Genomic DNA, 56835 nt, shown 5'->3' with positions numbered 1-56835 from the left:
CAATTTAAAAATATAACGTTCCCAAAAAAATCAGACGCACATTCTGCTTGTTTTCGGGGCTTTCAGGCTGCTCACACTTTCCAGCTCATCGGGTACTTCTCATCCAGGTGCGCAAGCGCCTCCTCGGTCAGGTGCAGGGGCTTAAAAGTGTCGATCATAACGGCGTACTCTTTGGTTTCTTTCTTGCCAATGCTGGCCTCTACGGTGCCCGGGTGCGGCCCATGCGGGATACCGCCGGGGTGTATCGTGAAAGAGGCCTTTTCTACGCCTTTGCGGCTCATAAAATCGCCAGCCACATAGTACAGCACCTCATCGGAGTCTACGTTGGAGTGGTTATACGGAACCGGAATAGAGAGCGGATGGTAATCGAAGAGGCGCGGCACAAAAGAGCAGATCACGAAATTATGCGCCTCAAAGGTCTGGTGCACCGGAGGCGGCTGGTGCACACGCCCTGTTATGGGCTCGAAATCGTAGATGGAAAAGGCGTAGGGGTAGAAGTAGCCGTCCCAACCCACCACATCGTACGGACTGAAATCGTAATAGTACTGGTGCAGAAAACCTTCCTTCTTGATCTGCACCAGGTGCTCGCCCCCCAACTGGTACGGTAAGAGCTCGTGTGGCGGGCGCAGGTCACGCTCGCAGTAAGGCGCGTGCTCCAGCAGCTGCCCGAAGTGGTTGCGGTAGCGGCGCACAGTTTCTACCGGGCTGAACGATTCGATGATCAGTAACCGGACAGGCCCTTCTGCAAAATGAAACTGGTGAATAATGGTGCGCGGAATCACGATATAGTCGCCTTCGCTGAACGCCAGCCTGCCCATCTGGGAATGCAGCTCGCCCCTGCCCTCGTGTACAAACACCACCTCATCGGCCTGCGCATTTTTGTAGGAGTAGCTCATCTCCCTCTCAGTAGGGCGGCAGATGCTGATAGTTACATCGTGGTTGAGGAGCAGGGTTTTGCGGGCGCTCAGGTAGTCGGCGCCGGTTTCGGTTTGGTGCAACGTGCGCAGGTGGTGCGGCGCAAGTTTAACTCCTTCAGCCACTTTAGGCGCATAAGGTACCGGCTCTTCTATTCTGCTGATGCGCGTAGGCGGGTTAATGTGGTAGAGCAGTGAGGCGACACCGCTAAAACCCAGGGTGCCCACCAGTTGCTCCGCATACAGGCTGCCGTCGGGCTGACGGAAATGTGTGTGCCGCTTATGCGGGATATTGCCTAACTTATAATAGTACGCCATGGGTCACCTCCTGTGCTATGACTGTAAAACGATGAAACGCTACTGTTAGATACTTCTTATCTCTCAGTAGCGTTTCGTTTATGCTGGTAGTTAATTGCTAATTGCTGTTTGTTAAATTGTTGAGCTCATAGCCTCATATTTTTAACATACTTGAAAGGTGGGTGCTTAATGGCAATCTCCAATCTTACTAAAAAGTCCTGTGTCCTGCGTCTGACATCCTGTGTCTGGCCCTAGGCACCGCCCTTCGCCAGCTGCCCTGCCCTGGAGAACTGCTTAAGCGCCTCCTGAAACTCTTCGTCCGATTCGTGCAGCACCGGAAAAAAGCCGTCGTTGCCGTACACGCTGCGCCCGATAAAGGCTTTCAGGTTGTTGCGGAGCAGGTTTTTGGAACGACTGAACTGTTCTTCGTCATAGTCAATGTCGGCGCTCTTTGCCAGCCGCACCACTTCCTGCAGCATCTTGTCGGTTACTTCAAAGTTTTTCTGAAACCGGTCGAAAGGCATTTTGTCCAGCTCTTTTCTGTGGTCGCGGTAGTAGCTCAGCGTATACTCCCGGATCACATTCTTGCTGTACAGCTGGCTCATGTACTCCGACAGCTCGGTGGTGTCGCGGGCCACAAACACATCGGGCATAATGCCGCCGCCGCCATACACGGTTCGGCCGCGGGCAGTCTTGTACTTCAGCGAGTCTACAAACAGGCTGCTGTCCGGGTGGAAATACTCGCCGCGCTCAAACCTGTGGAGCATGTCGAGCTGGTATTCTTCCGATCCGGCCACATAGGGCTTCTGGATAGAGCGGCCGCTTGGCGTGTAGTAGCGCGATATGGTAAGCCGGAGCTCAGAGCCATCATTCATCGGAATTGGCATCTGCACGAGCCCTTTTCCGAATGAGCGGCGCCCCACGATCAGGGCACGGTCGTTGTCTTGCAAGGCACCTGCCACAATCTCGGAGGCGGAGGCACTCCCCTCGTCTACCAGCACGATGAGGGCACCGCTCTCAAATTCGCCTTTGGTTCTGGCAAACGTTTTTGAGTCATATTTGGAGCCTTTGCCGTCGGTATACACAATGAGCTTGTTGCCCGCCAGAAACTCATCGGCCATGCGGGTGGCGTGGTCCATGTAGCCGCCCGGGTTGCCACGCAGGTCCAGGATCAGCTGTTTCATATTTTTTTTCCTGAGGCCGGAAAGTGCCTGCTTAAACTCCTCAAAGGTGTTGGCCGAAAAACGACTCACCTTAATGTAGCCTGTGTTCTCGTCTACCATGTAGCTCACGTCCACAGACCTTGTCGGGATCTTGCTCCGGCTTATGGTAAAGTTCAGGGGCTTGTTGGTGCCTTTCCGCTGGATGGCCATGGTTACTTTGCTGCCTTTGGGGCCACGCAGGCGCTTGAACACGCCTTCGTTGGTAATGCCGATACCGGCTACCGTCTCGTTGTTTACTTTAACAATCTTGTCGCCTGCCTGTATACCGGCTGCCTCAGAGGGCCCTCCGCTGATCGGCGTCACCACATAAATGGTGTCTTTAAAGATGTTGAACTCCACGCCGATGCCTTCAAAATCGCCTTCGAGGTAAGAGCGGGCCATGGCCAGTTGCGCCGCCGGTATGTAGGAGGTGTGCGGGTCCAGCTTCTCCAGCATTTTAGTGATGGCATAATCGGAGAGCTCCGTAATGTTAACCGTGTCTACATAGTCGCGGTCTATGTAGCTCAGGATATCGCGGAACTTCAGGTAGCTTTTGGCAGTGTCCTGCGGGTTGCCGGTAGAGGGCGAAAAGGTGTTGGCACCTATCAGCACGCCTATTACCAGGGCCATGGCTATATACAAAGGCAACCTGATCTGAAACAAGGAATTGCCTTGCCAGTTGCGCTGTGGCTTAGGTGTAGGTTCCTGCTGGGAATTTGTTGGCTCTTCACTCATTTCTGTAATCTAAATAAAATGGGAAAATATCTTACTGGTTATTCACCTGCTAAATCTAATAAAAAAAAGGGAATGGTCTCTTTTCTTTTACCTTGGTTGTTACGGCTATGTTCTAGCCTAACACCAAAAGGTACAAGATTTGTTCTGATTGCGTAACTTTTTACACCTTTTCCGGCTATGCCAGCCGCTGCTACACCTTGTCACGAAAAAAAGCTTGAAAATATATTACCTTTGCAGTACAAATTGTGTGCTACACTTACAACACCTGCCAGCAGGCTGCCATTGTAGCATACGCACCGCTGCAACAATGGGAAGAATTCTGGCAATCGATTACGGAAACAAAAGGGTGGGCATTGCCGTGACAGACGCGCTGCAGCTAATCGCGAACCCTCTGGAAACCGTTCATGCCAAAGATGTGTTGTCTTTCCTGAAGGGCTACCTGCAGCGCGAGCCTGTAGATGCTTTTGTGGTAGGCATGCCGCGCAACCTGATGGGCAACCCGACCGATGCCACGCAGCACGTAGTCGGCTTTGTGCGGAAGCTGCAGAAGGAATTTCCGGCTACGCCCGTGCACACCGTAGATGAGCGTTTTACCTCACGCATGGCCCAGCAGGCCATGCTGGCAGGCGGGCTCAAAAAGAAAGACCGGCAGGACAAAGGCACCGTAGACCGTGTAAGTGCCGCCATTATTTTACAATCGTATTTAGAAAGCAGAACCATATGATTTACCCGATTACAGCCTATGGCGACCCTGTACTGAAAGAGTACGCGCAGGACATCCCCCAGGACTATCCTGCCCTGAAAGAGCTCGTGGAAGACATGTATGCCACCATGTACCATGCCCATGGCGTGGGCCTGGCCGCCCCCCAGATCAGCAAGAGCGTCCGCCTGTTTGTGATAGACTCTGAACCCATGATGGATGACGAAGATGAGGGCAAAGGTGTTAAAAAAGCCTTCATTAACCCGGAGATAATAGAAGAAGACGGCGAAGAGTGGGGCTTTGAGGAAGGCTGCCTGAGCATACCCGGCGTGCGGGAGGTGGTGTACCGCCCCGAGCGCATCGTGATCCGCTACTTCGACGAAGACTGGAACGAGCACACCGACACCTACGACGGCATGACCGCCCGCGTGATCCAGCATGAGTATGACCACATCGAGGGTATCCTTTTCACCGACCACCTGTCTGGCCTGAAAAAGCGTCTGCTCAAAAACAAGCTCACTAAAATAACCAAGGGCGATGTGGATGCCGACTACAAGATGAAGTTCCCGGCGCTAAGCAAGAAACGCTAAGACTTTCCTGTTTGCCGAAAAGCGGTCTGCTACTCTTAAAGTGGCAGGCCGCTTTTTGCTGCTGGCTACTCAGGTGCAGCAGTACCCTCCGGAAGGCTAGTTTCATTCGAATAATTTGGTTGCTGGTTGTTGATTATTAAATGGCTACATGGTTAAATGGTTGGTTTGAAGAGGAACCGGAAAACTCCAGTCAACTCTTAACTTTTAACTCATAACTTTTAACTCTACACTTAAAGGAGTCTAGTATCTAACATCTCAGAGCATCTGGAAGGCCTTTTTCATTCGAATAATTTGCAGCAGAATTCCGAAACTCCTGCACCCCAGCCGGTTGCAAATCCGTACGTCAGGGTTATGACAGCTGCGTTTCGGATCATAGCACTTTTTCTGGCCTGCTGGCTCCTGCTGCCGCTTTCAGGTGCAGCCTGGGGCTTTTTTGCCCACCAGCGCATCAACAGGCTGGCAGTTTTCACGCTGCCGCCCGACATGGTGACGTTCTACAAAAAGCACATCCGCTACGTCACCGAAAATGCCGTGAACCCCGACCGCCGTCGCTACGCCGTAGAGGGTGAGGCTCCCCGGCATTACATCGACATTGACGTGTACGGCGACAGTGCTATTTACAAGATGCCCCGCTATTGGCAGCAAGCCGTAGAGAAATACTCCGAAGACACCCTGATGGCCTACGGCATAGTACCCTGGCACATCAACCGGATGAAGTACCAACTCACAGAAGCTTTCAGAGCACGAAACGTGGACAGGATTCTCCGCATCTCCGCCGACCTGGGGCATTACATTGCCGATGCCTGTGTACCGCTGCACACCACCCACAACTACAATGGCCAGCTAACGGGGCAGCGGGGCATCCATGGGTTCTGGGAATCGCGGCTGCCGGAGCTCCTTTCTGATAATTATGACTTTTTTGTAGGCCCCGCTGCCTATATTGAGCAGCCGCAGCTCCGGGCCTGGGACCTGGTAACTTCTGCGCACTTGGCTTTAGATTCGGTATTACGCTTTGAGCGGGAGCTCACCCAGCAGTTCGACGAAGACAAGAAGTACAGTTTTGAGGTACGCAACAACCAAACTGTGCGGGTTTATTCCAGCGCCTTCTCCAGGGCTTACCACGATAAATTGAACGGGCAGGTAGAGCGACAGATGCGGCTCGCTATACAAACCGTAGCCAGCTTCTGGTACACCGCCTGGGTAGATGCCGGACAGCCCCACTTAACCGGCGACATATCAGAAGAAGAGCGCAATTTGCTGAAGATGGAGGAAAAAGAATACGACAAAGGTCCGCATAAGGCCCGTGAAGAAGGCGAAGCATCGCTACCTCCGAAGCAGCTACAGCAGCACATGGTATTATGCTGTGTTAGAGAAGAAGACTAAAAAAGCGGCGATTTATGCAGACTTCGCAGCGTGCGCAGTTCCTGCGAGTCTCTTCCCGGAAAAATATTGCTCTCCCTTTCCAAAATGTCTACCATTCCCCGGACGCTCGCAGGAATTGCGCATGCTACGAGGTCTACTTCTGCTTAGAGTTATCAGTAAACTTCCTGTAGATATCCATCCGGAGTTGCCGCAGTAGCTTCAGGGGCAGCGGCAGGCGGTTAAATTGCCACATCCTGAATGGAACAGCCGTGGAGCCGAAGCTGGCGTAGAAATGGGCGATGTTCTCCAGCTGGGGACTTTCAAAATCCAGGATCCGGCTGGAGTTTGCGTTTTGCTTAATCACCTCGTTCAACAGCAGCGTACGCCCGTTCCCGGCTCTGCCTGCTGCGTTGGCGGCATTAAAAAGGTAAATAATCCGGTCGCCGTAGAACATGAACATGGCAGCCGCATTCAGTTCGCCATCGGCTGTGGCAGTGTACCACATCTTCACCATTTGGCGGCTTTGCAGCTCCCGGTAAAGCCTCCGCAGCAGCGTATAGGCCTCCTCTGCCACGCCACCATAGATCTTGTGCTGCACATGCTCCCTGAAGAACGTTATCATCGGCTCCGGATCATCCCGCTCCACCACCTGCAGGTTTGCCTGCTGTGCCCGCCTCAGGTTCAGCTTGCGGTCACGGGAGTAATGCCTGTAGAGTGATTCATAAGGTTTATCTAACCGAAGGTAATGGGTGAAGAAAGTTTGAAGCTCCTGCTGGAGTTCTGGCACCTGCTGTAGCGCCTTTGTGTTGGCCGTATTAAAGCTGTAGGTCGTGCTGAGGCTGAAATGGCTCCGAGCCACCTCCAGCAGCTCTCCTACCTTATTGTAATCATACTGCGCTGTTGCAAAAACACCCAACTGCTGACAAAACAACGGCTGCCGCAGGTATTGCACCCCCAGCTTTCTGGCCACCGGCAGTGGCAGCACCGCCACATACCTCCCCTGCTCCTCCTCCACCACGGCACACCACCCCGGCGACACCACATCCAGGTACCACGACAGGGCATACACCTGCCGCTCAGCGGAGGCGGAGATGCAGGCATCCCATTGGGTTTTGTCTAGCTGGTGGTGTCGCAGGTACCGGATCATAGAAAAAGTTGAAAGAACGCAAGCTAGCGAATAGCAGCATCAATCTGAAAAATCAGACATGAAACCACCTGTTCTTGTAGTGAGGCGATTACCTAATGATCCAGAAAGTTTGAGATATTCAGGTTTTGAGATGGGAAAAAACCATTATTAATATTCTTTGTTCACACCATAATGCTGCACATTCTTTAATGCTGTAATTCTGATTCAGACAAAAGAGTCCTGTGCCTTATGTCCTGTGTCTTGCGTCTCTTTTTACCTCCGGAGGGCCGTTTTCATTAGAATAATTGCTTCTTCCAAAGCGTGCAACCCCCTGCTTTCCCCGCTCCCGAAAAATACCTAACTTGCTGCAACTGTACTACAACCTGCAACTACATGACACTGTATCTCCGCAAACTTCTACGATTTCGTTACGCATTTTTACTTACCTGCCTGACCATTGTACAAGGGCAGGCGCAGCCCGGTGTTAAACCTGCCGACCTGGCTGCTCTGGACGCCTACTACCAGCAGGCCCTCAAAGACTGGAAGGTGCCCGGCATGGCCATTGCCGTCGTAAAAAACGATTCGGTTATTTTTGCCAAGGGCTATGGGGTGCTCAACGCTGAAACCGGCGGGCAGGTAGATGCCAACACCGTGTTTGCCATTGCCTCTAACTCCAAAGCCTACACCGCTGCGGCCTTAGGCCTTTTGGTGGACGAAGGTAAACTCAGCTGGGATGATCCGGTGACCAAATACCTCCCCTACCTGCAGCTCTACGCCCCCTACATAACCCAAAGCCTCAACATAAAAGACCTGCTCAGCCACCGGGTTGGGTTCAAGACCTTCAGCGGCGACCTGCTCTGGTACCACACCACCTACAGCCGCCGCGAAATACTGGAGCGGGCACGGCACCTGGAGCCGGTTTATGGCTTCCGCGATGGCTATGGCTACTCTAACCTTATGTTTATAGCTGCCGGCGAGGTAATAGAGGCCATTACCGGCAAAACCTGGGAAGCCTTTATACAGGAGCGCTTCTTTGTGCCGCTTGGCATGAGCAGCAGCTTTACCTCCGTTACGCAACTGGCCGGCAAACCTAATATCGCCTCTCCGCATGGTTCTGATGAAAAAGGCAAGCCCTATCCCACCACCTTCCGGCCCTGGGACAGTTGGAACCCGGCTGCCGGCATTTTTACCAGTGTAAACCAGCAGGCCCAGTGGATGCGCCTGCAACTAAACCGGGGCACCTACCAAGGCAAGCGTATTTTCAGCGAGGAGGCCAGCCATATGATGTGGACCGCCCACAACCCGTTCCCGGTTACCAGGCAGGCCGAGCGTATGGTCCCTTCCACGCACTTTCAGGCGGCAGGGCTGGGCTGGATGCTCAGCGACTACGAAGGGCGGAAAGTAATTGCGCATGGGGGCGGGCACGAAGGCATGAACAGCCGCACAGTGCTGGTGCCGGAAGAGAACCTGGGCGTAGTGATCCTGACCAACAGCATGAGCAGCATCATGACGCCGCTTGCCAATTATACCATCGACAGGTTTTTTGGAATAGAGAACGGGAGAGACTGGAGCAGATTTTACCTCGACCTGGTTGCCAGAGGAAAAAAGGCAGAGGAAGCGGCACAGGAGAAAGTTGCTAAAGCCAAAACACCGAAAGGCAAACCCACCATGCCGATGCAGGCCTACACCGGCACCTACAGCAGTGCGCTTTACGGCGATGCCACGGTGAGCCAGCGAGGTGGCAAGCTGACGTTGCAACTGGCACCAGCCCCCACACTAGGCAGCAGCCTGAAGCACTGGCAGCACGACATATTTGATCTGGAGTGGAAAAGTAATTACGCCCTCCTTACCCCTACACGCGTCCGGTTCCTGGTCGGGAAAGACGGCCACATAGAGGGCATGCGTCTAGATGCCAACAATCCCGATTTTCATTTCGATGAGTTGAAGTTCACAAAAGTTAAGGACTAACAACTGCGCTGGCTGGGGTCACTGGCCAAACAGGCCGTTTATAAATGCAGAAGGCCGTACTTTTGGTGCGGCCTGTATGCATATATTAGAAGTGAGAATTAGGTAAGAATTGCTGCAATAGTGCTCATTACGGCAAAATAACCTGCAATCAGCCAGTAGGCGATGGCATCGCTGTTGTGTAGAGTTTTTTTCATGATTGACACTCGTTAGATTTTACAACAATAGGATTCAAGCAACTTTAAGGTATTGTTATATTTTTTACGAGTGATAACTAATATTTGTTTGTGTAAAAACGACTTATTACACAACTTTTATTTAATATTATTCAGCCATATTTTTTTATTTAAAACATATATTTATTCAAATATATTGATTAATTAATATTGGATCAGCTTTTAGCAGCGAAAATCCAACGGATACCAAAAAGGGAATTACACTATTTCTAAATATATTTATTGCTCCTCATTTCCCAAAATGGTCCAAAAAAAGCAGAAAATCGCCCTTGTAACGAAGAAAGCCTGCTGCACAAGGCAACAGGCTTTCCCATTATGGTTTTAATAGCGCTGGAGTTACACCAGTTTCTTATAACGGATTCGTTTTGGCTCTGTGTCGCCCAGCCTTTTCTTCTTGTTCTCTTCGTACTCCGTGTAGTTCCCTTCGAACCAATATACTTGCGAGTCGCCTTCAAACGCCAGGATATGCGTGCAAATTCTGTCGAGGAACCAGCGGTCGTGGGAGATGATGACGGCACAGCCGGCAAAGTTCTCCAGCGCATCTTCCAGCGCCCGGATGGCGTTTACATCCAGGTCGTTGGTCGGCTCATCGAGCAGCAGCAGGTTACCGCCTTCTTTCAGCGTCATGGCCAGGTGTACCCTGTTACGCTCCCCGCCCGACAGCTTCTCTACCTTCTTCTCCTGGTCGCCGCCCGAGAAGTTGAACTTGCTCACATAAGCGCGCGATACGATCTGCCGGCCGGCCATGATCATATGTTCCGTTCCACCTGATATGACCTCGAATACCGTCTTGTTAGGGTCCAGTTGTGTGTGCTCCTGGTCTACGTACGAGATCTGCACCGTGGAGCCAACCGTAAAGTCGCCGGCATCAGGTTTCTCCTGTCCGGTAATAAGTTTGAACAAGGTTGTTTTACCGGCGCCGTTTGGCCCGATAATGCCTACAATGCCACCTTGCGGCAGGGCAAAACTCAGGTTCTCGAACAGCAGCTTGTCGCCGTATGCCTTGCTTACATTATTTACTTCAATTACCTGCGCTCCCAGTCGGGGGCCGTCAGGTATAAAGAGCTCCAGTTTTTCTTCTTTCGATTTAGACTCTTCGCCAGCCAGCTTGTCGTATTGGCTCAAACGGGCCTTAGACTTGGCATGACGTGCTTTCGGGGCCATTTTAACCCACTCCAGCTCGCGCTGCAGCGTTTTCTGGCGCTTGCTCTCCGTCTTCTCCTCCTGCGACAGGCGGTTAGACTTCTGCTCCAGCCAGCTGCTGTAGTTGCCTTTCCACGGAATACCTTCGCCACGGTCCAGCTCCAGAATCCAGCCGGCCACGTTATCCAGGAAATAACGGTCGTGGGTTACGGCTATTACGGTACCCTTGTAGTGCTGCAGGTGTTGCTCCAGCCAGTCCACCGACTCGGCATCGAGGTGGTTAGTAGGTTCGTCGAGTAGCAGCACGTCTGGCTCCTGCAAGAGCAGGCGGCACAGGGCCACGCGGCGTTTCTCACCGCCCGACAGGTTGCCGATCAGCGCATCTTCCGGAGGTGTGCGCAGGGCATCCATGGCACGCTCCAAGCGGTTGTCGAGTTCCCAGGCGTTGAGCTGGTCCAGGCGCTCCTGCACCTCGCCCTGGCGCTCAATGAGCTTATTCATCTCATCGTCGGTCATCTCCTCGGCAAACTTCATGTTTATCTCGTCGAATTCGCGCAGCAGGTTCACTACTTCACTTACGCCTTCTTCCACTACCTCGCGCACCGTTTTAGTGGCATCCAGGTGCGGCTCCTGCTCCAGGTAGCCTACCGTGTAGCCTGGCGACCACACCACTTCTCCCTGAAACTCTTTGTCGACACCGGCAATTACTTTAAGCAAACTGGACTTACCAGACCCGTTAAGGCCGAGCACGCCAATTTTAGCGCCATAAAAAAACGACAGGTAAATGTTTTTAAGCACTTGTTTCTTCGGCGGGTAGATCTTGCTTACCCCCGCCATCGAAAAAATAATGGTTTCGTTACTCATATCGCATTTATCAGTTATACACGTAAATTTTGGACAGCATCGGCTGGCTCCCCTGGAAACGACCAGACCAGCGCCCGCCTCACTTATCTTAGCCCCGGTTATATTAAAATGAACCGTGAATTACAAATATCGGAAAAAATCATGCATTTTGCCTTCTCAAAATTGATTTGAAATGACTAAACTTGTAATACCTATGGTTAAGCCGCACTGGCCGCTGTATTGATAATCGGCTTTTTGCACAATTTTTGCTAACCGCTTCACCTGCAGGTACGACAGCAAACGCAGTATACAAACTTGCGTAAGCTGATTAAGACTTTAGTTTACACCTATGGGCATGTTGATGTTTTGGTCTTTGCGTTGCAAAGCGAAAGGCAGGCCTGCTCACCCCCTTAAACCCTAATCCTTAAATGGAAAACAACGAGCTATTGGAAACAGCCAGAAATTACGGGTTCATTCAGGACCAGCAGGTTTGGCTAAAACCATTCATGAACTACCCTGCCCGCCAGGTGGGCGATGTAAAAGAGTCGGAAGACGACTCGCTGATTTACTTTGCCAGGCGCTTTGAGATGTTTCGGGAGAAGGTAAACAACCTGCTCCAACGCATCGAAACCTCCGAAAACAAGGGATCTTTCCTGATGAAAGTGCTGCACATGAAGGAGCAGATAGGCGACTTCGACGCGCTGGGTGATTTTGAGACACTCTACCAGCAGCTGAGCACTGCCGAGGAGGAGATCAATAAAACCATAAAGCTCAACAGGGAGAAGAACCTGGCCATTAAGGTAGGGCTGATACAGGAGGCCGAAGCGCTACAGGACAGCATTGAGTGGAAGGAGACGTCTGACAAGATGAAAGACCTCCGAACCACCTGGATCAAAACGGGGCCGGTAGACAAAGAAGTAACCGAAGAGATTGAGGAGCGTTTCCGGACGGTGCTGGAAGCTTTTTTTGAGCGGAAGAAAAACTTCTTCCTGGATAAAAAACAGATGCAGAACCGCGCCTATGAACGCTACAGAAGCCTTATAAACAGATCGGTGGCCCTGCAGAACTCCGAAGACTGGGAGGCCACCACCCTGAAGCTGAAGCAGCTGCAGAACGAATGGAAAGAGGTAGTGAGCGGCAGCCTGTCGCGCAAGGCCGTGACGAACCTCTGGACAGAGTTCCGGAAGGCGCACAACCACTTTTTTGAGCGGCTCAAGGTAAAGATCAACAACGAGAAGAACCAGTCGAAAGACAAGTTCTATGATGCCAACCTGGAGAAAAAGCAGGCCCTGGTAAGCGAGGCAGAAGAGCTGATACACACGCACAGCCTGAGCGAGGCCGTAAAACGGGCCAAAGAGCTGCAGGCAGAGTGGAAAAAGGCAGGCCCCGTGCACCCTTCTGTGTCTGATGCTATATGGGAGCGCTTTATCAAAGCCTGCGACAAGGTGTTTGAGATGAGCAGTCTGGAGCATTACATTCGCAAGCGCCAGCAGGCCTCTAACGAGAAGCTGAATGGTGCAGAGGGTATAAATGCCCGGATTACTGCCCTGAGAGAGTTTATTAAATCTGACAGGCAGGAGCTGGAAGTGCTGGAGACCAACCTGGGCAAACTGAGCGACACCCCGGGCAACGAGTCATTCAGGAGCATGCTGCAGGGCAAAATCCGGAACTTTAACCGGAAAATTGGCACTAAGACAGAATTGATAGAAATGTTTAACAGGCAACTCAGCACCAGCGAGAGCTAAGCGCCGGGCATCTTGCTGAATTTACAAGAATTTTCCGGATCGGGCAGGGCTTTTTTGCCACAGCTGCCGCTCCAATTAGGGTGGCCGGAGCACGCTTAAATATTTTTGCATGGGCTGAACAATTCTCATTTGTTTGCGTTGTGTTTGAAAAACAGACAGAAAAGCAATTAATAATCTGCAAAAATTTTTGTTTACAAATATTTTGATACTTTTGCAAACTTATTTTCATCAACAGACACAAGTTAAGTAAGGAGAACATACTATGTATTGGACATTAGAATTAGCTTCATACCTGGAGGATGCACCCTGGCCAGCTACTAAAGACGAATTGATCGATTACTCTATCCGTTCTGGAGCGCCTATGGAAGTGGTAGAAAACCTGCAGGCTCTTGAAGACGACGGACAGCCTTATGAAAACATCGAAGAGATCTGGCCTGATTACCCTACGAAGGAAGACTTCATGTTTAACGAGGACGAGTACTAACTTTAATTAGAAATTCAAAATTAGAAATTAGAATTGGTAATGTGCCGTATGTACCAAATTTCTAATTCATAATTTCTAATTTCTAATTTGGAAGCACTTGATTATTGAAGTAAAAAATCTGGTTGCGGGGTATGAACAGCGTGTTCTGCTCCGCAACCTTTCTTTTTGTGTACCGGCGCCTGCTTTTGTGGCCATTATCGGGCATAATGGCGTTGGCAAAAGCACCCTGTTTAAAGCCTTTCAGCAAAAGATACCTTACCAGGGGCACATTCTGGTGCACGATCAGGACCTGCGCCATATTACCGGGCCCACGGCAAAGGGCATCCTGGGCTACCTGCCGCAGAAGAATGTGGTATCTTTCCCGATAAAGGTGCAGGAACTGGTGGTGATGGGGCTGTTCCGGAAAAAGAGATTTCTGGAGAACTACGATGCCGCCGACTACGCCCGGGCCGAACAGGTGGTGGCACAACTGCAACTCTCCGACCTGCTGGACCACGACTTCACAACGCTATCGGGTGGGGAGCAACAGCTTATATGGCTGGCGCAGCTCATGCTGCAGGATGCCCGGATCTGCCTCCTGGACGAGCCCACACAGCAACTTGATGTGTATTATAAAAAACAGGTGTACAGCCTGCTACAGGATTGGGTGCTACAGCACCAAAAAACGGTGCTCTGCATTACGCACGACATCCATAACCTGTTACCCCTGCAGGGTTACCTGCTCAACCTCTCCAAACCTGATCCGGCGCTGGAGGTCATCAGCCCGGAAGTGATCTGGCAGAACCAGGAGTACCTGGAGACGCACCCCCGCAAGTTGCACTACGTCTGACAGTGTTTATGTCCTTTGTTCAGGCCTGGTCTTTTACCTTTTCCTCCTGCAGCAATGCCTCTGCCAGCACCAGGTCTTCGGGCGTGGTAATTTTGATGTTGCGGTAGCTGCCTTCTACCAGCACGATCTGCTCACCCAGTTGCTCTACCACCGAGGCATCGTCGGTAAAGTCAGGCTGCTCCGCCTGCTCGTAGGCTTTGCGCAGTAAGCTGGCCTTAAAGGTTTGCGGCGTCTGCACCAGCCTGTACTCGGTGCGAGGCACTGCTTTACTCCCCTCCCCTGCCATCAACTGCCTGATAGAGTCTTTAGGCGACACCGCCACAATGGCGTTGCCGTAGGCAGCCGCTTTAGCGTAGGCCTCCTGAATAATGGCTGTAGCCGTAAAGGGCCGCACGCCGTCGTGCACTGCCACCAGGGCTTCCTCCTCCAGTACCATGCCCAGGCCATTCCTTACAGAGCCGAAACGGGTAGCGCCACCGGCCACTACCACATGAAACAACCTGAACTGATGCTTCCGGCACAACTCCCGCCAGGCCTCTATTTGGTTTTCGGGCAGCACGGCAATCAAGCGGACCTCCGGGCTGTAGGCAAAAAAACGCTCCAAAGTATGCATCAGCACCGGTTTGCCGCCAATCTCTAAAAACTGCTTCGGCAACTCGCGCTGCATGCGGCTGCCCGTGCCGCCAGCCACTATAATGGCATATTCCGGTAATTTGTCTTTCATGCGTATTCGTCTGAACCCTGATTTAAAGGATTTTCTTGATTAACCTGATTCTAAATTATTCCAATGAAAATGTCCCTCCGGAGGTGAAGGCGCGACACAGGACGCAGGACACAAGTATCTGGATTTTTGTAGCATGGCACTCGTATCACGTAGCACGACATGGGGCTCCTGGCTATAGATCAGCTGTCTGTTAAGCTGGACTTCTAAATTAAATTCCCGATCTCCAAATCAACCATTTAACAAGTAAACTATTTAGCAATCAACAACTAGCCTCCAACAACCAGCAATTATTCTAATGAAAACGGCCCTCCGGAGCTGGTTTTCTATTAAATGGACTGGGTGGTCTCTGGTAGCAACTGCAGCAATTTAAAACAAAAATGCCCCGACTGTTACTGTCAGGGCATTTTTGTTTTTATTGTTTTGCTTCTGAATTACAGGATCAGCATCACGTCGCCGTAGCTGAAGAAGCGATATTTTTCTTTTACGGCCATCTCATAGGCCTTCATCACCAGTTCGTAACCACCGAAAGCGGCCGTCATCATGAGCAGGGTAGACTCCGGCATGTGGAAGTTGGTAACCAGGCTGTTGGCAATTTTGAAATCGTAGGGCGGGAAGATAAAGCGGTCTGTCCAGCCATCGTTCGGTTTCAGGCGGCTGTTGGCCGACACCGAAGACTCCAGGGCGCGCATGGTGGTGGTGCCGATAGAGCAAACACGCTTTTTGTTGTCCAGCGCCTTGTTCACCATCTCGGCCGTGGCGGCGGGCACCATAAAGTTCTCCGAGTCCATTTTGTGCTTGGTCAGGTCTTCCACATCTACCGGGCGGAAAGTACCCAGGCCCACGTGCAGCGTGATCGGCGTCACATCCACTCCCTTAATTTCGAGGCGCTTGAGCACCTCTTTCGTAAAGTGAAGTCCGGCGGTAGGGGCCGCCACAGCGCCCACGTTTTTGGCGTACACGGTTTGGTAACGCTCTTTATCTTCCGGCTCGGCCTCACGCTTTATGTATTTTGGAAGCGGGGTTTCGCCCAGGTCGTTTATGGTTTTATAGAATTCCTCGTCGGTGCCATCGAACAGGAACTTGATGGTACGGCCACGGGAAGTAGTGTTGTCGATTACCTCGGCTACCAGATCGCTCTCGCCAAAGTACAGCTTGTTGCCAACGCGAATCTTGCGGGCAGGGTCTACGAGCACGTCCCACAGGTGGATGTCTTTGTTGAGCTCACGCAGCAGAAACACTTCGATCTTAGCGCCTGTTTTCTCCTTGTTGCCATACATGCGCGCCGGGAAAACTTTGGTATCGTTCACCACCATCACATCGCCATCGTCGAAATACTCCAGGATGTCTTTAAAGATTCTGTGCTCAATCTTGCCGGTGTCGCGGTGCAGCACCATCATACGGGACTCGTCGCGATTTGGGGAAGGATGGTTGGCCAGAAGCTCCTGTGGCAACTCGAATTTAAACTCTGATAACTTCATAGAATATCACGGTATCTTAATGTGTTGCTTATTTATTACTTTCCGATGACTGAGCGCATCGAAATATTTTATTATTTTGCAGAACAATAAACAGGGTCGGTCCCCTGTTTTACCTTATTGGCTGGTCAGCTCTGCTTTTAAAAAATTGTTGCAAAGATACGCTTTTTATCTGACATGGCCGTAAAAATATGCTTTTTTAGCTGTGAATGAGCCATTCCCCTGTTCCATTCTAACTACTACTCCTGCCCGCTCTATTCGCTTTGTTGGTTACAATTATTCTAATGAAAACTGCCCTCCCAGCCCAATTGCTGCTCCTGCCACTGCTGCACCTTAAAAAACGACCTTCAGGCAGCGCATGTTTAAGTTAAATATTATTAATTTAACAGAATTACAAACTCCCTGATACATCTGCCTCAGCACATGATATACCTGCGCCTGATCATCGAAAGCTTCCGTTTTGCCTGGCAGGCACTGAAATCAAACCTGCTGCGCACCATCCTTTCCTTACTGGGGGTAACCATAGGCATTTTCGCCATCATCTCTGTTTTTACACTCGTAGATTCGCTGGAGCGAAACGTGCGCGATGCCATGAGCTTTGTGGGGGAGCGGGTGATTTATGTGCAAACGCAGCCCTGGTCTTTTGGCCCGGGCGGCCGGCCCTGGTGGGAGTACCTGCGTCGCCCGCAGCCCACAGCCCGGGAGTTCAGGCAGCTGGAGAGCAACTTAACCATGGCCGAGGGCATTGCCATTTTCTCTGAGCGGGGCGGCATAACAGTTAAGTTCCGGAACAGCAGCTACGCCAACGCCTTCCTGTCTGGGGCCACGTACGACTTTAACAAGATCAGAGAAATTCCGATAGAAGAAGGCCGCTACTTTGTGCCACAGGAAATAGAATCGGCACAGAATGTGGTTATTATAGGCCATGCCATTGCCGAGACCCTGTTCCCGAACCAGGACCCTTTGGGCAAGCAGGTAAAAATCAATGGCCACCAGTTCATGGTGATCGGGGTGATGGAGAAGCAGGGCGAGAACATGTTTGGCATGCCGAACGCCGACAAGCAAGGCATAATTCCGTTCGGTGCTTTCAGCAAGATGTACACTACCGGGCCCAAAGGAGTGTATGCCACCATCGGCCTAAAGGGGCGCGAAGACGACCAGGGGCTGCAGGAGCTGGAGTACGAAACGCAGGGGCTGCTGCGCAACATCCGTGGGCTCAGGCCCCGCGACGAAGACAACTTTGCCCTGAACCGATCTGAGATGGTGGCCGAACAGGTTAGCAGCCTCTTTGGCGTTATAAGTGTGGCCGGCTGGGTTATCGGGGGCTTTGCCATTTTAGTAGGAGGTTTTGGCATTGCCAACATTATGTTTGTTTCGGTTAAGGAACGGACCAACATCATCGGGATACAAAAATCGCTGGGGGCCAAAAACTTCTTCATCCTGTTCCAGTTCCTGTTCGAGTCGGTGTTTCTGAGCGTGTTAGGAGGCGGATTTGGTATTTTGCTGGTGTTTCTGCTCACCCTTATCCCCCAGGACATGCTGGAGATAACGCTCTCTTTAAGCAACATCATACTGGGCCTTAGCGTATCGGCGGTGATAGGAATGCTTTCGGGCATTATTCCGGCTGTGCTGGCAGCCAACCTGGATCCGGTTATGGCGATCCGCTCAAAATAAAGTAGGGCACTAACCAGCAGAACAAGTATATTTAGCAGGAGCTTACTTGGTAACCCTCACGGCCCGGAACGGCGCCGGCAATTTATGTATAAGCAGGCAGTGCCGCTTTGAGCACTGCTATAGGAGCACGCCTCCTGAAGACGATTTAACTTATTATGACAAAACTCAGAAAGACAAGTAAAACCAAATTTAATGATGAGGCACTCAATACCGGCAGCGGCCAAACCATTTTGCAGCCCGACGCCAATCAGAACAAGGCCAAATCCATAACAGATCTGCGGGAGAGTGGCGAAACCACAGCCCCACCTGCCTCCGCAGAGGACATCCGTATTCGCAAAGCGTTTGTAGACAAAGACTGGAACGAAATAAAGATAGCTGACTCCTGGCAGATTTTTAAGGTGATGTCGGAGTTCGTGGAAGGGTTTGAGAAACTGGCTAAGATCGGCCCCTGCGTATCTATATTCGGGTCGGCGCGCACCAAATCATCTCATAAATACTACCAGATGGCCGAAGATATTGCCGCCAAGCTGGTGCGCCATGGCTACGGCGTTATAACGGGCGGTGGCCCCGGCATTATGGAGGCCGGCAACAAAGGCGCTCACTCCGAGGGCGGCAAATCGGTGGGCCTGAACATACACCTTCCCTTTGAGCAGTTCAACAACATCTACATCGACTCAGACAAGCTCATCAACTTCGACTACTTTTTTGTGCGCAAGGTGATGTTCGTGAAATATGCGCAGGGCTTTATCGTGATGCCGGGCGGCTTTGGCACCCTCGATGAGCTTTTTGAGGCGATTACGCTGATCCAGACAAAGAAAATAGGCGCTTTCCCGATCGTGCTGGTAGGCCGCTCTTTCTGGGACGGGCTGCTGCAATGGGTATCAGACGTGATGCTGGATATGGAGAGCAACATCAGCCCGGAAGACCTGGAACTGGTACACATTGTAGACGACGCCTCGGAGGCCGTGAAGATCATCGACGATTTTTACAGCAAATACCTGCTGTCGCCCAACTTTTAATTTTATTTCTTACTTTCTCTTTACATACAGATGGGCAGGCCAGTGAGGCCTGCCTTTTTTATACATCATGATTATACTGCCAGAATTCCCATTTTCATCTGAAAAATACGGGCAATATTCTGCGCCTTAAATTTAATATCCTCAGCTTTTTCGCCTTTAAACAAAGCGTCTACTGTAGCTGTAAACAAGGTTACCCATCTGTCGAAATGCTGTTCATCTATCGGCAGCCGCAGGTGCTTGGGGAAAGGCTGGCCTTTATAGGCCATAGACCCGAACAGCACCGTGCTCCAGAAGCTGTACATAACCGGCAGGTGCGCCTCCCAGTCTACCTGCGCAAACTCATTAAAAACGGGGCTCAGCAGCTCATCTCGATTTACCTGCCCGTAAAAGCTGTCCACCAGAATCCTGATGTCTTCTTCCTTCTCTATATCTCTCATAACTGTACCTCCTTCTGCCACACCTGTAGCCAGCCATCATTATTACTAATGGCTGTAAGTTACGGCATGGCAACCTTGCGTAAAATGACTAATATCAGTAATGCCAAAAAAGTAACATGAGTCGCTGAAAGTCGTTTTCATTCAAAACGCTTACCTTCAACACCAAACTACAGTACACCCTAGCAGCATGGCCGATAACCGTTCCATTATACTCGACTGCTCCCTTAAACTGTTTGCGGCAAAAGGCTACGATGCCGTGGGCGTGCAGCAGATAGTGGAGGCCGCCGGCATCAAAAAGCCCACCCTCTACCATTACTTCGGCAGTAAAAGAGGTCTGCTGGAAACACTGATGCAGGAGCAGTTTACTCCTTTTATGACGCAGCTCAGGAGTGTGGCAGCCTATACCGGTGATCTGCCCCTTTCGCTGCGGCAGGTGGTGGTGTGTTACTTTGAGTTTGCCATGAGCCAGCCGACATTGTACCTCATGCACCTGGCGGCCTGGTTTGCCAATCCCGAAAATGAGGCCTCCCTGGTTATTACGCCCTTTATACAGGAGCAGCACCAGCTGCTGGAGACCATGTTTCAGGAGGCGGTAAAGGACCACGGCAACATGCGGGAACGGCACAAAGTATATGCGGCCACCTTCCTGGGCATGATTAACACTTACCTAGTGCAGGCGTTGCACGGGCAGCTGAAACTAAACGAGCAGGCGGTAAAACAGGTAGTGCAGCAGTTCTCTTACGGCATCTATTCCTGAGTTTCTGGAAGAAAAAGGAACTATAACAGTTTAAGTATTGTACCGAACGGTATGCACAATATGTAAACTTCACTCATGAACACAACCAGACCTGCCTGGGCTACCGAGGCTACCTTCTACCATATTTACCCGTTAGGCTTGAGCGGAGCATCGCTGCAAAACGATTTAAGTTCCTCCCCCATCCCCAGGCTCGCCTCATTGAAGCACTGGGTAAACCACCTCTCCTCGCTCGGTTGCGATGCACTTTACCTGGGGCCGCTTTTTGAGGCTGGCACGCATGGCTACGACACAGTTGATTATTATACCGTAGACCGCCGGCTGGGCACCAACAGCACATTGGCCGAAGTGGTGGCCCATTTCCATGCCCATGGCATCCGGGTTGTTCTGGATGGCGTTTTCAACCATGTGGGGCGTGATTTCTGGGCTTTTAAAAACCTGCAGGCCGATGGCGAAAGCTCCTCTTTCCGGCACTGGTTTGCCGGCGTAGACTTTAGCCGCCGCAGCCCTTACGGCGATGCCTTTGTCTACGAAGGCTGGAACGGCCATTACAACCTGATAAAGCTTAACCTGCAGCACCCGGAGGTGCGGGCGCACTTGTTTGAGGCCGTGAAAATGTGGGTGCAGGAGTTCGGCATAGATGGCCTCCGGCTGGACGCCGCCGATGTAATGGACCACGACTTTCTGCGCGACCTCGCCTCCTATTGCCGGAGCCTCCGTTCCGATTTCTGGCTGATGGGAGAAGTGATCCACGGAGATTACCGCCGCTGGGCAAACCCAGGCATGCTCCACTCCACCACCAACTATGAATGCTACAAGGGCCTGTACTCCAGCCATAACGACCGCAACTACTTTGAACTGGCCTTCTCCTTAAACCGCCTGTTCGGAGCACAGGGCATTTACAAAGATTTATCGCTCTACAACTTTGCCGACAACCACGATGTGAACCGCATTGCCAGCACACTCAGGAACCCGGCGCACCTCTACCCGCTCCATGCACTGCTCTTTACCATGCCCGGCATTCCATCGGTGTACTACGGCAGCGAGTGGGGCATCAGCGGCACCAAATTACCTCACACCGACGCTCCCCTCCGTCCGGCCATTGCCTCTCCAGATGCTATTGGCCAGGCGCCACACCCCGAACTGGCAACTGCCATCCGGCAATTTGCCGGCATCAGGAAGCAAAGTAGCGCCCTGCGCCAGGGCACCTATGAGCAGGTGTTTGTAGCTCACGAGCAGTTTGCCTTTGCCCGCCGCTCGGCGCATGACCATGTGCTGGTGGCTGTAAATGCGGCCGATGCTCCGGCAAAACTGCTCCTGACAGTAGATTTGCCGGACGGAAGCCTGTTCACGAACCTGCTCGACCAGCAGCAGTACCGGGTACAGCACAAGACCCTGCCCATCGAACACCTGCCTGCCCACTGGGCCTGCATCCTGCAGCAGCAGTAGTAGTAAGGCAAGCAGAGCATGGTCAGATTTCAGCTCTGATGAATTCTGAGCCAGAGGAGCGCTCAGGCAAGCTGCGGGCACCACTTAAAAGCACCACCACTGCACTAACCTACATGGCAGCCGCCACCGTATATGGCATTATGGGATTAAAAGAGCTACTCAGCAGAAAAGCCAGGACAGAATTAAGAAAAGCCATCAAGCTTAAAAAGCAGCAGAACATGGAGATCCGCGATAGCCTGGCTATGGAGCGGACCAAGCTGGCCAATGAGCGCACCTTTCTGGCTTACGAGCGAACAGCCATGGCCATGGTGCTCGGCGGGCTCACCTTTATCAAGCTTTTCGATGATATTATTTATGTTGCTCTGGGCATACTCGCGATTCCGGTAGGAGTTGGCATAGGCGTGTACGGCTACATGCGCTTCAGCAGAAAGAAAAGTGAAATATTGCACCATACCCGTGCCTATACCCCTACCAGCCCCGTGCTGGCCGAGGTAGACGCCCAGGAGAAAGAAGAGCAGAGCCCCGCACCAAAGGCTTAAGTCCAGGAAAATAGCTGGCTGGAGCAGCAGCAGCAGAAAAAAGCACCTCTGGAGGGCCTTTTTGATTAGAATAATTGTTCAATGTGCTAATGATTTGATTTGGAGATAAAATGCCGGAGCAGGCGTTAAAGCGAACAGCTCTTAACTTCCTGGTTCAGACCCAAAAAAGTCTATTATCTGTTATCTGACATCTATAAGGAGCATCAGCAGTTATGCCTGCCTCCGGAAGGGCCTTTTTATTTCAATAATTGTGCTGTAACTGATCAACTCCCAGTACTGTAAAGCCTTGTGTTATCATACAGCTTGCCTTTTACTTAGTTTAACACCTCTAAAATGTACTTTTATGGCCGACCACGCAAAAAAGGAGATCAAGAAGCTCCGGAAGAAACTGAAGGTACAGGAGAAGAAGAACACCGAGATACGCGACAGAATGGCTATGGAACGGACGATCTTTGCGAACGAACGCACCCTGATGGCTTACCTGCGGACCTCCCTGGCGACCATGGCAGGTGGTTTTGCAGCCATTAAGCTCTCTAATGACCTTTACCTTAAAATTACTGGCTTTATGCTTTTGCCGGTTGGGATCATACTTGCCATATATGCTTTTTACAGATATCGGCAAAAGCAAAAGACAATCACCACCCATCACGAAGCGTACATTCCCACAAGTCATCATCATGCCAGCCTGCACGAGAAAGAAGTTGCAGGTTATGGCAATATAGATTAAGCCCGGTCTTATCCTGTTTTTTGTCTACCACTTTTCCATTAGAAGCAGCCTGGTTACAAATCGGCCGCCCTCCGGAGGCCAGGGGCAAGGCGAAGAATAAATATAAAATACAACCTGAAGCAACTAAACCTATTTCCGCCAGACGCTGTTAAGAAGGGTTAGCGTGTTTCACAGCGAAACACTGGTAAATTTTGTACCTTTGCTTTTTAAAATCAACATATTCTGAATGGCTTTTAACCAAGAGCAAACTGATAACGCGGGCCTCGCTACGGCTGCTCCCACACTTAACGGGGAGGCGCAGCAAATAGAGGTTTATGGCGCCCGTGAACATAACCTGAAAAACGTTACCTTAAAGCTGCCGCGCTATAAGCTGGTGGTTTTCACGGGCATCAGCGGCTCCGGCAAGTCGTCGCTCGCCTTCGACACGATTTACGCCGAAGGGCAGCGCCGCTACATGGAGACCTTCTCGGCCTATGCCCGTAGTTTTATGGGCGGCCTGGAACGACCTGATGTAGATAAGATCGAAGGGCTGTCGCCGGTGATCTCTATCGAGCAGAAAACCACCAGCCGCAACCCCCGCTCCACGGTGGGCACCATTACCGAGATTTACGACTTTATGCGCCTGCTTTGGGCCCGCACCGCCGATGCCTTCAGCTATGTAACCGGCGAGAAAATGGTGCGCCAGAGCGACGACCAGATCGTGCACCACATCATGGAGCATTTCGACGGCAAGCGTTTGGTAATACTGGCACCGGTGGTGAAAGGCCGCAAAGGGCATTACCGCGAACTGTTCCAGCAGATCCGCAAGATGGGCTTTATACGCGCCCGCGTTGATGGTGAACTCGTAGAGATCAGCCCTAAAATGCAGGTAGACCGCTACAAGATACACGACATCGAAATCGTGATCGACAAGATTGTAGTAAAGGAAGACGACCGCTTCCGCCTCTCCAGCTCCATCCAGAACGCCCTGACACATGGCAAAGGCATGGTGCTGGTCATGGATGCCGACACAAATCAGACGCACTTTTTCTCGCGCCACCTCATGGACCCGGCCACCGGCATCGCCTACGACGATCCGGCTCCGAACTCCTTCTCCTTTAACTCCCCCTACGGCACCTGCCCTGTGTGCAACGGCCTGGGCGAGATTCAGGAGATTACCGAAGAAACCGTTATCCCGGACAAGAGCCTGAGCATACGCCGCGGCGGCATAGCACCGCTCGGTGAGTACCGCGACATCTGGATATTTAAGCAGGTAGAGGCGCTTTTCAAATACTTCAAGGTATCAGTTGCCACCCCTATCAAAGACCTGCCGGAGCATGTGCTAAAGGTCCTGCTCTATGGTTTGGAGGAAGATCTGGAGGTAAACACCAAGAAAGGCAACTACATTATTGAGTTCGAAGGCATCATCCATTTCCTGAAAAGCCAGATGGAGTCCGATTCCGACAACATCCGCGCCTGGATTGAAGATTATACCCAAACCACCACCTGCCCCGAGTGCAACGGCTATCGCCTTAAAAAAGAATCGCTCCATTTTAAGATCGATGGCAAAAATATTGGAGAGCTCTCAGTAGTAGATATCAATAAACTGGCTGCCTGGTTCCATAACCTCGAAGACAGGCTGAGCGAGCGCCAAAATACCATTGCCAGGGAACTGCTGAAGGAGATACGGAAGCGCATTGGCTTTTTGCTCGATGTGGGCCTCGACTACCTGAGCCTGCACCGCCCCGTACGCACCCTGTCCGGTGGCGAGAGCCAGCGCATCCGGCTGGCCACGCAAATAGGAACGCAGCTGGTAGGCGTGCTCTATATTATGGACGAGCCTAGCATTGGCCTGCACCAACGCGACAACGAGCGCCTGATAAACGCCCTGAAAGACCTGCGCGACCTTGGCAACTCCATTATTGTGGTGGAGCACGACAAAGACATGATTATGCAGGCCGACTATGTGGTAGACATTGGCCCTGGAGCCGGCATACACGGCGGTCAGATCGTTACGGCAGGCACGCCAGCCGAAATGATGGAGGCCGGCACCACTACAGCCAACTTCCTGAGCAATCGCCGCGGCATAAAAGTGCCGCGCGTAAAACGGCCCGGCACCGGTGAGTGGCTGAAGCTGAAAGGCGCTACCGGCAATAACCTGAAAAACGTAACGCTGAAGCTGCCATTAGGCAAAATGATTTGTGTAACAGGCGTATCGGGTAGTGGCAAGTCGTCGCTCATCCACGACACGCTGTACCCGATCCTGAACCAGCACTTTTTCAGGGCCAAACGTGAGCCGCTGCCTTACAAAAGTCTGGAAGGGCTGGAACTGATAGACAAAGTAATTGAGGTAGACCAGTCGCCGATTGGCCGCACGCCACGCTCCAACCCGGCCACCTACACCGGTGTGTTCGGTGAGATACGGTCTTTGTTCGCTTCGCTGCCAGAAGCCAAAATAAGAGGCTACTCCCCCGGCCGCTTCTCTTTTAATGTGAAAGGCGGACGTTGCGAGGCCTGCGAGGGAGCCGGTATGCGCACCATCGAGATGAACTTCCTGCCGGATGTGTATGTGCCCTGCGAGGTCTGCAAAGGCAAGCGCTACAACCGCGAAACCCTGGAAGTGCGCTTTAAAGGCAAGAGCATTACCGATGTGCTGGACATGACAGTAGAGAAAGCCGTGGAGTTTTTTGATAACCAGCCACGCATTCTCCGCAAGATTGCCACGCTCAACGACGTGGGCCTTGGCTACATTACGCTGGGGCAGCAGGCTACTACCCTATCGGGTGGCGAGGCGCAGCGGGTGAAACTGGCCACAGAACTGTCGAAGAAAGATACCGGCAAAACACTTTACATTCTGGATGAGCCTACCACGGGCCTGCACTTCCAGGACATTGAGCACCTGACCGACGTGCTGCACAAACTCACGGATAAAGGCAACACCGTCCTGATCATAGAGCACAACCTCGACCTGATAAAAATAGCCGACCATATTGTTGATATCGGCCCCGAGGGCGGCGAGGCTGGCGGAACCATAGTAGCCTGGGGAACTCCGGAAGAAGTAGCTGCCTCTGGCAAGGGTTATACCTCCCGGTTCCTGGCCGAAGAGCTCAAAACCAGCCATTACCTGCCTGAGGAAGAGCAGGATGTGTAACAAGACTCCTTTGTTCCATACAGGTGGTTAAGCACTCGGACCGGCATTTGAAATCTGAAGCTGTAAACTCCTGCCCATAGTCAACAAAGAAGCCGCTACTGAATTAGTAGCGGCTTCTTTGTTGACTTAAAAGCCTGCGTTTTGTAGCTAACGTTCCTTCTAAGAGAAGTGTTTTTTAGATATCCCGAACCTTTTCTCCCAGCGCCTCAGCCAGTTGCAGGTGCTGCTGCAACAGGGGTACCTGCCTGGAGGCATACTGCTTCACCTCCATGGTTTGGCCGTTCTCTGCCAGATCCTCATGCCGTTTCAGCAAGGTGCGGCTCTCCTCCACTATGGTTTTGATATAAGACAGATCAAAGGGAAGTCCGGAGCGGCTGGCAACGTTATCGTATGTTTTTTGGTGTGCGGCGCCCAGTTCTGCAGGCAGCACAAAATTGCTTTGGCTGGCCATGCTCTGGAGTTCATTCGTCATGCGGCCATGGTCTGACAACATGCGCTGGGCCAGGTTTTTAACCTCCGGGCTCACGGCCTGGCCTTCTGCCAAAGCTGCCAGCTGCACCTGCAGCATGTTGGCGCTGGCGGCCTCTGCCACAAACAAGGCATCGTTGCCCATGTTCTGCACACCTGCCTGCTCAAACTGCTGCACACTCTGCTCCATGGCCTGCTGTATGCTGTCGTTTGGGGTGCAGCTACTGAGTGCAAAAATTAGACTTAGTATAAGGAAAGGAGTAAATTTTCTGCTCATGGTGTTTTCCATAAACCGGCAGCATCTGCAGGTAATCCCTACAGATGCTGCCGGCTGAAGTGAATCTGGTTATTACTATCTGCTGGGTGTGGCCCGGTTCGTGTTGGTGCCCGTGGTGTTGTCCAGGGTCTCGTCTAGCTTTTTGGCGTGCTCATGGTGCTGTTGCAGTACAGGCAGTGTTTTAGCAGCAAAGGCCTTTACCTCAGCATCTTCCAAATCTTCAGCTGCATCCTCAAACAGACCTACCGCCTCTTCATGTGCATCGACCATGGCCTCCATGTATTCCTCATCAAACTCGGCTCCTTTTTTCGATTGCAGGCTTTGCAGTTTGTCTCTGTGCTCGCTGCTCATGCTGTCGGGAAGGGTAATGCTCTTTTTCTGGGCAAGCGCCTTCAGTTCCTTGCTGGCTTTCTCATGGTCTGTCACCATTTGGCCGCCAAACTTTTTAACTTCGGCGTTCTGGCCCATCTTCTGCGCCAGTTTACCAGCCTCGATCTCGAACATGCCATCGCTGGCGGCGCGGGTCATAAAGTCAGACTGGTTTATTTTGGGGTCCTCCATAGAAGTATCCTCAAAGGCCTGTTCGTTCGTTTCCTGTGCCTGGTCCACACTGTCTTTGTTTTCTGAGCTGCACGAAGCTGCTCCAAATAGAAAGGCGGCACCCATACATGCGGTTAATGCTAACTTTTTCATAGTTTTATAGACTGTTAATAATACAAATTCTTATCTTAAATTTACTTAATATACGCCCTTCCGGATAAGTAGTTCTGCCTGCTGCTAATGCTGTGGCCCACAAGCCGGCCTTAGGCTGCCCCTGCTCCGGTTGCCGGCCGCAAACAGCGAGAAGCAAAATGCAGAAAATAACAGCTAATGCTGCAAAGTAGCCTATCTTTGAATGCTGCAGGGTTCTGCCAGGGAATTTCCGGCTGATAAAACTATGACCGATTATTTTAACGTATACGTACCTTTAAGCTCCCGTAAATTACCTTACAACGGCCTTCCAATCAGCTTCATCATAACCAAATCATACCATTTATGGCTTTATTTTCAAGAAATCCGATAAGCTGCCTCCTCCTGTTTCTGCTGATGCTCCCCCTGCTGCACGCACAGGCGCAGGAGCAGGATGCCACTGATGCCAGGTTTGAGGCACCTGCCGACCCAGCCCATGACAAAGTGCTGAAGCTGCACCCCGCCCAGCTTGGCCTTGGCGAGCTATATGTAGGCTATGAGCGGTCCCGCACAGGTTATGTGAGCAATGAGATCGGCCTCAGCTACATTTATCGCATTTACCTGCAGGATGGCGACTCCAGGACCTCGCGCGACCTGCCGGTAAATACCTACGGGGTCGGTATCCGGATGAGCCAGCGGAACTACACGTCTAAAAAGGGGAACGCGCCCTTCGGTTTTTTCTACGGCCCTGCGTTTGGCTATCGGTTTTTACTTTTTGAAGACAGCAGCTATGAACTATTCGGCTTGCCTGAACCCAGCCAGACCGACCCCAATGCCCGGTATGTGGGGCGGCTTTACCTGAACACTTTTGATTTGAGCTACCAACTGGGCGGCCAGTTCCGGCTGAACCGGCACCTGACCTTAGAAATAGCCGGTGGCCTTGGTGCCCGCCTCAAATATGCCTACGCCCGCGATGCCAACAAACTGCTCGAAGGCCTGTTTGTAGGAGAAAAGCTCATCAGCGACTCCAATGGTTTGGTGTTGGTTACTCCGCTGCCGCAGCTTAAGCTTTCGGTGGGTTATTCATTTTAAAAGCCTTTACAGAAGCATTCCTGTCCGTTTTTTAGTTGGCTTCGCTGACCATGGCCAGCACAGCGATACAAAGAGGAGGGCATGCCAGAAGCTATTGCGTTCAAACCAAATTATTCTAATGAAATTGCCCCCCCGGAGGCAAAAGGAGACGCAGGACACAGGACATCCGAAAGAAGACTTTTTTGTTAGCGTCAGGTGGTTAGTTGTTAAGAGTTAAACGTTTTTTTGAAGTATAGTCTGGTCATTCATCTCCGAAGTTCTGAATTAACCATGCAGCCATTTAACAATCAACAACTAATAGCCCGCAATTATTCCAATCAAAAAGCCCCTCCAGAGCTGCTGTTGCTCTGCCTGCCTTGGTTATGTTACCCCCCTTTAAACCTGGGCTTCCGTTTTTCATGAAAGGCGGTCACGCCCTCCTGGTAGTCTTCGGTGTTTCCGGCAATTTTCTGGCAATAGGCTTCGTATTCCAGCATCTCCTCCAGCGAGGAACTGAATGACTTGTTCAGCATCTTTTTCATCAGGCCGATGGCTTTGGTCGGTGCCACGGCGTAGCGGGCAGCTAACTCCGCCACGGCCTCATCCAGCTCTTCTGGCGCCACCACTTTGTTGACCATGCCCCATTGCAGCGCCTCGGCTGCCGTCACTTTAGATCCCAGCGTGCTTAGCTCAAAGGCCTTGAGGGAGCCAACCAGACGGGGCAGAAAAAAGGAGGACCCTGAGTCGAGCACCAGGCCTATGTTCACAAATACTTCTATCATGCTGGCGGTGGCCGAGGCCACAATAAGGTCGCAGGCCAGCGCCAGGGAGCAGCCCGCTCCTGCCGCCACACCATTTAGCCTGCAAATAATCGGCTTCGGCAGCTGGCGCATGGCCCTGATAATCGGGTTGTAGCGCTTCTCCAGCGACTCCGACAGGTCACGCTTATCGGCAGTGGCGGCCGCTTTGAGATCCTGCCCAGAGCAAAAAGCCTTTCCTGCGCCTGTCAGCACCACCACCCGCACCTGCTCATCGCGGGCCACCTGTTTCAGGGCATCCTGCAGCTCGTAGCTCTGCTGGTCGTTAAAAGCATTAAACACATCGGGTCGGTTCAGCATGATGGTGGCCACCCCACCTTGTACATCATAAAGAAGGCATTCGTAGGTCGTCATAGGTTTTGCTTGCTATTGGTTATGATCTGCTTTTACATCTAAGCTCCTCGATACGGATGGTTGCACATGTCCCTTTTCGGGCACTATGTCCGAAAAGGGACAATCTGGGCAAGGTCTTGCTCCCCGTGCGGCAGAAGTGCAGCCATTTTTTTTTGCCGGTTCAGGCAAGGGCATGCAACGCTTTCAAGATTTTTCAGGTCCTGCTTATTACAGGAGATATTCTGGCATTTTTATAGAAATAAATTATATTAAAACGTACTATAATTTAATTATCAGCATTATTCTTGTTTCTGTTCATATGCTGTTGCAGCTGCCTTATGCTTACATACGGGCAAAGCTGGTTTTATCTTTAAAACTATGAGAAATTCAGATGGATGTCTTTAGATGGCAGGTTGCTGTTTTGCTGCAACCCTAAAGGAGTTTTTAGTACTGGTATAACCGCAAAACAGAAAAGCACCTACTATGATTGCCTGTGTAAACCTATTGTCTCTATTTTCTGAAGGAGCCTGTCGGTTGCTACTTGTCAAGAACTCCTAGAACCTAAACTCCCTCACCTGCTGCTGTCAATAAGTGTTTCTAAGAAAATGTTATGGAAATCAGCATGAAAAATAAATATTTATAATGCAAATAAAATTTCTTAAATTCATATTTTTAATTACTCTCTCCACAACGCCACCAGTATGTTCGTGCCGTTTTTTTAGCATCTGTTTAGTTTAAAATTATTTTAATCAAACCTAAATTTTTTACTATGAAAAGAGTTCTAATCGCTTTGGCGAGCGCTTTCCTTACCCTGAATGGCTCCATCTGCGCCGCACAGCCCACTTTGGCAACAGCAGGAGAAAACCTTCAAAACAAGTTCCTGCAAGCTGCTTTGGCAAAAAACATGGAGCACGCCAAGAGTCAGGCGCTGGCTACCATACGGGTTCCCACGCAGGAAACGCAGTACATCTGGAGTGCGGAGGGCGCAAGCTGGACACCGGTCGTGCACTACACCTACACCTACAACAACCAGGGGTTGTGGCAGACAATTACTGAGCGCTCTTTAATCACAAACCAGGAAACTGATAGAACAATCGACATTGTTTACGACGCGCAGGGCCGCCAACTGGAGAGCATTCACCAAGCTTGGAACAACGCGTGGGTAAACGAAACCCGTTCCCGGAACGAGTACGATGCCCAGAGCGGACAGCCCAAGCTGAGCACCGAGGAAGAGTGGCGAAACAACAGCTGGCAGTTGGAGAGCGGCACCCGCTACACCTACACGACCGGCACCGGCAATCGCGTTGAGCAGACGCTGACCGAGTCATATGAATCGGGAGCATGGGTCAACAGCAGCAGGACCGTGAACACCTTCAGTGGCTCAGGCACGAACCCAGTCACCAGCACTACCTCCGAGTGGGATAATGGCGCCTGGGTTGTTACAGACCGGACAACAGATATCACCTACTATGAGAACGGGCAGGTTAAAAGTTATATAGAAGAAGTGTATGATGAGGAGGAGGAAGCGTGGGTAAAGTCTCAGTATACCCTTACGTATAGCGAAGACGCAGCCAAGAACACCTCTACCATCACCATCGTGCAGGCGGACATGGTTGGGGAGAATTGGGTGCCGGCCTCCCGGACCAGCATTGTCACCCTCACCACCGGCGAGACGTATCTGGGTGCGCAGTCATTCTCTGAACTGAAGAGCGAATTTGCGATCGGGAACGAGTGGATGCTGGCGTTCCACCTTCTGGCAGAGATTACCCGCGATGCCAACGGCAACATTACAGAGCTTATTGCCAAAAATTACGACCTAGAGACTGAGGCATATGAGAACCTGACCCGCTTTGTCTACAGCGATTTTATAAACCTTAACACCACTTCTGCAGAGAACGAAGTGTTAGCCTCGGCGCTGCAGCTGTACCCGAACCCCACACACGACAACCTCAGCATAGCACTGGACCTTAGCAAGGTACAGGGTGCCAGCCTGAGCATCCATAACCTTACCGGCCAGAAAGTGTTGGAGCTTGCCAGTCTGCGCGGCGAAACCGTTGTGGACCTGGGCCATCTGCCAAGCGGCGTATACATGGTGCGCGTTACAGGCACCAACAAGGCCGGTATCACCAGAAAGATTGTGAAACAATAGAAGCTCCTGATGCGCTTTCATATAGCCAGCAGCAGCAGGAGCAGCAAGCTCCGGAGGGCCTTTTTGATTAGCATAATTAGTTTCCGGCAGTTGCTGCTACACCTGCCCCTCCTGTAATCTGCCCTAAGTAACGGCACAGTCCCCAAAGCAAAAGCTCCTGCCATAGCTGGCAGGAGCTTTTGCTTTGGGGACTGTGCCTACTAGTTTAAAGTGCCAAACCTGCTGCTGCCAGGGCCAGCAGCAGGCCACTCCCAAAGCCGGCATACACCTGCGCCGGCGTGTGCACATGCAGCGAAAGCCTGGCCGACAACACAGCGCCGGCAATAAAAATTGCCACTGCCAACGGCGGCACCATGTAAGTGTCTGCTGAGAGCCTGCTCAGCACCAGCAGCAGCCCCAGAGCCCCACCCATACCCACACTATGCGCACTTATTTTCCAGAACAGCGATATGGTAAAGGTAAGAAACACGGAGGTGGCCAGTATCACCATGATCACGAAAAAGAGCCGGTCGAAGGCATTTCCGCTGTGCAGCAGGTAAGCCGTGACCGCATAGCACACGCCGGTAAACAGCAAGGGAAGGCTGCGCTGCTCCCGCCGCTCCATCTCCAGCGAGTCTACTTGGCCAGAACGCACCATGGTGTAGGCCCCCAGCCCCGGAATAATAAACGTCGTAAAAAAGATGAGGCTCAGCACCATCCAGCGGGCTTTTACCGGCAGCGACAGCACAGGTGCCGGCAGGTAATAAAACAGGAAAGCAAACAGGTAAGTAGGCAGCAGCAGCGGGTGAAAAACGACCGACAACACTCTGGCAAGGGTACGACTCACAACTTTTTGAAATTAGGAATTAGCTTGGATGTGTGTAGATCAGTTAAAAAGCAAGAGGCACGTACAAAGTAACAACATAGCGCCTGAAATGTTTCAGCGATGCCGCGGCCGTTAGAAACATCAGCATCTAAACAAACGGGTTGTAAACCCAGGCACTTTTCTTTATGAGGTTTAATTGCTGTACCTACATCTAAGCCAGCCGCATCTACCTTTTGTTTTCTTACCTGCTCCTATTCCGGAATGTTCAGAAGGAGGCACTACAGCTCTTTGCGGAGGCGGGCTACCGGAATGTTGAGTTGCTCGCGGTATTTGGCCACGGTGCGCCGGGCAATGTTGTAGCCTTTGTCGTTGAGCATTTTCTCGATCTTCTCGTCCGATAAGGGCTTGCGCTTGCTTTCCTTGTCGATGATCTCCTTCAGGATGTGCTTTACCTCGCGGCTGCTGGCATCCTCGCCGGAGTCGGTGGCAATGCCCTCGGAGAAGAAATACTTGAGCGGGTAGATCCCAAACTCGGTCTGCACGGCTTTGCTGTTGGCTACGCGGCTCACGGTGCTGATGTCCATGCCGATGTCTTCGGCAATGTCTTTCAGGATCATGGGGCGCAGCAGGCTTTCATCGCCCTCCACAAAAAAGTCGTGCTGGTATTTTATGATAGACTCCATGGTGCGCAGCAGGGTGTTCTGCCGCTGCCGGATGGCGTCAATAAACCACTTGGCCGCATCGAGCTTCTGCTTCACAAACGTCACCGTCTCCTTGAGCTTCTTGTCCTTCTTATCCGATTTCTCATAGGCATCGAACATATCGGCGTAGGAGCGGCTGATGCGCAGGTCCGGGGCATTGCGGGAGTTGAGCGAGAGCTGCAGCTGCCCGTTCTCGTTGGTGAGTATAAAGTCCGGGATTATATATTGTACTCGGGTCATGCCGGCTCCGGCGCCGCCTGGCTTGGGGTTCAGCTTTATGATCTGGTCTACGGCATCTTTCAGCTCCGCATCCGACACGCCGAACTTTGCCTGTATCTTGTGGTAGTGCTTTTTGGTGAACTCGTCGAAGGCTTCGGAGATAATGCGCTCCGCCAGGCGGGTGGTGCTATCCTGCTCGCGCCGCTGCAACTGTAGCAGCAGGCACTCGGGCAGGTCGCGGGCGGCAATGCCGGCCGGGTCGAAGGTCTGGATCATCTGCAGCACCTGCTCTATCTCTTCCTCAGAGGTCTCTATGTTCTGCGAAAAAGCAAGGTCGTTGGCGATAGAGCTCAGCTCGCGGCGTATGTAGCCGTCGCTGTCTATGCTGCCGATCAGCTGCATGCCAATGGCAAACTGCTTATCGTCGAGGCTCAGGAAGCCCAGCTGGTCGAGCAGGTTATCGGTAAGGCTGGTGGTAACGGCAATTGGCATTTCGCGGTCATCGTCATCGTCGCCGCCACGGTCGCCCTGCATTTTGTAGCCACTTATCTCGTCTTCGTTAATATAATCTTTTATATCAACGTCGTCCTTGCCGTAGTCATCCTCTCCTTCGTAGTCGTCGCCTGAGGCATCGTCGTAGGTATCGGTGTCGCCTTCCTCGCGGCCTTCTTCCAGGGCCGGGTTTATCTCCATTTCCTCTTTTATGCGCGCCTCCAACTCTACAGTAGGAATCTGCAGCAGCTTGATGAACTGTATCTGCTGCGGCGATAGCTTCTGTGATAAAAGTTGTCTTAAATCGAGTCGCTGCATAGGGTATAAACTAATCTGGATGTATGGTACACACCTTCAAATTTAGGATAATTTTACTCTCATTTACAAAAAAGGTTAAAATATCGTTACTTTGAAGGCTGGTAGACAGCTGCCAGGCGGCATACAGGCAAATGCAGCCTCGACCAGCCGGCCACAGTGGCCGAGGCCGCATAAATTTCAGTTTTAAAAATCGCCATACGCTATTAACATACAGATGCAACGCATAAAAATTAAAGAACTGCTCACCGGTGCCGAAGTAGGCAACGAGGTGCTGCTTAAAGGTTGGGTGCGCTCCAAGCGCGGCAACAAATACGTGAACTTTATCGCCGTGACCGACGGCTCCACCATACAGAACCTGCAGGTTGTGGCCGATGCCGAGAAGTTTCCGGAGGAGACGCTGAAAGATGTGACCACCGGCGCGAGCGTGGCCATTTCCGGCGAGCTGGTAGCCTCGCAGGGCAAAGGACAGGCTTACGAAGTGATCGCCAAGACTATTGAGGTACTTGGCAAGGCCGATCCGGAGACGTACCCGCTTCAGAAAAAAGCGCACTCGCTGGAATTCCTGCGCGAAATTGCGCACCTGCGTTTCCGCACCAACACGTTCGGGGCGGTGTTCAGGGTCCGTAACACGCTGGCTTTTGCGGTGCACAAGTTCTTTAACGAACGCGGCTTTGTGTACATGCACACGCCCATCATCACGGCTTCTGACGCAGAAGGCGCCGGCGAGATGTTCCATGTGACCAACTTTGACCTCGACAATCTACCCCGCACCGATGACGGCAAGATCAACTACGAAGAGGACTTCTTCGGTAAGGCCACTAACCTTACCGTATCGGGGCAGTTGGAGGGAGAGCTGGCAGCCATGGCCTTCAGCGACATCTACACCTTTGGTCCTACCTTCCGTGCCGAAAATTCCAACACCGCCCGCCACCTGGCCGAGTTCTGGATGATCGAGCCCGAGATGGCCTTTTACGACCTGCAGATGAACGCTGACCTGGCCGAGGAGTTTATCCGCTACGTGATCCGCTACGCTATGGAGCAGAACCGCGAAGACCTGGAGTTCCTGGCACAACGCCTGGCAGAAGAAGACAAGACCAAGCCGCAGCAGGAGCGCCAGGAGATGAGCCTGCTCGAAAAACTGGAGTTTGTGGTAAGCAACCAGTTTGAGCGCATCACCTATACCGAGGCCATCGACATCCTGGTGAACTCGCCTGCTTATAAAAAGAAGAAATTCCAGTATGAGGTGGCCTGGGGCGTAGACCTGCAGAGCGAGCACGAGCGCTACCTGGTAGAGAAGCACTTTAAGAAACCGGTTATTGTGACCAATTACCCCAAAGACATAAAATCGTTCTACATGCGCCTCAACGACGATGGCAAAACCGTGGCCGCCATGGACATTCTGGCCCCCGGCATCGGCGAGATTGTGGGCGGCTCGCAGCGCGAGGAGCGCCTGGAACTGCTGACCCAGCGCATGGACGAGATCGGCATTCCGAAAGAGGAAATGTGGTGGTACCTCGACACGCGCCGCTACGGCGGCTGCCCGCATGCCGGCTTCGGCCTTGGCTTTGAGCGACTGGTGCAGTTTGTAACAGGCATGGGCAACATCCGCGATGTGATTCCTTTCCCTCGCACACCAAAGAACGCGGAGTTTTAAGGTCGGCCGATACAGAAAAAGCCCGATATCCAAATCGGCTTTTTCTGTATCGGCTAATAGGATGCTGTTTGCTTTCTCGAAGTTCTTTTGGCAGAAGAGGCTTTTCAATTGTAAAACCAATTACCCAATCAGGCTCAAAACACAATCTCTTCCCGCGTACCTACTCACCCCCTGATTCAGACAAAAGTCTTAAATTTAACATCTATCATCAGCACCATAAAAGAGCAGCAGCAGAATCCGCTGGAGGGCGTTTTTGATTAGAATAATTCAGAAACAGACCCTTTTCCTGCTACTTAACCCGCCCCGGCAGTACCAGCCTGGATGCACTTGCCTAAAAACCGTCTTTAAGCATTCGGGATAAATATGTAACCTGAGCATAATAGCCGGACGTTGGGGCGAACGAAGTGTGAGGCCGGTTTCCCTTACACCTGGTCGGATTTTATACATGCTCTCACATCTTCACGCTCCGCAAACCGGCAGCAAATAACTAAATTAGCAGGATTAAGTATTACTAACTCCTGAACCAACAACCTGTTACTACGACGGCTGCTACCGAATGAACTACTCCAATACCCTTGCCTTTGCCAAGGAGCAGGACCAGAAAGATCCGTTCCGGCACTTTAAAGACCGATTTTACGCGCCGCAACTAAACAAGCAGGACGCTATTTACTTCTGCGGCAACTCCCTCGGCCTTCAGCCCAAATCGGCCCAGGCCTATTTAGATCATGAAATGCAGAACTGGGCCGACTTTGCCGTAGAAGGCCACTTTAAAACCGACACACCCTGGCTACACTACCACGAGCTGCTGACAGAGGCAACAGCACGGGTGGTGGGAGCAAAACCGCTGGAGGTAGTGGTCATGAACAGCCTGACCGTGAACCTGCACCTGATGCTGGTGTCGTTTTACCGGCCACAGGGCAGGCGCTTCAAGATAATAACAGAGGGGGCTGCCTTCCCATCAGACCAGTACGCGCTGGAGTCGCAGGCCAGGTTCCATGGCTATAACCCTGAGGAGGCAGTGGTGGAGCTGTTTCCACGCCCAGGCGAGCACACACTCCGCACCGAAGACATACTGGCCAGTATAGCGGAACACAGTGAGGAGCTGGCGCTGGTCATGATGGGCGGCATTAATTACTATACCGGCCAGCTGTTCGACATGGAGGCCATTACCAAAGCCGGCCATGCCGCAGGTGCCATGGTAGGGTTCGATCTGGCCCATGCTGCCGGCAACGTGCTGCTGCACCTCCACGACTGGCATGTGGATTTTGGCGTATGGTGCACCTACAAATACATGAACTCCGGCCCTGGCGGCACATCAGGGGTGTTTGTGCACGAGCGCCACGCCCGCAACGCTGCTCTGCCACGTTTTGCCGGCTGGTGGGGCCACGATGCAGAAGAGCGTTTCCAGATGAAGAAGGGGTTTAAACCTATGCCTGGTGCGGCAGGCTGGCAACTGAGCAACGCCCAGATCCTGCCCATGGCCGTGCACCGCGCCGCGCTGGAGCTTTTTGATGAGGCAGGCATGAATAATCTGCGTAAAAAGAGCGAGCAGCTAACAGGCTTCCTGGCATTTCTGATAGATGAGATCGGTGCCGACAAAAGCCGGCTCGAAGTAATTACACCCCGCGATCCTCAGGCACGCGGTTGCCAGTTGTCGCTGCTGGTAAGGCAGGATGCCCGTCTGCTCTTCGACCTGCTCATGCAGGCCGGCATTATTGTCGATTTCCGTGAGCCGGATGTTATAAGGGTGGCGCCAACACCACTTTACAACAGCTTTGAAGAGGTATACCGGTTCGCCGAGGTGTTACGGTTTTGCCTTTCCAGGAAATCATGAAGCGTAAAAGCTTAGGGCCAGAAAGTCAGAGGCAGAAGATGCGGAAGACGGTTTTCTTTGGCCACCAGGAATAAGGGACTTTGGTTATGCTGTGGCGGCAGAACTGTGGGAGGGGCTTTTTGATTGAAATAATTGGCATTTTGTTTCTCTGTTCGTGCGCTGGTGGGTGGAGGCTTGTGCCTGAGAGCTGGCCGGCACGAAAGCTTTGCACAGCCACATAAGGTATTATTTTACATCAACTGGCAGCAGATGAACTTCCGGATCGAATACATTGATGGCGCGCCACCGTACTTTCTGTACCAACTTGCCCATAGAGTTTCTTTCTTGGGCGGTGAAATGCTACTTTTGTTATTAGAGATGCTAAGCCTGAAGACAATACGCTACTTTTTTAGATTACCTCTAATGGCCATAATGCTGCCCAATGCTCCCTAGCGTAACACTTGGGGCACATGCCTGGTGTAACCAGTTCCAGGAGCCGGTGAGATGACGCCCCAGCCCATAATTTCTATAAACGGAGTCGGTTATCTGATAGCTGTTTCCGCCTCTGGAGGGCTGTTTTCATTCAAATAATCTGTTTTTCAGACCAGTAGCGCCTATATAGCCTTCATAGTCAGGCTGTACCCATTAAGGGGTGGCACATTTTCGATGCATCTGCCATCGCCCGTACCGCCCAGACTACCAAAAGCTTATTCTTCCTTTTAGCCAGACAGGCTGGCATCGGCCCCGCTTCTGCCGTATGTATTCATAATTGAACATTAATTTGCACTTGCGGCCTATTGCCCCAAGTGCTCTTTCGAAGTCATCAAACAGATCAACCATAAAATTAAATGGCACACTTACCGCACTTAGTTACAGATTTGGGCTTAATCCTCGGGGCAGCGGGCATCATGACCCTTCTATTCAAAATGCTGAAGCAGCCGCTGGTGTTGGGTTATATTCTGGCGGGGCTGCTCGTGGGGCCTCACGTCTCGATCTTTCCTACCATCAGCGAGGTCGAAAATATTAATATATGGGCTGAGATCGGGGTTATTTTCCTGCTTTTCAGCCTCGGGTTGGAGTTTAGCTTTAAGAAGCTGGTAAAAGTGGGAGGCGCCTCCTCTATTATGGCGCTGGTGGAGGTGGTGGTCATGCTGCTGCTGGGCTACCTGGCGGGCAAGCTCATGGGCTGGTCCACGATGGACAGTATTTTCCTGGGTGGCATTCTGTCCATCTCCTCCACCACCATCATCATCAGGGCTTTTGACGAGTTGGGCGTTAAGTCGCAGCGGTTTGCAGGGCTGGTGTTTGGCGTGCTGATTGTGGAGGACCTGGTGGCCATCCTGCTGATGGTGCTGCTCTCTACGCTGGCCGTGAGCCAGCAGTTTGCAGGCTCCGAAATGCTGGCAGCGGTGCTTAAGCTGGCCTTCTTCCTGATTGTGTGGTTCCTGGCAGGCATCTTCCTGATCCCGACGTTCCTCAAAAAGGCCAGCAAGCTCATGAACGACGAAACCCTCCTGATCGTGGCGATTGCCCTCTGCCTGCTCATGGTCATACTGGCAGCGCAGGTAGGTTTTTCGCCGGCACTGGGTGCTTTTATCATGGGCTCTATTCTGGCAGAGACAACGAAGGCAGAAAAGATAGAGCACCTGATAGCATCAGTAAAAGATCTGTTCGGCGCCATATTCTTCGTGTCGGTTGGTATTTTGATAGATCCTGCCATGATCGTGACGTATGCCGGGCCTATTGCCATTATTACGGTGGTAACGCTGGTAGGCAAGATGCTTAGTATTACGGGGGGCGCGCTTATTGCTGGCCAGGGCCTAAAAACTTCCATTCAGTCGGGCATGAGTGTTTCGCAGATTGGGGAGTTCTCCTTCATTATCGCCACGCTTGGCCTTACCCTGAAAGTGACCAGCGATTTTTTGTACCCGGTGGCGGTGGCCGTGTCTGCGATCACTACCTTTACCACGCCCTACATGATCCGGCTGTCGGAGCCGCTCTACAAATCGATCGAATCGGTGTTGCCGGCAAGGTGGATAGCCTCTCTTAATGCCTATAGCTCTGGTGCGCAAACCATCAACACCACCAGCGACTGGAAGCTGTTGCTGCGGTCTTATGCCATGAACCTGGTGGCGTATTCTGTTATCATTATCGCTATTGTGGTGCTCTCGGCCGAGTACCTGAATCCGTTTGTCATCGAAAATATAGTAAATGGAAACAGAGGCGATATCCTGACCACCTTCATCACACTTCTGTTCATGGCTCCTTTCCTGTGGGCGCTGGCGGTGCACCATCCGCAGAAAGAGGCGCAGGGCAGGATATGGGCCAACAAAAATTACCGAAGCCTGATTATTGTGCTGGAGTTTGCCAAAGTCGGCATCGCCATTCTTTTTATCGGGTTTTTGCTGCACCACTTCTTCTCGGTGCAGGTGGCTATACTGGTGGGGCTGGCCATAATCGGGCTGATGGCGGTCTTCTCCAAAAAGATCCAGAGCTTCTATATCCAGATCGAAAACCGGTTTATGTCGAACCTCAACGAGCGCGAGATCAGCGAAGCCGCCAAAATGCACCAAACCCTTACTCCCTGGGATGTGCACCTGACAAGTTTCGACATCCCGGCGGAGTCGGCTACTGTGGGCAAAACCTTGGGCGAGCTTGGCATCCGGGAGAAGTTTGGCGTAAATGTGGCGGTGATAGATCGGGGAGAGCGCACCCTGATGGCACCTACCCGGCACGAGAGAATCCTGCCAGGCGACAAGGTCTATATTTTTGGTACGGATGAGCAGTTAGAAGCCTTTAACGAATTCATCCTTGCAAAGGCCGAACCCGCCGCAGCCGGCACGCTCGACAAAGAAAACGTGAAGCTGCAGGGGCTCATGGTGTCGTCAGACTCGGTGCTGCTGCACAAAACCATCCGGGAATCGGGGGTGCGGGAGAAAACCCAAGGCCTGATTGTAGGCATAGAGAAGAACGGCGAAAGAATTCTGAACCCTGATTCTGAACTGGTATTTGAAGAGGGGGATATGGTTTGGATTGTGGGCAGCCCGTGGCGCATAAAGCAGCTGGAGGCAACTAAAGAGAAGGAGCGGGTTTAAGGTGCCGGCTGCCTGCCTTTGCCTCATCAGCAGGAAGGTTCCTGCTGATGAGGCAAAGGCAGGCAGTAGTATATTGCTCAAAAAGCGATTCCGCAGCGCCTGATTGTGAAAACTTCTGCGATGAGATGGAGTAAAAGGTAAACCCCTTTATTAATTACGCCTTCCGGCCTCTGTTTGCAATACAAAACACAAGTGCTTTGGTGGCAGGAAGATAAAGAATTGCATGCATGCGCAGAATGGAACGTCTTATTGAAGAGGCCCTGGGGCTTACACCCTCCATCCAGCAAGACATTATCTCGTCGGTATTTGTACTTGTAGGGCTTTGGGTTATCAGCAGGTTGCTGTTGCGGGTGGCATCTAAGCGGCAAACCGACTCCCGGAAGCTGTACCAATGGAAAAAGACCACCAACTATATTGTAACCGGCCTGGGGATTATGGCTCTGGCCAACATCTGGTTCAATGGTTTTCAGTCTATCGCCACCTACCTGGGCCTGCTCTCTGCTGGCCTGGTGGTAGCCCTGCGCGACCCGATCATGAACATGTTTGGCTGGGTGTTCCTGATCTGGAAGCGCCCGTTTAAAGTGGGCGACAGGATTATGATAAACGGACATACCGGCGACGTGATCGATATCGCCTTTTTTCAGTTTACGCTAAACGAGCTCGGGCAATGGGTAGACTCGGAGCAGGCCACGGGGCGGGTGGTGCATATCCCTAACAGCCATGTTTTCACAAAATCGCAGATCAACTACAACCATGCCTTCCCCTTTCTGTGGCACGAGGTGCAGCTGCGGCTTACCTTTGAGAGCAACTGGCAAAAGGCAAAAGAACTGATGGAAACTATAGCGGCAATACATACCGTGCAGCTCAGCGAGGGGGCACAGGAAATAATCCGGAAGAATGCGCAGCATCACCTTATCTTCTACAAAGACTTTAAGCCCCGTGTTTTTTCCAAAGTACGCGAAAACGGCATACAGCTCACCGTGCGCTACCTCTGCAACCTCAATGGCCGCCGCGAGAGCGAAAATAAGATCTGGGAAGACATCCTGGTCCAGTTCATGGCCTCCTCCGACATCCGGTTCGCCTACCCTACCACCCGCTTTGTGCAGAGCGACGGGCAGGAGTAGCTATTTAATGTGCTAATGGGTTCATGTGCTAATTGTTCAATTTGAAAATCTGCAAATGAGAAAATTTGGAAATGAATGGCCAGAGCAGGCTCTAAACATTCTTAACTCTAAAAAAAGCCTGTACCTTATCTCCTTTTTTAAAGAGCAGCAGAGCCTCCGGAGTGGCAAATTCATTAGAATAATTTAATGGGTTCATGTGCTGATGTGCTAATTATTCAGTTTTGAAATTTGAAGATGGGAAGATTTGGAAATGAATGACCAGAACTGATCTTAAATTTGCAGCTCTTCCCTTATAACTCTTTACTTTTTACTTTTAAAGAAGTTCTTGTGTCCCGCATGGGTACCAGTCTTTCGCGTAGGGGCTCATCGGTTTCGGCGACACCATGCATCACGGCGGCTGGGCCTATGCCCGCCCCGCATGAGGAAATGGGCCGAAGAGCGGCAAAAAAAGAAATAAAAAAGCCTGAAGAATGATGCCAGGAGAAGAGTGGGAGCAGCTGCCCCTGCCCGATGCAGCCGTGTATTATGTGCCGGCTTTCTTCAGCAAAGAAGAGAGCGACGGTTATTTTGCTCAGCTGCAGCGGCAGGTAGACTGGCAGCAGGAGCACGTGCGCCTGTTTGGCAAAAAGATACCCATGCCGCGCCTCACCGCCTGGTACGGCGACAAAGACTATACTTATTCGGGACTCCAAAATAAACCCAGGCCCTGGTTGCCGCTCCTGCTGGAGTTAAAACAGGCTGTGGAACAGCGCACGGGCAACAGCTACAACAGCGTACTGCTAAACTTCTACCGCAGCGGCTCCGACAGCATGGGCTGGCACTCCGACGATGAGCCAACGCTGGGGCAGAACCCCAGCATCGCCTCACTCAGCTTTGGGGGCACGCGCCGCTTTGGGTTCAGGCACAAGACAAACAAGGCGCTAAAGAACCAGTACCTCACGCTGCAGCACGGCAGCCTCCTGCTCATGCAGGGGCCTACTCAACATTTCTGGCAACACAGCATCCCCAAAACAGCTGCCACCGTAGAACCACGCATCAACCTCACCTTCAGGCAGGTGCAGTAAAGGATTTGCCGGCAGCATTGTCATTGTCAGATTTAGCCCTTACTTTACAACCTGAAGAGGCTTTTCCTTTACTTTTATGCAGCCAGAAAGGCCTGCTTCTCTGGCTTAAATCGGAAAGAGAACCTTAAATAATTCAGGCACAAGAGGAGGCGGCAAGCATATCCGCGTCTTAAGTCCTGCTACTTGCGCCCATCACCATATGACCGAAAGAAAAAATATCGCCATTATAGGGGCCGGCCTGGTTGGCTCACTGCTTTCTTTGTACCTGGCGAAACGTGGCCATACCATAGACCTGTATGAGCGCCGCCCCGACCAGCGCAAGTTCGCAGAAGGTGGCGGGCGTTCTATTAACCTGGCCTTGAGCGACCGTGGCTGGCGTGCTTTGCGCGGCATTGGCATAGAAGAGGAGGTGCGCCGGGTGGCGGTGCCGATGCACGGCCGCATGATGCACGACGAGCAGGGCAAGCTGTCGTTTCTGCCATATGGCAAGGAGGGCCAGTTTATCTACTCCGTTTCGCGGGCAGGGCTTAATGTGGCGCTTATAAACCTGGCGGAGCAGCAGCAAAACATCAGCCTGCACTTTAACCGGCAACTCATCGATCTGGACGTGAGAAAGAACGAGCTGCACCTCCATAACAAAGCAAAAGAAGAAGTAGAGAAAATAAAGCCCGACATCTTGTTTGGGGCTGATGGCGCTTACTCGGCCGTGCGCGGCGAGATGCACAAGCGGGAGCTCTACGACTACTCCCAGAGCTACCTGGAGTACGGCTACAAAGAGCTCACCATTCCGCCTGCGGCAGACGGCGGCTGGCTGCTCGAGAAAAACGCGCTGCACATCTGGCCACGTGGCAACTACATGATGATTGCCCTGCCCAACATAGATGGCAGCTTTACCTGCACCCTCTTTTTCCCGCACAAGGGCGAGCTCTCATTTGAGTCGATCAAAAACCAGAACCACCTGTTTAAGTTCTTTCTGGATAACTTTGCAGATGCCGTGCCCCTGATGCCGGACCTGGCTCAGGAGTATTTCGCGAACCCGATCGGCTCGCTGGTAACAATCAAATGCTTCCCCTGGTCTTACGACGGCAGAGCCATGCTGATAGGAGATGCCGCACATGCCGTGGTGCCTTTTTACGGGCAGGGCATGAATGCAGGCTTCGAAGACATTACCGTGCTGGATCAGCTGCTCGACAACTTTGACGGGAACTGGCAGAAGCTGTTCGAGACATTTGAGCAAGAGCGCAAACCCGATGCCGACGCCATTGCCGACCTGGCGGTGCTCAACTTTATAGAGATGCGCGACAAGGTGGCTGACCCGCGCTTCCTGCTCCGCAAGAAGATAGAAGCAAACATAAACGAGCAGTACCCCGACAAATGGATCCCGCTCTACTCCATGGTTACGTTCTCTGACCTGCCTTACTCCTACGCTCTCGAAACCGGCCGCAAGCAGGACGAGATCATGGCGCTCGTAATGCCTCATGTTCAGGTGCCGGAAGATTACCAGAAGCCGGAGGTGCAGGAGCTATTGCAGAAGCTGCTCGTGGAAGAAGAACGCCTCAAGCCATTCAGAAAGTAAAAGGCTCCTGTTTCAAAAGCACCTTATAAGACTTGACTCTGTCAGCAGCAGGTGCAACAGCAGGCCTGGGCTACATGGGGGGCTTTTTTATTCAAATAATTAGCTTCTGGAGTAAGCTTTCTTCTTGCTGCGGGCACCAGTGCCCATCATGGCGCATGCCAGGATGCCTGACGGCCTCTTTTGCCTTTTCAGGTGGGCGTAAGGCAATTGTGCTTAAAAACCTGATCCGATAGACAAAGTAAAGCAGCCCGCACCTTTATATTTTACATTAAGCTGCGGATTGCCTCAAAATTTTTCGCCTTGTCCTGCTTTATCCCTTACCTCCAAAATCATAAAATCAACACCATCCCACAACAGCCTGAAAGTCATAATTCTTCTAAAAAACAATTGAATTAAAATTTATTAATATAGTTATAACTATATGTTATAAAATAAAAAAGTGCAATTACATAATAGGCAGCTAAAAGCTACAAAACAACTATTTTATCCAATTAATAGTATAGCAGATATGGTAATTCAGAAAGATGCGCCCGATTATATTCTATTATTATTTTTAAATCAAGAGAGTCTAATTTTATGAAATTACAACATAAACTTAAAGGAATGATTGTGGCCGCCTTCTCGCTTGGGCTTATTAGCCTATCTGATGCGGCCTTTGCGCAGCAGGTTCCACCACCACCTCCTCCAACTCCACCAACTGATCAGGCGCAGGCTAACCAGGTTTTTACAGAGATAGAGCTACAGCAGTTTATTGATGCCAGCGAAAGAATAATGGTGCTGCAGCAGGAGAACGAGAAAGCGATGATGACCATTTTAGAGGAAGAGAAGCTGGACGTGAACAAGTTCAACGAGATGGCCATGGCCTACCAGCAAGAGACAATGGACGAAGTGGAGGCAACTGAGGCTGAAAAAGCTGCTTTTACGAAAGTGGCAGAACGCATTATTGAGCTGCAGCCTACTGTACAGGCAGAAGTGCAACGCGCTATAGAGCAGGACGGCATGACCATGCAGAGGTTTGAGCACATCATGCTTGCTTACCAGGAGAACCCTACAGTGCAGGCTAAAATCCAGAGCATGCTGGCCGTAGCCGATGAGTAATACAACACTTTTCATAATTATATAATACGGCAGCGCCTCCCCCGGTTTCCGGGGGAGGCGCTGCCGTATTAGGTTACGTGCCTGGTTATTTTTTAGCGAACTCCACAATCTTAAAAGTCTTGGAGCGCCTGTCGTAGTAGCCGTAATGCAGTTTGTTGCCGTAGCGGTACACGGTCCGGAGTTCAGGTTCAGGCTTCAGTTCCTGTTCGTATTTCTCCAGCTTATCCTCCAGAATCACTAACTCTTCGTCAGACTCCACTTTGTTCAGGGTGTTGCTGTCGAGCACAGCCCTGAAGTAGGTGCTGGTGCCGGGGCCGGTCGGCATGGTGCCGCCTCGCCCGTAAGGGTCGTAAAAGTAGTTGCTGTAAAAAGGCGAATTCAGGTAATAGCTCGGGATGTTATAAGCCGGCGTCCAGCGGCCCGGCAGCATCATCAGCCCGCGCGAAGTCTGGATGTAGCGGTCTGACGTGCGCACCATGCGGCTCATGTCCTGGTTCCGGTTGCTGCCCGATGGCATCTGGTAAGAACCGATGGTGAGTTGCAGGGTACTGTCGGCATCCGAACTTACTGTAATGGCTGGCATGCCGCTGGCAAGGCTTTTCATCACCCTCGATGTTTTCTCGATCACTTTGTTGTCTTCTGAGAAAAGCCCTTTGGCTCCCTTCTGGTACACAGGCGTGGCCTTTATGGCGATTTCCTGCTCGGCGGTGTAGTTGTACTCTTTCAGTGGGGCCAGGCTGTTAAAGTCAAAGGCCGTCAGGTTGAGTTTGTCCTTCTCCATAATCACCCTGAAAATTTTGCCCTGATACAGAAACGAGTTAAAGGCTACGCTGCCTCTTTGCTCAATTGCCGGCAAGGTGCGGTAATCCGCCTTGCCCGACAGCCAGTCCAGCGTCAGGATTTCGGTGGTTGTTTTGGAGCCCTGGCCTTTCAGGTTATACCCGTCGAAGATCATATGCACCAGATCGCCCTCGGTGTATATCTTGCTGCGGTGGTGCCCTGAGTACACGGAGTTGTCCATGTCGGGGTGCACAAAGATCAGCTGCTTCTCCCGGTCCAGCCGGTCTCTTGATTTTGGCATAACGGCCTCAAAGGTTTTCTTCTCCAGCTTGCTCACATAGTCGCTGTTGCGGTGCACGATCAGGTTGCTTTTGTTGTCGGAGTAGAGCATGTAGAGGTGGTCGTTATCGGCAAAGCCGCCCAGAAAGGTCTCGTTGCGGCCCTTCACCACTTCCTGGTCCTGGATGCTGCGAAAACCGCCACTCTCGCGGTGGATGGCAAAAGGGCGCACGTATTCGCGGCGGCCATTCATGAAGCGGCTGTAAAAAATAAATTCATCCTCTGTTACCCGCGTGCCGAAAACATGTGGTTGCTGGCTGTAGCGATAGGGTATTTCGTGTGTGGCAAGCACCTCGCCGCTTGGCGAAAGCAAGTTAAAGTGCAGGGTGTTGTTCTGATAGAAGTAAATGCAAACGTTTCCTCTGTCATCGGCCAGCGTTACAAGGTCTTCGGCGCGGCGCAGCGGCAAATCAAGGTTTGCAAACTCTTTCTGGGCACTCGCCAGGGTGGCAAAAGTGGCCAGCAGGAGTATGGTTAAAAGGAATTTGCGCATAAGATTTATCTAAAGTAACTATAGCAGTGTAACGAGCAAAATTCCAGCCAAAGTATAACGTTTTTACAGGAAAAGGAATAGCCAGAGTTAATTTTAACTTGTTTTTAGCGAGGGCTTTAGAGTAGCTTGTTGTAATCTGCCTGTTTGCCGCCGTAAGCGCAGCAGCAAAAGGTAAAGCCAGGGTTCAGGTGCAATTTTTCTAATCATTTTGCCCCTCCAGCGACTCTGCTCCTGCTCCTGCTCTTTTAAAAGACACAAGACATAGGACACAAGACACAGGACTTATTTGTCTGAATCATTATATAAGCCCCTACCCCAAGGATTTTCGGGATGAAAGGATGTTCAGAATACTTGAATTCAGATGTTTCCTGAAACTTGTTGGTGCTGTAATTCTTCCATTAAAACCATCTCCAAATTTTCTCATCTCCAGATCTTTAAATTAAAAAATCAGCACCTTACTGCAGGTTGAGCCACTCCAGCGCGGTACCGTGTAGCAGCCGTTCTTTTACAGCAGCCTCGTAAGGCATCGACCCGATGAGCTTACCGGGCACTACTTCACCAAGCGGGAAAGGGTAATCGGAGCCGAGGGCGATGCTGTTGGCCCCAAGCGTTTGCACCAGATAATCGAGCGCCAGCGGGTCGTGCACCAGCGAGTCTACGTAGAAGCGGCCCAGATATGCTCTTGGGTTCACGTTGTTATCTACGGCGCAAAGGTCGGGGCGCACCTCGAAGCCATGCGCTATGCGGCCGATGGTAGCCGGGAACGAGCCGCCTCCGTGGGCAAAGGCGATCCGCAGCTTCGGCAGGCGCTCCAGCACACCGCCAAAAATCATGGAGCAGATGGCCATGGTGGTCTCGGCGGGCATGCCCACCAACCAGGGAAGCCAGTACTTGGTCATGCGCTTTTTGCCGAACATATCCCAGGGATGCACAAAAATGGCGGCCCCCTGCTCCTCCGCCGCCTGGAAGATGGGAAAAAGCTCCGGAGCGTCCAGGTTGTGTTCGTTTACGTGCGTTCCTATCTGGATACCGGCCATGCCCAGTTCCCGCATGCTTCGCTCCAGCTCCTTTATGGCCAGACCGGTGTCCTGCATGGGCAGGGTACTGAGGCCTACGAAGCGGTCGGGATAATCGGCCACCACGCCGGCAATGTGGTCGTTGAGCATGCGCGACAGGTCATGTGTATGCTCCGGCTTGGCCCAGTAGTTAAACATAACCGGCACCGTAGACAGCACCTGCACCCCCACCTTGTTGCCGTTGCACTCGTGCAGGCGCACGGCAGGGTCCCAGCTGTTGTCCTGTATCTCACGGAAGAACTTGCCATCCATCATCATGCGGGCGCAGCAGGGTTTGTGGTGCTCCAGCCGCACAAAACCTCCATAGCCATAGCGCTCCCGCAAATCCGGCCACGTTTTGGGCAAGATGTGCGTGTGGATATCGATCTTTAACAGATCGGTAGCAGGTGGTATGGAAGAAGTGGTCTTTTTTTCTGGCATGCTGCATCGGGCGAAGAGGCTGTCGGCATATCAATCTTATTTCATTTCACTAAACTTGCCACCTGTTCAGGTGTAGCCGTAACCGGCAGCTTTTCATGCGGCAAATTAGGAACCTGCAAATTTATACTGGAGCAAAACGCAAGTCAGAAACCTGCTTCCATGCAATACCACCAGTTACCGCTTTGCTCAAACTGGCGGCATGCCTGATTATTCCAATCAAAAGCCCTTCCAGCTGCATATTTTGCTGCTGCTTCCCCTGCTGCAGCTGCACAAAAACGCCCTACTCAGCAGGCTTGGCCGGAGGCGCCATTACCTCGCCGCAGTTCTGGCAGGTACGGCGTGCCTCGTTTTCCCAGAAGTTGTTCATGATCACCGGCAACTGCCCCACAATGTCGGTTACGTCGGCATACTCTTCGTAGAGCTTGGTGCCGCAGTTTTCGCAGAACCACAGGAAACCGTCTTTCTCGCCGGCCTTGCGGTAGCGTTCTATTACCAGGCCGATGGTGTTGGCCGGGCGGCGCGGGGAGTGTGGCACTTTAGGCGGAAGCAAAAAAATCTCTCCTTCTTTAATCGGGATGTCCACAGGCTTGCCGTCTTCAATGATCTTGAGCACGATGTCGCCTTCCAGCTGGTAGAAAAACTCTTCGCCTTCGTCGTAATGGTAATCTTTGCGGGCGTTGGGGCCGCCTACCACCATCACAATAAAGTCGTCGTTGCCCTTAAATACCTGCTGGTTGCCTACCGGCGGTTTCAGCAGGTGGCGGTGATCTTCTATCCACTGCTTAAAGTTGAAAGGTTTTGCTATAGCCATCGTTCTTATCAGTATTGTTGATAACCCAAGTTACGAAAAAGCGGCAGAAGTCGGCGACGCTATCTGTTTCCGGCATCAATTATTTGAATGAAAAAGGCCCTCCCGAGGCTTCTGCAGCTCCTGGAAGTGGTTTGCAGGGGAGGCTCCTCAGGTGGTCGCAGGAGCCCCCGAAATGCTTTGGGGCAGGTGCGCACGCTGCGAGGCCTTTCTGCCTGACCCTGGATCATAAAACACAAAGGATTTACCCCCAGGCACAAAACTTTTAAAACATCTGCTTATATTTAAACTAGCAACTGATAAAGAAAGAGGTGCGTGATAAAGCAAATCTTTGACCCGATTCACTCACCCACTCCATCAAAATTCAAAATTTAGACTATGAACCTAGACCTGAAAAATAAACAAGCTGTTATCTGCGGCAGCACGCAGGGCATTGGCAAGGCCGTGGCGGTGGAGCTGGCGCTGCTGGGAGCCAATGTTACGCTGTTAGCCCGTAGCGAGGAGAAGCTGAAAGAGGCGGTGCAGGAACTGGCGCAAGCCGGGGAGCAGCAGCACGACTACCTGGTGGCCGATTTTGCCAACCCTGAAGAGGTAAAGCAGCAGATAGAGGCTTATGTGCGGCAGCGGGAGGCGGTGCACATTCTGGTGAACAATACTGGCGGACCTCCGGGAGGCCCCATTGTAGAAGCCAAGCCGGAAGAATTTCTGACAGCCTTTAACATGCACCTGATCAACAACCACCAGCTGGTGCAGGCGTTGCTGCCGCTCATGAAAAAAGCGGGTTATGGCCGCATCATCAATATTGTGAGCACTTCCATAAAAGAACCTATTCCTGGCCTGGGCGTGTCGAACACCACGCGTGGCGCAGTAGCCAGCTGGGCCAAGACTATGGCTAACGAGCTGGGGCAATTTGGGATTACCGTGAATAATGTGCTCCCCGGCTCCACCAAAACCGGCCGCATTTACGCCCTTGTGGAAAGCCGTGCTGAAAAGGCCGGGCGCAGCAAGGAAGAGGTGCAGCAGGAGATGGAAAACGCCATACCAGCCCGAAGGTTTGCCGAACCCGAAGAGGTTGCCGCTGCCGCTGCCTTTCTGGCCACACCTGCCGCCGCCTACATTAACGGGGTGAGCCTGGCTGTGGACGGAGGCAGAACAGGAGCTTTGTAGATGCCAGATACTGGATTTCAGATTTCAATACGTAACATCTAGGCACTTTCAAATTTATTCAACAGTAGAAGTCCTCCTGCGAAAGAGCTCAAACAGCAGGAATTGATAGAATGACTAAGAGGTTTTGAACAACAAGAAGGCCCAACATCTAGCACCTGAAATCTTATAAAAACTTGCTCAAGCTGAAGAACTATATAAACGGGGAGCTGGTGGCACCAGTGGCGGGGCAGTATAGCAGCAGCTATAACCCGGCGTTGGGTGCCCTGCACGCGCTGCTGCCCGACTCCGACGAGCAGGACGTGGAACTGGCGGTACAGGCGGCCCAGGCTGCTTTTCCGGCCTGGGCCGCTATGCCGGCTGAGAAACGGGGCCAGCTGCTGCTCCGGCTGGCCGACCTGATTGACCGAGACCTCGACCGCCTGGCTGAGGCCGAAGCAACAGACACGGGCAAGCCTCTTTCTTTAGCCAAAACCATGGACATACCGCGCGCCAGCAGCAACATGCGGTTCTTTGGCACCGCTATTCAGCATTTTTCCTCGGAAGCGCATATGATGGAGGGCGCTGCTATCAACTACACGGTGCGGCACCCGCATGGGGTGGCGGGCTGTATATCGCCCTGGAACCTGCCACTCTACCTCTTCACCTGGAAAATAGCACCTGCCCTGGCTGCCGGTAATTGCGTGGTGGCCAAACCCTCTGAAGTGACGCCCCTGACGGCTTACCTCCTCTCGGAACTGTGTCAGGAGGCGGGGCTGCCACCGGGAGTACTCAACATTGTACACGGCTACGGGCATAAAGTAGGTGCTGCCATGACGGCACATCCTAATATCCCGGTTATCTCATTTACGGGCGGCACTAAAACCGGGCGCAGCATTGCCGCTACGGCTGCTCCCATGTTCAAGAAATTATCGCTGGAACTGGGCGGCAAAAACCCGAACATCATTTTTGCCGATTGCAACTTCGAGGAGGCGGTGGCTACCTCTGTGCGGGCTGCTTTTGCCAACCAGGGCCAGATCTGCCTTTGCGGCTCCCGCATTTTTGTGGAGCGCCCGCTGTATGAAAAGTTTAAAGCTGCCTTTGTAGAAAAAGTAAAGTTGTTGGTGGTGGGCGACCCACTGCAGGAAAACACGACTCAGGGAGCCATTGTGTCGGAGGAGCATCTACAGAAGGTACTTTCTTACATAGAACTGGCGAAAGCAGAAGGCGGCACTATTCTAACTGGCGGGCAGCAGGTGCAGGTAGAAGGCCGCTGCGAAAAAGGCTGGTTTGTGGCACCCACGGTTATAGAAGGCCTCCCTCACAACTGCCGCACCAACACTGAGGAAATTTTCGGGCCGGTGGTTACGCTGCTGCCTTTCGATACCGAAGAAGAAGCTATAGCCTTCGCTAACTGCACTGACTATGGCCTCTCCGCCACCATCTGGACACAAAACCTGACGCGTGCCCACCGGGTGGCGCACCAGGTGCAGGCTGGCATTGTGTGGGTAAACACCTGGCTCCTCCGCGACCTGCGCACGCCGTTTGGCGGCATGAAAAACTCAGGCCTAGGTCGCGAAGGAGGTTTTGAGGCCCTCCGGTTCTTTACAGAGCCGCAGAATATTTGTATTAAACTATAACGATGGGGCCAGTGCCTGGTATATACAGTGTTTGAGAGGACGTATAGGCCGCTGCTGTTTACCGCCATTACTATAGCTGCTTTCTTTTCTACAGACAGTAGCTTTGGTGCAGTCGAGCTGTTTATAATACTGCTATTGCTTCATTTGTTCGCCTTTAACCCCGGATCTGTCTCCTGACAGACGCTTCCTTGCAGGAACCAGACCAATGGCTGACTCACCCGAAGTGCGCTGTCATCAGGGGACAGCGCACGGAAACTTAATGCTCATAAACCACATGATAGTGGCACTACGCCCATTTTATGGCTGTTCTTTGGACTGTACCTGCTCTACCGAAATGAAAAACCTAAAAGCGGTATGAATATCGGTTCACAGCTGTTGTAAAAGTTGTGCCCTGATATTCATACCGCTAAATTTTGACGCTTATCTTCTACCCTGAGGCTAACCTACCCCCTCGACAGCACCTCGTCTATAAGGCCATATTCCTTTGCTTCTTCGGCACGCATCCAGTAGTCACGGTCGGAGTCTTTATTTACCTGGTCGTAGGGTTTGCCGCTATGCAAGGAGATAATGTCGTAAAGCTCCTTTTTCATTTTCAGAATTTCGCGGGCTGTTATTTCGATATCGGTTGCCTGCCCCTGCACCCCCCCTAATGGCTGGTGAATCATGACACGGGCGTGCTTCAGCGCGGAGCGCTTTCCGGCTGCACCACCACAAAGCAGTATTGCTCCCATAGAAGCAGCCAGGCCGGTGCAGATAGTCGCCACATCGGGGGCTACGTATTGCATGGTGTCGTAAATGCCGAGGCCAGCGTACACAGAACCACCCGGGCTGTTGATATACAGCAGCACATCTTTTTTAGCATCTGTAGACTCCAGAAACAGCAGTTGTGCCGTGATGATGTTGGCGATGTTTTCTTCTACCTGCGTGCCCAGGAAAATAATACGGTCCATCATCAGGCGCGAAAAAACGTCGATCTCCCTGAAATTTGTGGGGCGCTCTTCGATTACGGAGCGGGTCATGCCCTCTATGCGATGCATGCCTGACGCATTTTCGACCTGGCGCACGTACCTGTCTACATTAGAGCCGCTGATGCCCCGCCCTTGCACTGCAAATTTGCGGAACTCCTCTTTATTATATGCTGAATTATTCATAGTCTATGTTTTATCTAAAGGTAGTTTTTAAAGACACAGGACACAAGACGCAGGACACAAGATTTTACTGTGTGTGCTCCGGGTTATACGCCTGCTGGTCGAACTGATTTGTTAACGGAAGCCTCCATTTTAAACAGAACCTTCCTCCTGAGTACGGGATGAAGTCCTGTGTCTTGTGTCCTGCTTCTTGTGTCTTAACTAAAAAGTCTTCGGTGAATCGATTGCAGCTCCTGGCGCAGCTGCTTCCGCCCGGCTTCCTGAATGGCCTGGTACGCCACCTGCTGCAGTGCTACTTTCTGTTGCAGTGCCTGGTCCCAGAGCAACTGTATTTCCAGCTCCTGCTCCTGCTCCTCCTGCAGCTGGCCTCCCAGCAAAGCCTCCAGCAATTTTATTTCCTCTAATTCCGGCCTCATCGCTTTTATCTGAAATGGTGACTACTGAAGCCAGACAGCGACTTGCGCAGGCGCTCCAGGCATTTAAACTTTTGCACGGTGGCGGAGCGCACATTGCGGTACTGGTGTTGCTGCGCGATCTGTTCCATCTGCTGCCCCAGGTAGTAAAACGAAACCAGAATGTCATGGCACTTCTGCCCCAACCGCTCCACAAATCCTGTGAGGGCAACAGTAGGTGCCTCCATAACCGGGTCGGTCTCCTCCTGCAGTTGTTCCGCTACTTCCGGTGTGAGCCCCTGCTCCCGGTGGCGCTTTTCCAGTTCCCGGCGCCAACGGTTCTTGCAGACGGCCATGAGGTAGGTAGTGGGGGCAGCCGTTAAAGTCAGTTGCTGGTGCACCACCTTCTCATAAAACAGGATCATGGCATCCTGCAGGAGGTCCTGCGCATCGTGGGGGGAGCCGTGGTGCTGCTTTACGTAGTGCAGCACCATCGGGTACGCCTTGGCATACATTTTTTCGAGTGTTTTTTCCCGGTGCTGCACTAGGGCCTCGCGTATACCTGCGGCCATTACAGGTGTTTCTGTTGTCTGCATATGCTTTTTAGGGTTAATCCGGAAGGCAGCTGACATATCACCCATCATCCTGACAAATATGTACTCTTTTTTTAGCTGCAACTGTTGCAGGCAGTAGCAATACACAGGTCTGGAGGCCCTTTTTGATTAGAATAATCGGTCCTGAACCAAAAACCTTCAGACAACCGCCTTACCTATAACGTTTTCAGCCAGAATTTAACATACCCCGGCCCTGAAAAGAAAGCGATGGCCCTCTCCTGCACAAAAGTGTTTTTATGGCTACCTTTGCCCGATGGACTTTAAAACGAGAAGACTCGCGGTTACCATTCGTAACCAGATAAACTATCCTTTACAGTTTAACCCATTTGTTTTCAGCAAGATTTTTTTGCTTTGGGTAGCTATCGGCATTATTGGCGGGGTCATAGCAGGGTTGTACTGGATTGTGCTCGAAGGCTTTCTGCATTTTCTGGCCCCGGTGCAGGGCCTCTATGTGATTCCGCTGATGGGGGCGGCCGGTTTGCTGGCCGGCATCATTATCCACCGCCTCGGCGACCCCGGCGAGATGGACCTGATCGTGAACAACATCCGGTTTAAAGGTGGCAGGCTGGAGCCAAAAAACAACCCTTCCATGATCTTGTCGTCGTGGTTGTGCATTGCCAGTGGCGGCAGCGCAGGGCCGGAGGCGCCGCTGGTGCAGGTGGTAGGCTCTACTGGCACCTGGATCGCCAAAAAACTGAAGATAAGAGGCGAAGATCTTCGGTCGCTGACCATAGCGGGAATGGCGGCCGCTTTTACGGCTCTTTTTGGCGCCCCCCTGGGCGGCACCCTGTTCGCCCTCGAAATTTTGCACCACAAGCATGTGGTGGAGTATTACCAAGCGCTTATTCCCGCCTTTGTGGCCAGCTGCTCCAGCTATGTTATCTTTATCCTGATTACCCATATTGGCATTGGTCCCACCTGGAACTTCCCGGTGTATGCCACGCCCGAACTAAACGACTTTTTCTACGCCATGCTGTACGCGCTAGCCGGCACGGCGGCAGGCTGGCTGTTCATCTTCACGGTGCGCAAGAGCCGCCAGGTGTTCAAAAAACTTGGCGCTCCGATTTATGTAAAAATGGCCATTGGCGGGCTGCTGATTGGCACTATAGCCTACTTTGTACCACTCTCGCGCTACTTCAGCCACGACGAGCTGAATGTTTTGCTGGCCGAGGAGTTTACGCTGGAGTTCCTGGTGCTGCTGCTGGTGGCGAAGATTCTGGCTATCAGCTTTACCGTGACGTCGGGTTGGCGGGGCGGGTTTATTATTCCGCTGTTTTTTGTGGGCGCCACTGTTGGCCTGATCGTGAATGCCGCCTTTCCGGGGCAGAACCTGCCGCTCATCCTGGTCAGTTGCATGGCCGCCATTAATGCCTGCGTTACGCGCACGCCCATCAGCACTATTATTCTGCTAGCCACGCTCACAGGCTTCCATCACTTTATCCCGATTATGTTTGCCAGCCTCACCGGCTTTTTCCTGGCCCCTAAAACACCGCTTATAAATGCCCAGCTGGGTCTTAAGGAATAAAAACCCAATAAGCCAGGAAGAGGACCCGAAAGCAAGGTTCTGGTCGCTCCTTTAACCGAAATACTATTTTGCAGAAGCTGTTAGTTGCAAGGCTTGTATAAGAGGTGCTATCTTTGCAGGAATTTAATAAGCCGCGAAAGTAAGGGCTGGTCTTGTATGCCAGCCTGCAGCAGTATCTGAAAACAAATTAATGAGCAGAATCAGGCGCAATTACAGAATTGCCAAATATGTAGTTTACCGACAAACGATCATCGACCCAACCGACCATATCTGGGCGTTTATGGGCTCTTTACTCGGCATCGGCATTATTGGGTTTGTGCAGACAAAAAACCCATTTGTATCAGGCTCCGACCAGCTTTTCCTGATCGGTTCGTTCGGGGCTTCGGCGGTGCTGGTTTATGGCGCCACCAACAGCCCCCTGGCGCAACCCCGCAACCTGATAGGCGGGCACCTGCTGTGCGCGCTGGTCGGCGTGTCGGTTTACAAGCTTTTCGGCAACCCGGGCCTTACCTGGCTCTCGGCTGCCCTGTCTGTTTCCTTGGCCATTGTGCTGATGCAGATCACCAAAACCCTGCACCCCCCGGGCGGCGCCACGGCGCTTATAGCCAATATCG

At 52.0% G+C, this 56835-nt stretch carries 46 protein-coding genes (1 of these 46 running past the window's edge); 28 read left to right on the top strand and 18 right to left on the bottom strand.

Annotation, left to right across the window (positions count from 1 at the left end):
• Window positions 1–71: 71 nt before the first annotated feature.
• Together FJM74_RS12320 and FJM74_RS12315 are read right to left on the bottom strand one after the other, a co-directional pair.
• Window positions 72–1232: a homogentisate 1,2-dioxygenase gene (locus FJM74_RS12320; RefSeq protein ID WP_187262908.1), complete on the bottom strand. Its 1161-nt coding sequence runs from the start codon at window positions 1230–1232 to the stop codon at window positions 72–74.
• Between the two features lie 230 nt (window positions 1233–1462).
• Window positions 1463–3148: a S41 family peptidase gene (locus tag FJM74_RS12315; protein ID WP_187262907.1), complete on the bottom strand. Its 1686-nt coding sequence runs from the start codon at window positions 3146–3148 to the stop codon at window positions 1463–1465.
• Window positions 3149–3455: 307 nt separating this feature from the next.
• Between FJM74_RS12315 and ruvX the strand changes: the two genes are divergently transcribed.
• The 3 genes from ruvX (at window position 3456) to FJM74_RS12300 (ending at window position 5821) form a co-directional block, all read left to right on the top strand.
• Window positions 3456–3872, top strand: coding sequence for a Holliday junction resolvase RuvX (ruvX, locus tag FJM74_RS12310; protein WP_187262906.1), 417 nt, complete (start codon window positions 3456–3458; stop codon window positions 3870–3872).
• The gene (def, locus tag FJM74_RS12305; protein ID WP_187262905.1) at window positions 3869–4438 is read left to right on the top strand and encodes a peptide deformylase; all 570 of its coding nucleotides are present in this window, start codon (window positions 3869–3871) and stop codon (window positions 4436–4438) included. The genes ruvX and def overlap by 4 nt, the downstream gene beginning before the upstream one ends.
• A gap of 351 nt (window positions 4439–4789) precedes the next feature.
• A complete protein-coding gene (locus tag FJM74_RS12300; RefSeq protein WP_187262904.1) occupies window positions 4790–5821 on the top strand; it encodes a zinc dependent phospholipase C family protein in 1032 nt (343 codons plus the stop codon).
• 133 nt (window positions 5822–5954) lie between these two features.
• Here the strand turns inward: FJM74_RS12300 and FJM74_RS12295 are convergent, their stop codons facing one another.
• Entirely contained in the window at window positions 5955–6947 is a 993-nt protein-coding gene (locus FJM74_RS12295; protein ID WP_187262903.1) for a GNAT family N-acetyltransferase, read from the bottom strand.
• A gap of 372 nt (window positions 6948–7319) precedes the next feature.
• Between FJM74_RS12295 and FJM74_RS12290 the strand changes: the two genes are divergently transcribed.
• Window positions 7320–8894 carry a serine hydrolase gene (locus tag FJM74_RS12290; RefSeq protein ID WP_187262902.1) on the top strand — a complete coding sequence of 525 codons (1575 nt, stop codon included), beginning with the start codon at window positions 7320–7322 and terminating at the stop codon, window positions 8892–8894.
• Window positions 8895–9463: 569 nt separating this feature from the next.
• On the opposite strand, the gene ettA is transcribed toward FJM74_RS12290, so the two are convergent.
• Window positions 9464–11134: an energy-dependent translational throttle protein EttA gene (ettA, locus tag FJM74_RS12285; RefSeq protein ID WP_187262901.1), complete on the bottom strand. Its 1671-nt coding sequence runs from the start codon at window positions 11132–11134 to the stop codon at window positions 9464–9466.
• Between the two features lie 407 nt (window positions 11135–11541).
• On the opposite strand from ettA, the gene FJM74_RS12280 reads away from it, so the two are divergent.
• The 3 genes from FJM74_RS12280 (at window position 11542) to FJM74_RS12270 (ending at window position 14171) form a co-directional block, all read left to right on the top strand.
• The gene (locus FJM74_RS12280) at window positions 11542–12858 is read left to right on the top strand and encodes a DUF349 domain-containing protein (protein WP_187262900.1); all 1317 of its coding nucleotides are present in this window, start codon (window positions 11542–11544) and stop codon (window positions 12856–12858) included.
• Window positions 12859–13120: 262 nt separating this feature from the next.
• Window positions 13121–13342: a DUF2795 domain-containing protein gene (locus tag FJM74_RS12275; protein WP_007652164.1), complete on the top strand. Its 222-nt coding sequence runs from the start codon at window positions 13121–13123 to the stop codon at window positions 13340–13342.
• A 97-nt stretch (window positions 13343–13439) separates the two neighbouring features.
• The gene (locus FJM74_RS12270) at window positions 13440–14171 is read left to right on the top strand and encodes an ABC transporter ATP-binding protein (protein ID WP_187262899.1); all 732 of its coding nucleotides are present in this window, start codon (window positions 13440–13442) and stop codon (window positions 14169–14171) included.
• Between the two features lie 19 nt (window positions 14172–14190).
• Here the strand turns inward: FJM74_RS12270 and FJM74_RS12265 are convergent, their stop codons facing one another.
• Complete coding sequence (locus FJM74_RS12265) at window positions 14191–14895, bottom strand: 2-C-methyl-D-erythritol 4-phosphate cytidylyltransferase (protein ID WP_187262898.1); 705 nt, start codon at window positions 14893–14895, stop codon at window positions 14191–14193.
• 431 nt (window positions 14896–15326) lie between these two features.
• On the bottom strand, window positions 15327–16373 hold the full coding sequence (queA, locus tag FJM74_RS12260; RefSeq protein WP_187262897.1) for a tRNA preQ1(34) S-adenosylmethionine ribosyltransferase-isomerase QueA: 1047 nt from the start codon (window positions 16371–16373) through the stop codon (window positions 15327–15329).
• Window positions 16374–16793: 420 nt separating this feature from the next.
• Between queA and FJM74_RS12255 the strand changes: the two genes are divergently transcribed.
• On the top strand, window positions 16794–18044 hold the full coding sequence (locus tag FJM74_RS12255; RefSeq protein ID WP_187262896.1) for an ABC transporter permease: 1251 nt from the start codon (window positions 16794–16796) through the stop codon (window positions 18042–18044).
• A gap of 155 nt (window positions 18045–18199) precedes the next feature.
• Window positions 18200–19063 (top strand): LOG family protein, encoded by an 864-nt coding sequence (locus tag FJM74_RS12250; RefSeq protein ID WP_187262895.1) that lies wholly within the window; start codon window positions 18200–18202, stop codon window positions 19061–19063.
• A gap of 71 nt (window positions 19064–19134) precedes the next feature.
• Here FJM74_RS12250 and FJM74_RS12245 read toward each other — a convergent pair whose 3' ends face one another.
• Entirely contained in the window at window positions 19135–19500 is a 366-nt protein-coding gene (locus tag FJM74_RS12245) for a group III truncated hemoglobin (RefSeq protein WP_187262894.1), read from the bottom strand.
• Between the two features lie 187 nt (window positions 19501–19687).
• On the opposite strand from FJM74_RS12245, the gene FJM74_RS12240 reads away from it, so the two are divergent.
• The 5 genes from FJM74_RS12240 to uvrA all read left to right on the top strand — a co-directional run bounded on the left by FJM74_RS12240 (window position 19688) and on the right by uvrA (window position 26099).
• Complete coding sequence (locus FJM74_RS12240; RefSeq protein ID WP_187262893.1) at window positions 19688–20257, top strand: TetR/AcrR family transcriptional regulator; 570 nt, start codon at window positions 19688–19690, stop codon at window positions 20255–20257.
• 75 nt (window positions 20258–20332) lie between these two features.
• Window positions 20333–21703, top strand: a complete 1371-nt coding sequence (locus tag FJM74_RS12235; protein ID WP_187262892.1) for an alpha-amylase family glycosyl hydrolase — start codon at window positions 20333–20335, stop codon at window positions 21701–21703.
• Window positions 21704–21741: 38 nt separating this feature from the next.
• The gene (locus tag FJM74_RS12230) at window positions 21742–22242 is read left to right on the top strand and encodes a DUF202 domain-containing protein (RefSeq protein WP_187262891.1); all 501 of its coding nucleotides are present in this window, start codon (window positions 21742–21744) and stop codon (window positions 22240–22242) included.
• 343 nt (window positions 22243–22585) lie between these two features.
• Window positions 22586–22969: a YidH family protein gene (locus tag FJM74_RS12225; protein WP_187262890.1), complete on the top strand. Its 384-nt coding sequence runs from the start codon at window positions 22586–22588 to the stop codon at window positions 22967–22969.
• 226 nt (window positions 22970–23195) lie between these two features.
• Window positions 23196–26099 carry an excinuclease ABC subunit UvrA gene (gene uvrA, locus FJM74_RS12220; RefSeq protein WP_187262889.1) on the top strand — a complete coding sequence of 968 codons (2904 nt, stop codon included), beginning with the start codon at window positions 23196–23198 and terminating at the stop codon, window positions 26097–26099.
• Window positions 26100–26274: 175 nt separating this feature from the next.
• On the opposite strand, the gene FJM74_RS12215 is transcribed toward uvrA, so the two are convergent.
• Both FJM74_RS12215 and FJM74_RS12210 read right to left on the bottom strand, forming a co-directional pair.
• On the bottom strand, window positions 26275–26844 hold the full coding sequence (locus tag FJM74_RS12215) for a DUF4142 domain-containing protein (protein WP_187262888.1): 570 nt from the start codon (window positions 26842–26844) through the stop codon (window positions 26275–26277).
• Window positions 26845–26919: 75 nt separating this feature from the next.
• Complete coding sequence (locus tag FJM74_RS12210; protein WP_187262887.1) at window positions 26920–27537, bottom strand: DUF4142 domain-containing protein; 618 nt, start codon at window positions 27535–27537, stop codon at window positions 26920–26922.
• Between the two features lie 342 nt (window positions 27538–27879).
• On the opposite strand from FJM74_RS12210, the gene FJM74_RS12205 reads away from it, so the two are divergent.
• Window positions 27880–28605, top strand: coding sequence for an ABC transporter ATP-binding protein (locus FJM74_RS12205; RefSeq protein ID WP_187262886.1), 726 nt, complete (start codon window positions 27880–27882; stop codon window positions 28603–28605).
• A 365-nt stretch (window positions 28606–28970) separates the two neighbouring features.
• On the opposite strand, the gene FJM74_RS12200 is transcribed toward FJM74_RS12205, so the two are convergent.
• Entirely contained in the window at window positions 28971–29756 is a 786-nt protein-coding gene (locus FJM74_RS12200; protein ID WP_187262885.1) for an enoyl-CoA hydratase-related protein, read from the bottom strand.
• Window positions 29757–29841: 85 nt separating this feature from the next.
• Between FJM74_RS12200 and FJM74_RS12195 the strand changes: the two genes are divergently transcribed.
• Together FJM74_RS12195 and FJM74_RS12190 are read left to right on the top strand one after the other, a co-directional pair.
• Window positions 29842–30117 carry a hypothetical protein gene (locus tag FJM74_RS12195; RefSeq protein ID WP_187262884.1) on the top strand — a complete coding sequence of 92 codons (276 nt, stop codon included), beginning with the start codon at window positions 29842–29844 and terminating at the stop codon, window positions 30115–30117.
• A 387-nt stretch (window positions 30118–30504) separates the two neighbouring features.
• A complete protein-coding gene (locus tag FJM74_RS12190) occupies window positions 30505–31884 on the top strand; it encodes a T9SS type A sorting domain-containing protein (RefSeq protein ID WP_187262883.1) in 1380 nt (459 codons plus the stop codon).
• Between the two features lie 205 nt (window positions 31885–32089).
• Here FJM74_RS12190 and FJM74_RS12185 read toward each other — a convergent pair whose 3' ends face one another.
• Together FJM74_RS12185 and rpoN are read right to left on the bottom strand one after the other, a co-directional pair.
• Window positions 32090–32710, bottom strand: a complete 621-nt coding sequence (locus tag FJM74_RS12185; protein WP_187262882.1) for a hypothetical protein — start codon at window positions 32708–32710, stop codon at window positions 32090–32092.
• Window positions 32711–32967: 257 nt separating this feature from the next.
• On the bottom strand, window positions 32968–34419 hold the full coding sequence (rpoN, locus tag FJM74_RS12180) for an RNA polymerase factor sigma-54 (protein WP_187262881.1): 1452 nt from the start codon (window positions 34417–34419) through the stop codon (window positions 32968–32970).
• Window positions 34420–34633: 214 nt separating this feature from the next.
• Between rpoN and asnS the strand changes: the two genes are divergently transcribed.
• The 7 genes from asnS (at window position 34634) to FJM74_RS12145 (ending at window position 45843) form a co-directional block, all read left to right on the top strand.
• Window positions 34634–36073, top strand: coding sequence for an asparagine--tRNA ligase (asnS, locus tag FJM74_RS12175; RefSeq protein ID WP_187262880.1), 1440 nt, complete (start codon window positions 34634–34636; stop codon window positions 36071–36073).
• A gap of 556 nt (window positions 36074–36629) precedes the next feature.
• Window positions 36630–37907, top strand: coding sequence for a kynureninase (gene kynU / locus FJM74_RS12170; protein ID WP_187262879.1), 1278 nt, complete (start codon window positions 36630–36632; stop codon window positions 37905–37907).
• Window positions 37908–38794: 887 nt separating this feature from the next.
• The gene (locus FJM74_RS12165; protein WP_241739098.1) at window positions 38795–40981 is read left to right on the top strand and encodes a cation:proton antiporter domain-containing protein; all 2187 of its coding nucleotides are present in this window, start codon (window positions 38795–38797) and stop codon (window positions 40979–40981) included.
• A 227-nt stretch (window positions 40982–41208) separates the two neighbouring features.
• Window positions 41209–42105, top strand: coding sequence for a mechanosensitive ion channel family protein (locus FJM74_RS12160; RefSeq protein ID WP_187262877.1), 897 nt, complete (start codon window positions 41209–41211; stop codon window positions 42103–42105).
• 470 nt (window positions 42106–42575) lie between these two features.
• The gene (locus FJM74_RS12155; RefSeq protein WP_187262876.1) at window positions 42576–43169 is read left to right on the top strand and encodes an alpha-ketoglutarate-dependent dioxygenase AlkB family protein; all 594 of its coding nucleotides are present in this window, start codon (window positions 42576–42578) and stop codon (window positions 43167–43169) included.
• Window positions 43170–43368: 199 nt separating this feature from the next.
• Window positions 43369–44745: an FAD-dependent oxidoreductase gene (locus FJM74_RS12150; protein ID WP_187262875.1), complete on the top strand. Its 1377-nt coding sequence runs from the start codon at window positions 43369–43371 to the stop codon at window positions 44743–44745.
• Between the two features lie 576 nt (window positions 44746–45321).
• Complete coding sequence (locus FJM74_RS12145) at window positions 45322–45843, top strand: DUF4168 domain-containing protein (protein WP_187262874.1); 522 nt, start codon at window positions 45322–45324, stop codon at window positions 45841–45843.
• Window positions 45844–45928: 85 nt separating this feature from the next.
• Here the strand turns inward: FJM74_RS12145 and FJM74_RS12140 are convergent, their stop codons facing one another.
• The 3 genes from FJM74_RS12140 to FJM74_RS12130 all read right to left on the bottom strand — a co-directional run bounded on the left by FJM74_RS12140 (window position 45929) and on the right by FJM74_RS12130 (window position 49762).
• Window positions 45929–47455: a hypothetical protein gene (locus FJM74_RS12140; protein WP_187262873.1), complete on the bottom strand. Its 1527-nt coding sequence runs from the start codon at window positions 47453–47455 to the stop codon at window positions 45929–45931.
• A gap of 455 nt (window positions 47456–47910) precedes the next feature.
• The gene (locus FJM74_RS12135) at window positions 47911–48951 is read right to left on the bottom strand and encodes an amidohydrolase family protein (RefSeq protein ID WP_187262872.1); all 1041 of its coding nucleotides are present in this window, start codon (window positions 48949–48951) and stop codon (window positions 47911–47913) included.
• 280 nt (window positions 48952–49231) lie between these two features.
• Complete coding sequence (locus tag FJM74_RS12130) at window positions 49232–49762, bottom strand: 3-hydroxyanthranilate 3,4-dioxygenase (protein ID WP_187262871.1); 531 nt, start codon at window positions 49760–49762, stop codon at window positions 49232–49234.
• Window positions 49763–50137: 375 nt separating this feature from the next.
• On the opposite strand from FJM74_RS12130, the gene FJM74_RS12125 reads away from it, so the two are divergent.
• Window positions 50138–50926 carry an SDR family oxidoreductase gene (locus FJM74_RS12125; RefSeq protein WP_187262870.1) on the top strand — a complete coding sequence of 263 codons (789 nt, stop codon included), beginning with the start codon at window positions 50138–50140 and terminating at the stop codon, window positions 50924–50926.
• A 173-nt stretch (window positions 50927–51099) separates the two neighbouring features.
• A complete protein-coding gene (locus FJM74_RS12120; protein WP_187262869.1) occupies window positions 51100–52542 on the top strand; it encodes an aldehyde dehydrogenase in 1443 nt (480 codons plus the stop codon).
• Between the two features lie 443 nt (window positions 52543–52985).
• Here FJM74_RS12120 and FJM74_RS12115 read toward each other — a convergent pair whose 3' ends face one another.
• The 3 genes from FJM74_RS12115 to FJM74_RS12105 form a co-directional block, all read right to left on the bottom strand.
• The gene (locus FJM74_RS12115) at window positions 52986–53693 is read right to left on the bottom strand and encodes a ClpP family protease (RefSeq protein WP_187262868.1); all 708 of its coding nucleotides are present in this window, start codon (window positions 53691–53693) and stop codon (window positions 52986–52988) included.
• Between the two features lie 194 nt (window positions 53694–53887).
• Window positions 53888–54106, bottom strand: coding sequence for a hypothetical protein (locus FJM74_RS12110; protein ID WP_187262867.1), 219 nt, complete (start codon window positions 54104–54106; stop codon window positions 53888–53890).
• Between the two features lie 5 nt (window positions 54107–54111).
• Window positions 54112–54678, bottom strand: a complete 567-nt coding sequence (locus FJM74_RS12105; protein ID WP_187262866.1) for an RNA polymerase sigma factor — start codon at window positions 54676–54678, stop codon at window positions 54112–54114.
• Window positions 54679–54949: 271 nt separating this feature from the next.
• Between FJM74_RS12105 and FJM74_RS12100 the strand changes: the two genes are divergently transcribed.
• On the top strand, window positions 54950–56221 hold the full coding sequence (locus FJM74_RS12100) for a chloride channel protein (RefSeq protein WP_187262865.1): 1272 nt from the start codon (window positions 54950–54952) through the stop codon (window positions 56219–56221).
• 190 nt (window positions 56222–56411) lie between these two features.
• Window positions 56412–56835, top strand: the 5' portion of a protein-coding gene (locus tag FJM74_RS12095) for an HPP family protein (RefSeq protein ID WP_187262864.1). The gene runs 242 nt beyond the window's last position; the window shows 424 of its 666 coding nt (coding positions 1–424); it begins with the start codon at window positions 56412–56414; its stop codon lies off the right edge, out of view.

The sequence above is a fragment of the Pontibacter beigongshangensis genome (assembly GCF_014332515.1).
GTDB lineage: Bacteria > Bacteroidota > Bacteroidia > Cytophagales > Hymenobacteraceae > Pontibacter > Pontibacter beigongshangensis.
The sequence above is the reverse complement of the archived record's forward strand: the minus strand, read 5'-3'. Positions and strand labels throughout refer to the sequence as shown.

What these genes read in the sequence shown, in the direction of transcription:
- FJM74_RS12320 (WP_187262908.1), bottom strand. Translation starts at nt 1,232, where the DNA reads ATGGCGTACTATTATAAGTTAGGCAATATCCCGCATAAGCGGCACACA.
- FJM74_RS12315 (WP_187262907.1), bottom strand. Translation starts at nt 3,148, where the DNA reads ATGAGTGAAGAGCCAACAAATTCCCAGCAGGAACCTACACCTAAGCCA.
- ruvX (WP_187262906.1), top strand. Translation starts at nt 3,456, where the DNA reads ATGGGAAGAATTCTGGCAATCGATTACGGAAACAAAAGGGTGGGCATT.
- def (WP_187262905.1), top strand. Translation starts at nt 3,869, where the DNA reads ATGATTTACCCGATTACAGCCTATGGCGACCCTGTACTGAAAGAGTAC.
- FJM74_RS12300 (WP_187262904.1), top strand. Translation starts at nt 4,790, where the DNA reads ATGACAGCTGCGTTTCGGATCATAGCACTTTTTCTGGCCTGCTGGCTC.
- FJM74_RS12295 (WP_187262903.1), bottom strand. Translation starts at nt 6,947, where the DNA reads ATGATCCGGTACCTGCGACACCACCAGCTAGACAAAACCCAATGGGAT.
- FJM74_RS12290 (WP_187262902.1), top strand. Translation starts at nt 7,320, where the DNA reads ATGACACTGTATCTCCGCAAACTTCTACGATTTCGTTACGCATTTTTA.
- ettA (WP_187262901.1), bottom strand. Translation starts at nt 11,134, where the DNA reads ATGAGTAACGAAACCATTATTTTTTCGATGGCGGGGGTAAGCAAGATC.
- FJM74_RS12280 (WP_187262900.1), top strand. Translation starts at nt 11,542, where the DNA reads ATGGAAAACAACGAGCTATTGGAAACAGCCAGAAATTACGGGTTCATT.
- FJM74_RS12275 (WP_007652164.1), top strand. Translation starts at nt 13,121, where the DNA reads ATGTATTGGACATTAGAATTAGCTTCATACCTGGAGGATGCACCCTGG.
- FJM74_RS12265 (WP_187262898.1), bottom strand. Translation starts at nt 14,895, where the DNA reads ATGAAAGACAAATTACCGGAATATGCCATTATAGTGGCTGGCGGCACG.
- queA (WP_187262897.1), bottom strand. Translation starts at nt 16,373, where the DNA reads ATGAAGTTATCAGAGTTTAAATTCGAGTTGCCACAGGAGCTTCTGGCC.
- FJM74_RS12255 (WP_187262896.1), top strand. Translation starts at nt 16,794, where the DNA reads ATGATATACCTGCGCCTGATCATCGAAAGCTTCCGTTTTGCCTGGCAG.
- FJM74_RS12250 (WP_187262895.1), top strand. Translation starts at nt 18,200, where the DNA reads ATGACAAAACTCAGAAAGACAAGTAAAACCAAATTTAATGATGAGGCA.
- FJM74_RS12245 (WP_187262894.1), bottom strand. Translation starts at nt 19,500, where the DNA reads ATGAGAGATATAGAGAAGGAAGAAGACATCAGGATTCTGGTGGACAGC.
- FJM74_RS12240 (WP_187262893.1), top strand. Translation starts at nt 19,688, where the DNA reads ATGGCCGATAACCGTTCCATTATACTCGACTGCTCCCTTAAACTGTTT.
- FJM74_RS12235 (WP_187262892.1), top strand. Translation starts at nt 20,333, where the DNA reads ATGAACACAACCAGACCTGCCTGGGCTACCGAGGCTACCTTCTACCAT.
- FJM74_RS12230 (WP_187262891.1), top strand. Translation starts at nt 21,742, where the DNA reads ATGAATTCTGAGCCAGAGGAGCGCTCAGGCAAGCTGCGGGCACCACTT.
- FJM74_RS12225 (WP_187262890.1), top strand. Translation starts at nt 22,586, where the DNA reads ATGGCCGACCACGCAAAAAAGGAGATCAAGAAGCTCCGGAAGAAACTG.
- uvrA (WP_187262889.1), top strand. Translation starts at nt 23,196, where the DNA reads ATGGCTTTTAACCAAGAGCAAACTGATAACGCGGGCCTCGCTACGGCT.
- FJM74_RS12215 (WP_187262888.1), bottom strand. Translation starts at nt 26,844, where the DNA reads ATGAGCAGAAAATTTACTCCTTTCCTTATACTAAGTCTAATTTTTGCA.
- FJM74_RS12210 (WP_187262887.1), bottom strand. Translation starts at nt 27,537, where the DNA reads ATGAAAAAGTTAGCATTAACCGCATGTATGGGTGCCGCCTTTCTATTT.
- FJM74_RS12205 (WP_187262886.1), top strand. Translation starts at nt 27,880, where the DNA reads ATGGCTTTATTTTCAAGAAATCCGATAAGCTGCCTCCTCCTGTTTCTG.
- FJM74_RS12200 (WP_187262885.1), bottom strand. Translation starts at nt 29,756, where the DNA reads ATGACGACCTACGAATGCCTTCTTTATGATGTACAAGGTGGGGTGGCC.
- FJM74_RS12195 (WP_187262884.1), top strand. Translation starts at nt 29,842, where the DNA reads ATGTCCGAAAAGGGACAATCTGGGCAAGGTCTTGCTCCCCGTGCGGCA.
- FJM74_RS12190 (WP_187262883.1), top strand. Translation starts at nt 30,505, where the DNA reads ATGAAAAGAGTTCTAATCGCTTTGGCGAGCGCTTTCCTTACCCTGAAT.
- rpoN (WP_187262881.1), bottom strand. Translation starts at nt 34,419, where the DNA reads ATGCAGCGACTCGATTTAAGACAACTTTTATCACAGAAGCTATCGCCG.
- asnS (WP_187262880.1), top strand. Translation starts at nt 34,634, where the DNA reads ATGCAACGCATAAAAATTAAAGAACTGCTCACCGGTGCCGAAGTAGGC.
- kynU (WP_187262879.1), top strand. Translation starts at nt 36,630, where the DNA reads ATGAACTACTCCAATACCCTTGCCTTTGCCAAGGAGCAGGACCAGAAA.
- FJM74_RS12165 (WP_241739098.1), top strand. Translation starts at nt 38,795, where the DNA reads ATGACCCTTCTATTCAAAATGCTGAAGCAGCCGCTGGTGTTGGGTTAT.
- FJM74_RS12160 (WP_187262877.1), top strand. Translation starts at nt 41,209, where the DNA reads ATGCGCAGAATGGAACGTCTTATTGAAGAGGCCCTGGGGCTTACACCC.
- FJM74_RS12155 (WP_187262876.1), top strand. Translation starts at nt 42,576, where the DNA reads ATGATGCCAGGAGAAGAGTGGGAGCAGCTGCCCCTGCCCGATGCAGCC.
- FJM74_RS12150 (WP_187262875.1), top strand. Translation starts at nt 43,369, where the DNA reads ATGACCGAAAGAAAAAATATCGCCATTATAGGGGCCGGCCTGGTTGGC.
- FJM74_RS12145 (WP_187262874.1), top strand. Translation starts at nt 45,322, where the DNA reads ATGAAATTACAACATAAACTTAAAGGAATGATTGTGGCCGCCTTCTCG.
- FJM74_RS12140 (WP_187262873.1), bottom strand. Translation starts at nt 47,455, where the DNA reads ATGCGCAAATTCCTTTTAACCATACTCCTGCTGGCCACTTTTGCCACC.
- FJM74_RS12135 (WP_187262872.1), bottom strand. Translation starts at nt 48,951, where the DNA reads ATGCCAGAAAAAAAGACCACTTCTTCCATACCACCTGCTACCGATCTG.
- FJM74_RS12130 (WP_187262871.1), bottom strand. Translation starts at nt 49,762, where the DNA reads ATGGCTATAGCAAAACCTTTCAACTTTAAGCAGTGGATAGAAGATCAC.
- FJM74_RS12125 (WP_187262870.1), top strand. Translation starts at nt 50,138, where the DNA reads ATGAACCTAGACCTGAAAAATAAACAAGCTGTTATCTGCGGCAGCACG.
- FJM74_RS12115 (WP_187262868.1), bottom strand. Translation starts at nt 53,693, where the DNA reads ATGAATAATTCAGCATATAATAAAGAGGAGTTCCGCAAATTTGCAGTG.
- FJM74_RS12110 (WP_187262867.1), bottom strand. Translation starts at nt 54,106, where the DNA reads ATGAGGCCGGAATTAGAGGAAATAAAATTGCTGGAGGCTTTGCTGGGA.
- FJM74_RS12105 (WP_187262866.1), bottom strand. Translation starts at nt 54,678, where the DNA reads ATGCAGACAACAGAAACACCTGTAATGGCCGCAGGTATACGCGAGGCC.
- FJM74_RS12100 (WP_187262865.1), top strand. Translation starts at nt 54,950, where the DNA reads ATGGACTTTAAAACGAGAAGACTCGCGGTTACCATTCGTAACCAGATA.